At 54.3% G+C, this 57,671-nt stretch carries 54 protein-coding genes and 3 tRNA genes (1 of these 57 cut by a window edge); 35 read left to right on the top strand and 22 right to left on the bottom strand.

Features of this window, described 5'->3' with window-relative positions; translation table 11 throughout:
* From phrB to nei, 9 genes are all read left to right on the top strand, one after another.
* On the top strand, positions 1-355 hold the final stretch of the coding sequence (gene phrB / locus OGW13_RS19970; RefSeq protein ID WP_054176147.1) for a deoxyribodipyrimidine photo-lyase. It extends 1,064 nt beyond the left edge of the window; the window shows 355 of its 1,419 coding nt (coding positions 1,065-1,419); the start codon falls outside the window, past its left edge; it ends in the stop codon at positions 353-355.
* 175 nt (positions 356-530) lie between these two features.
* The gene (gene ybgI, locus OGW13_RS19965) at positions 531-1,274 is read left to right on the top strand and encodes a radiation resistance protein YbgI (RefSeq protein ID WP_043001380.1); all 744 of its coding nucleotides are present in this window, start codon (positions 531-533) and stop codon (positions 1,272-1,274) included.
* Between the two features lie 21 nt (positions 1,275-1,295).
* On the top strand, positions 1,296-1,952 hold the full coding sequence (gene pxpB / locus OGW13_RS19960; RefSeq protein WP_043001379.1) for a 5-oxoprolinase subunit PxpB: 657 nt from the start codon (positions 1,296-1,298) through the stop codon (positions 1,950-1,952).
* Positions 1,946-2,878, top strand: a complete 933-nt coding sequence (gene pxpC, locus OGW13_RS19955; RefSeq protein WP_287116408.1) for a 5-oxoprolinase subunit PxpC — start codon at positions 1,946-1,948, stop codon at positions 2,876-2,878. Before pxpB ends, pxpC begins: the two co-directional genes overlap by 7 nt.
* Entirely contained in the window at positions 2,868-3,602 is a 735-nt protein-coding gene (gene pxpA / locus OGW13_RS19950) for a 5-oxoprolinase subunit PxpA (RefSeq protein WP_287116429.1), read from the top strand. The genes pxpC and pxpA overlap by 11 nt, the downstream gene beginning before the upstream one ends.
* A gap of 77 nt (positions 3,603-3,679) precedes the next feature.
* Positions 3,680-4,408 carry a DUF969 domain-containing protein gene (locus OGW13_RS19945; RefSeq protein WP_043001377.1) on the top strand — a complete coding sequence of 243 codons (729 nt, stop codon included), beginning with the start codon at positions 3,680-3,682 and terminating at the stop codon, positions 4,406-4,408.
* Positions 4,405-5,400 (top strand): DUF979 domain-containing protein, encoded by a 996-nt coding sequence (locus OGW13_RS19940; protein ID WP_044256564.1) that lies wholly within the window; start codon positions 4,405-4,407, stop codon positions 5,398-5,400. Before OGW13_RS19945 ends, OGW13_RS19940 begins: the two co-directional genes overlap by 4 nt.
* 9 nt (positions 5,401-5,409) lie before the next feature.
* A complete protein-coding gene (gene pcp, locus OGW13_RS19935; protein ID WP_043001375.1) occupies positions 5,410-6,054 on the top strand; it encodes a pyroglutamyl-peptidase I in 645 nt (214 codons plus the stop codon).
* Positions 6,055-6,077: 23 nt separating this feature from the next.
* Positions 6,078-6,869 carry an endonuclease VIII gene (gene nei / locus OGW13_RS19930; protein WP_054176149.1) on the top strand — a complete coding sequence of 264 codons (792 nt, stop codon included), beginning with the start codon at positions 6,078-6,080 and terminating at the stop codon, positions 6,867-6,869.
* On the opposite strand, the gene OGW13_RS19925 is transcribed toward nei, so the two are convergent.
* A complete protein-coding gene (locus tag OGW13_RS19925) occupies positions 6,866-7,912 on the bottom strand; it encodes an AbrB family transcriptional regulator (RefSeq protein ID WP_044266336.1) in 1,047 nt (348 codons plus the stop codon). The two genes, nei and OGW13_RS19925, sit on opposite strands and share 4 nt — an antisense overlap.
* A gap of 186 nt (positions 7,913-8,098) precedes the next feature.
* Positions 8,099-9,382, bottom strand: a complete 1,284-nt coding sequence (locus tag OGW13_RS19920; RefSeq protein ID WP_043001372.1) for a citrate synthase — start codon at positions 9,380-9,382, stop codon at positions 8,099-8,101.
* 694 nt (positions 9,383-10,076) lie between these two features.
* On the opposite strand from OGW13_RS19920, the gene sdhC reads away from it, so the two are divergent.
* From sdhC to sucD, 8 genes are all read left to right on the top strand, one after another.
* Positions 10,077-10,481 (top strand): succinate dehydrogenase cytochrome b556 subunit, encoded by a 405-nt coding sequence (gene sdhC / locus OGW13_RS19915; protein WP_043001371.1) that lies wholly within the window; start codon positions 10,077-10,079, stop codon positions 10,479-10,481.
* Positions 10,475-10,822 carry a succinate dehydrogenase membrane anchor subunit gene (sdhD, locus tag OGW13_RS19910; protein WP_043001370.1) on the top strand — a complete coding sequence of 116 codons (348 nt, stop codon included), beginning with the start codon at positions 10,475-10,477 and terminating at the stop codon, positions 10,820-10,822. The genes sdhC and sdhD overlap by 7 nt, the downstream gene beginning before the upstream one ends.
* Positions 10,822-12,588 (top strand): succinate dehydrogenase flavoprotein subunit, encoded by a 1,767-nt coding sequence (gene sdhA, locus OGW13_RS19905; protein ID WP_043001369.1) that lies wholly within the window; start codon positions 10,822-10,824, stop codon positions 12,586-12,588. The genes sdhD and sdhA overlap by 1 nt, the downstream gene beginning before the upstream one ends.
* 15 nt (positions 12,589-12,603) lie before the next feature.
* Entirely contained in the window at positions 12,604-13,320 is a 717-nt protein-coding gene (sdhB, locus tag OGW13_RS19900; RefSeq protein WP_043001368.1) for a succinate dehydrogenase iron-sulfur subunit SdhB, read from the top strand.
* Between the two features lie 414 nt (positions 13,321-13,734).
* On the top strand, positions 13,735-16,536 hold the full coding sequence (sucA, locus tag OGW13_RS19895; protein WP_044256558.1) for a 2-oxoglutarate dehydrogenase E1 component: 2,802 nt from the start codon (positions 13,735-13,737) through the stop codon (positions 16,534-16,536).
* Between the two features lie 14 nt (positions 16,537-16,550).
* Positions 16,551-17,771, top strand: coding sequence for a 2-oxoglutarate dehydrogenase complex dihydrolipoyllysine-residue succinyltransferase (gene odhB / locus OGW13_RS19890; protein ID WP_044256556.1), 1,221 nt, complete (start codon positions 16,551-16,553; stop codon positions 17,769-17,771).
* A gap of 115 nt (positions 17,772-17,886) precedes the next feature.
* Entirely contained in the window at positions 17,887-19,053 is a 1,167-nt protein-coding gene (gene sucC, locus OGW13_RS19885; RefSeq protein ID WP_042320639.1) for an ADP-forming succinate--CoA ligase subunit beta, read from the top strand.
* Positions 19,053-19,922 carry a succinate--CoA ligase subunit alpha gene (sucD, locus tag OGW13_RS19880; protein ID WP_054176151.1) on the top strand — a complete coding sequence of 290 codons (870 nt, stop codon included), beginning with the start codon at positions 19,053-19,055 and terminating at the stop codon, positions 19,920-19,922. The genes sucC and sucD overlap by 1 nt, the downstream gene beginning before the upstream one ends.
* A gap of 166 nt (positions 19,923-20,088) precedes the next feature.
* Here sucD and OGW13_RS19875 read toward each other — a convergent pair whose 3' ends face one another.
* From OGW13_RS19875 to otnK, 8 genes are read right to left on the bottom strand one after another with little or no spacing between them, the layout of a single operon-like run.
* Positions 20,089-20,745 (bottom strand): aspartate/glutamate racemase family protein, encoded by a 657-nt coding sequence (locus tag OGW13_RS19875; protein ID WP_044266333.1) that lies wholly within the window; start codon positions 20,743-20,745, stop codon positions 20,089-20,091.
* A complete protein-coding gene (locus tag OGW13_RS19870; RefSeq protein WP_109740014.1) occupies positions 20,742-21,161 on the bottom strand; it encodes a GlcG/HbpS family heme-binding protein in 420 nt (139 codons plus the stop codon). The genes OGW13_RS19875 and OGW13_RS19870 overlap by 4 nt, the downstream gene beginning before the upstream one ends.
* 6 nt (positions 21,162-21,167) lie before the next feature.
* Complete coding sequence (locus tag OGW13_RS19865; protein ID WP_043001362.1) at positions 21,168-22,514, bottom strand: bile acid:sodium symporter family protein; 1,347 nt, start codon at positions 22,512-22,514, stop codon at positions 21,168-21,170.
* A gap of 24 nt (positions 22,515-22,538) precedes the next feature.
* Positions 22,539-23,348: a beta-keto acid cleavage family enzyme gene (locus tag OGW13_RS19860; protein WP_200118497.1), complete on the bottom strand. Its 810-nt coding sequence runs from the start codon at positions 23,346-23,348 to the stop codon at positions 22,539-22,541.
* Positions 23,349-23,384: 36 nt separating this feature from the next.
* The gene (locus OGW13_RS19855; protein WP_054176154.1) at positions 23,385-24,161 is read right to left on the bottom strand and encodes a hydroxypyruvate isomerase family protein; all 777 of its coding nucleotides are present in this window, start codon (positions 24,159-24,161) and stop codon (positions 23,385-23,387) included.
* On the bottom strand, positions 24,142-24,948 hold the full coding sequence (locus OGW13_RS19850; RefSeq protein ID WP_042285318.1) for a DeoR/GlpR family DNA-binding transcription regulator: 807 nt from the start codon (positions 24,946-24,948) through the stop codon (positions 24,142-24,144). The genes OGW13_RS19855 and OGW13_RS19850 overlap by 20 nt, the downstream gene beginning before the upstream one ends.
* A gap of 9 nt (positions 24,949-24,957) precedes the next feature.
* Positions 24,958-25,602 (bottom strand): 3-oxo-tetronate 4-phosphate decarboxylase, encoded by a 645-nt coding sequence (gene otnC / locus OGW13_RS19845; RefSeq protein WP_054176183.1) that lies wholly within the window; start codon positions 25,600-25,602, stop codon positions 24,958-24,960.
* Entirely contained in the window at positions 25,602-26,864 is a 1,263-nt protein-coding gene (gene otnK, locus OGW13_RS19840) for a 3-oxo-tetronate kinase (protein WP_287116407.1), read from the bottom strand. Before otnK ends, otnC begins: the two co-directional genes overlap by 1 nt.
* A 372-nt stretch (positions 26,865-27,236) precedes the next feature.
* Between otnK and OGW13_RS19835 the strand changes: the two genes are divergently transcribed.
* The gene (locus OGW13_RS19835) at positions 27,237-28,130 is read left to right on the top strand and encodes a PocR ligand-binding domain-containing protein (RefSeq protein ID WP_044266321.1); all 894 of its coding nucleotides are present in this window, start codon (positions 27,237-27,239) and stop codon (positions 28,128-28,130) included.
* Here OGW13_RS19835 and cobA read toward each other — a convergent pair.
* A complete protein-coding gene (gene cobA, locus OGW13_RS19830; RefSeq protein ID WP_109740017.1) occupies positions 28,109-28,888 on the bottom strand; it encodes a uroporphyrinogen-III C-methyltransferase in 780 nt (259 codons plus the stop codon). The two genes, OGW13_RS19835 and cobA, sit on opposite strands and share 22 nt — an antisense overlap.
* 405 nt (positions 28,889-29,293) lie before the next feature.
* Between cobA and OGW13_RS19825 the strand changes: the two genes are divergently transcribed.
* Positions 29,294-30,202, top strand: a complete 909-nt coding sequence (locus OGW13_RS19825; RefSeq protein ID WP_043001356.1) for a LysR family transcriptional regulator — start codon at positions 29,294-29,296, stop codon at positions 30,200-30,202.
* Between the two features lie 61 nt (positions 30,203-30,263).
* Here the strand turns inward: OGW13_RS19825 and cobO are convergent, their stop codons facing one another.
* The 11 genes from cobO to OGW13_RS19770 all read right to left on the bottom strand — a co-directional run bounded on the left by cobO (position 30,264) and on the right by OGW13_RS19770 (position 42,639).
* Positions 30,264-30,866 carry a cob(I)yrinic acid a,c-diamide adenosyltransferase gene (gene cobO / locus OGW13_RS19820; protein ID WP_043001355.1) on the bottom strand — a complete coding sequence of 201 codons (603 nt, stop codon included), beginning with the start codon at positions 30,864-30,866 and terminating at the stop codon, positions 30,264-30,266.
* A 9-nt stretch (positions 30,867-30,875) separates the two neighbouring features.
* Positions 30,876-32,528: a class I fumarate hydratase gene (locus tag OGW13_RS19815; protein ID WP_043001354.1), complete on the bottom strand. Its 1,653-nt coding sequence runs from the start codon at positions 32,526-32,528 to the stop codon at positions 30,876-30,878.
* Positions 32,529-32,641: 113 nt separating this feature from the next.
* Positions 32,642-33,643 carry a glutaminase A gene (glsA, locus tag OGW13_RS19810; protein ID WP_222167810.1) on the bottom strand — a complete coding sequence of 334 codons (1,002 nt, stop codon included), beginning with the start codon at positions 33,641-33,643 and terminating at the stop codon, positions 32,642-32,644.
* 70 nt (positions 33,644-33,713) lie between these two features.
* Positions 33,714-35,021 (bottom strand): dicarboxylate/amino acid:cation symporter, encoded by a 1,308-nt coding sequence (locus tag OGW13_RS19805; RefSeq protein ID WP_043001352.1) that lies wholly within the window; start codon positions 35,019-35,021, stop codon positions 33,714-33,716.
* A 170-nt stretch (positions 35,022-35,191) separates the two neighbouring features.
* Entirely contained in the window at positions 35,192-35,509 is a 318-nt protein-coding gene (locus OGW13_RS19800) for a DUF4387 domain-containing protein (RefSeq protein ID WP_042320615.1), read from the bottom strand.
* Positions 35,506-36,876 (bottom strand): acyclic terpene utilization AtuA family protein, encoded by a 1,371-nt coding sequence (locus OGW13_RS19795; RefSeq protein WP_287116406.1) that lies wholly within the window; start codon positions 36,874-36,876, stop codon positions 35,506-35,508. Before OGW13_RS19795 ends, OGW13_RS19800 begins: the two co-directional genes overlap by 4 nt.
* Before the next feature lie 3 nt (positions 36,877-36,879).
* Positions 36,880-38,121: a methylaspartate ammonia-lyase gene (locus OGW13_RS19790; protein ID WP_043001350.1), complete on the bottom strand. Its 1,242-nt coding sequence runs from the start codon at positions 38,119-38,121 to the stop codon at positions 36,880-36,882.
* Positions 38,121-39,566: a methylaspartate mutase subunit E gene (locus OGW13_RS19785; RefSeq protein WP_043001349.1), complete on the bottom strand. Its 1,446-nt coding sequence runs from the start codon at positions 39,564-39,566 to the stop codon at positions 38,121-38,123. The genes OGW13_RS19790 and OGW13_RS19785 overlap by 1 nt, the downstream gene beginning before the upstream one ends.
* Positions 39,567-39,584: 18 nt before the next feature.
* Complete coding sequence (glmL, locus tag OGW13_RS19780; RefSeq protein ID WP_043001348.1) at positions 39,585-40,973, bottom strand: methylaspartate mutase accessory protein GlmL; 1,389 nt, start codon at positions 40,971-40,973, stop codon at positions 39,585-39,587.
* Positions 40,973-41,422: a methylaspartate mutase subunit S gene (gene glmS / locus OGW13_RS19775; protein WP_043001347.1), complete on the bottom strand. Its 450-nt coding sequence runs from the start codon at positions 41,420-41,422 to the stop codon at positions 40,973-40,975. The genes glmL and glmS overlap by 1 nt, the downstream gene beginning before the upstream one ends.
* Positions 41,423-41,919: 497 nt before the next feature.
* Entirely contained in the window at positions 41,920-42,639 is a 720-nt protein-coding gene (locus OGW13_RS19770; RefSeq protein WP_043001346.1) for a GntR family transcriptional regulator, read from the bottom strand.
* A gap of 176 nt (positions 42,640-42,815) precedes the next feature.
* On the opposite strand from OGW13_RS19770, the gene mngA reads away from it, so the two are divergent.
* From mngA to OGW13_RS19690, 16 genes are all read left to right on the top strand, one after another.
* Positions 42,816-44,732 carry a PTS 2-O-a-mannosyl-D-glycerate transporter subunit IIABC gene (gene mngA, locus OGW13_RS19765; RefSeq protein ID WP_054176158.1) on the top strand — a complete coding sequence of 639 codons (1,917 nt, stop codon included), beginning with the start codon at positions 42,816-42,818 and terminating at the stop codon, positions 44,730-44,732.
* A 19-nt stretch (positions 44,733-44,751) separates the two neighbouring features.
* Positions 44,752-47,385 carry a mannosylglycerate hydrolase gene (mngB, locus tag OGW13_RS19760; protein WP_287116405.1) on the top strand — a complete coding sequence of 878 codons (2,634 nt, stop codon included), beginning with the start codon at positions 44,752-44,754 and terminating at the stop codon, positions 47,383-47,385.
* A gap of 681 nt (positions 47,386-48,066) precedes the next feature.
* Positions 48,067-49,635: a cytochrome ubiquinol oxidase subunit I gene (cydA, locus tag OGW13_RS19755; RefSeq protein WP_043001343.1), complete on the top strand. Its 1,569-nt coding sequence runs from the start codon at positions 48,067-48,069 to the stop codon at positions 49,633-49,635.
* A 15-nt stretch (positions 49,636-49,650) separates the two neighbouring features.
* Complete coding sequence (gene cydB, locus OGW13_RS19750; RefSeq protein WP_043001342.1) at positions 49,651-50,790, top strand: cytochrome d ubiquinol oxidase subunit II; 1,140 nt, start codon at positions 49,651-49,653, stop codon at positions 50,788-50,790.
* Positions 50,791-50,804: 14 nt separating this feature from the next.
* On the top strand, positions 50,805-50,918 hold the full coding sequence (gene cydX, locus OGW13_RS19745; RefSeq protein WP_042320599.1) for a cytochrome bd-I oxidase subunit CydX: 114 nt from the start codon (positions 50,805-50,807) through the stop codon (positions 50,916-50,918).
* A complete protein-coding gene (gene ybgE / locus OGW13_RS19740) occupies positions 50,918-51,211 on the top strand; it encodes a cyd operon protein YbgE (RefSeq protein ID WP_042320596.1) in 294 nt (97 codons plus the stop codon). Before cydX ends, ybgE begins: the two co-directional genes overlap by 1 nt.
* Before the next feature lie 316 nt (positions 51,212-51,527).
* A complete protein-coding gene (gene ybgC / locus OGW13_RS19735; RefSeq protein ID WP_043001341.1) occupies positions 51,528-51,932 on the top strand; it encodes a tol-pal system-associated acyl-CoA thioesterase in 405 nt (134 codons plus the stop codon).
* Positions 51,929-52,621: a Tol-Pal system protein TolQ gene (gene tolQ, locus OGW13_RS19730; protein WP_080343208.1), complete on the top strand. Its 693-nt coding sequence runs from the start codon at positions 51,929-51,931 to the stop codon at positions 52,619-52,621. The genes ybgC and tolQ overlap by 4 nt, the downstream gene beginning before the upstream one ends.
* A gap of 3 nt (positions 52,622-52,624) precedes the next feature.
* Complete coding sequence (gene tolR / locus OGW13_RS19725) at positions 52,625-53,053, top strand: colicin uptake protein TolR (RefSeq protein WP_042320591.1); 429 nt, start codon at positions 52,625-52,627, stop codon at positions 53,051-53,053.
* A 62-nt stretch (positions 53,054-53,115) separates the two neighbouring features.
* The gene (tolA, locus tag OGW13_RS19720; protein WP_287116404.1) at positions 53,116-54,357 is read left to right on the top strand and encodes a cell envelope integrity protein TolA; all 1,242 of its coding nucleotides are present in this window, start codon (positions 53,116-53,118) and stop codon (positions 54,355-54,357) included.
* 131 nt (positions 54,358-54,488) lie between these two features.
* Positions 54,489-55,781: a Tol-Pal system beta propeller repeat protein TolB gene (gene tolB / locus OGW13_RS19715; protein ID WP_043001339.1), complete on the top strand. Its 1,293-nt coding sequence runs from the start codon at positions 54,489-54,491 to the stop codon at positions 55,779-55,781.
* A 34-nt stretch (positions 55,782-55,815) separates the two neighbouring features.
* The gene (gene pal, locus OGW13_RS19710) at positions 55,816-56,334 is read left to right on the top strand and encodes a peptidoglycan-associated lipoprotein Pal (protein WP_006685431.1); all 519 of its coding nucleotides are present in this window, start codon (positions 55,816-55,818) and stop codon (positions 56,332-56,334) included.
* 9 nt (positions 56,335-56,343) lie between these two features.
* Entirely contained in the window at positions 56,344-57,138 is a 795-nt protein-coding gene (cpoB, locus tag OGW13_RS19705) for a cell division protein CpoB (protein WP_043001338.1), read from the top strand.
* A 164-nt stretch (positions 57,139-57,302) separates the two neighbouring features.
* Positions 57,303-57,378 (top strand) — tRNA-Lys (locus tag OGW13_RS19700).
* Between the two features lie 136 nt (positions 57,379-57,514).
* Positions 57,515-57,590 (top strand) — tRNA-Val (locus OGW13_RS19695).
* Between the two features lie 3 nt (positions 57,591-57,593).
* Positions 57,594-57,669: transfer RNA gene (locus OGW13_RS19690), tRNA-Lys, on the top strand.
* Positions 57,670-57,671 lie beyond the last annotated feature (2 nt).

Here is a 57,671-nt window from a genome sequence, read left to right as displayed (position 1 = left end):
AGATCTGCTGATTGACTGGCGTAAAGGTGAACGCTATTTCATGTCGCAACTGATTGATGGCGATCTCGCTGCGAATAACGGCGGCTGGCAGTGGGCGGCCTCTACCGGAACCGACGCCGCGCCGTATTTCCGCATTTTTAACCCCACGACGCAGGGCGAAAAGTTCGACAGAGAGGGGGAGTTTATCCGCCGGTGGATCCCGGAACTTAGCCATGTACCGGGCAAGGCGATTCACGAGCCGTGGAAATGGGCGATGAAAGAAAGCATCACGCTCGACTACCCGCAGCCGATTGTCGATCACAAACTGGCGCGCCAGCAGACGCTTGCCGCGTATGAGGCCGCGCGAAAGAACTAACGGTGGCTATGCGGCCTGACGCCATAACTATTCATAATGAGGTGCGTTAATACGCCCCTTTTTTTATGGCTAAGAACGGGGTGATGGTTTCTTAATATGGCTAATAATTGTCTATCGACGAACCGCCACAGGGACGCTATGTTAACGGAGTGCATAAATTAACAAGGGATCGATGATGAAAAACACCGAACTGGAACAACTGATCAACGAGAAACTGAACAGCGCCGCCATCAGCGACTACGCGCCAAACGGTTTGCAGGTTGAAGGCAAAGAAACGGTGCAAAAAATCGTCACCGGTGTGACCGCCAGTCAGGCGTTACTGGATGAAGCGGTGCGTCTGCAGGCTGATGCGGTCATCGTTCATCATGGCTATTTCTGGAAAGGCGAATCTCCGGTGATTCGCGGGATGAAGCGCAATCGCCTGAAAACGCTGCTGGCGAATGACATTAACCTCTACGGCTGGCATCTCCCTCTGGATGCACATCCCGAACTGGGCAACAACGCACAGTTGGCGGCCCTGTTGGGGATCACCGTGATGGGTGAAATCGAGCCGTTGGTTCCCTGGGGCGAACTGACGATGCCGGTCCCTGGGCTGGAACTGGCGTCGTGGATTGAAGCACGTCTTGGACGCAGGCCGTTATGGTGCGGTGATACCGGGCCGGATACTATCAAACGTGTCGCCTGGTGCACTGGCGGCGGGCAAAGCTTCATCGACAGCGCCGCGCAGGCTGGCGTTGACGCTTTTATCACCGGTGAAGTTTCCGAACAAACCATCCACTCAGCCCGTGAACAGGGACTGCATTTTTACGCCGCCGGGCATCACGCCACCGAACGCGGCGGGATCCGTGCGCTCAGCGAATGGTTGACGGAGAACACCGATTTGGATGTGACGTTTATTGATATTCCAAACCCGGCATAAATAAAAACAAGAGGAACGCAAGTGCAACGAGCGCGTTGTTATCTGTTAGGTGAAACGGCGGTAGTGCTGGAGCTTGAGCCGCCGGTGACGCTGGCGAGCCAGAAACGTATCTGGCGGCTGGCGCAGCGTTTGGTTGAGACGCCAAACGTGGTCGAGGCGATTCCGGGAATGAACAATATCACCGTGATCCTGCGTGACCCGCAAACGCTGGCGCTGGATGCGATCGAACGCCTGCAACGCTGGTGGGAGGAGAGTGAGGCGCTGGAGCCTGACTCACGCTATATCGAAATTCCGGTAACCTACGGCGGCGCAGGAGGTCCCGATCTGGCGGACGTTGCCCGCCACAGCGGCCTGAGCGAAAAGCAGGTAGTGGAGCTGCACGCGTCGGTCGAGTATGTGGTCTGGTTTTTAGGTTTTCAGCCGGGATTCCCGTATCTCGGTAGCTTACCGGAACAACTGCACACGCCCAGGCGCGCTGAGCCGCGGCTGATCGTTCCGGCTGGATCGGTGGGTATCGGCGGACCGCAAACCGGTATTTATCCGCTGCCAACGCCTGGTGGCTGGCAGTTGATTGGTCATACCTCGCAGGCCTTGTTCGACCCGAAAAAAGAGGAACCGGTTCTCCTGCGCCCTGGCGATAGCGTGCGCTTTATCCCGCAGAAGGAGGGGGTATGCTGAATATTATTCGCGCGGGATTGTACACCTCCGTTCAGGATGGCGGTCGTCACGGTTTTCGTCAGTCAGGCGTTAGCCATTGTGGTGCGCTGGATAAACCGGCGATGCAAATCGCTAACCTGTTAGTGGGTAATGAGGCCAGTGCTCCGGTGTTGGAAATTACCCTCGGACAACTGGTTGTGGAATTTGAAACCGACAGCTGGTTTGCCCTGACCGGTGCGGGATGCGAAGCGCGGCTGGATAATCACCCCGTCTGGACGGGCTGGCGTCTGCCGGTGAAAGCGGGCCAGCGTCTGGTGCTAAAACGTCCGCAGCACGGTATGCGCAGCTATCTTGCCGTCGCGGGCGGTATCGACGTGCCGGAAGTGATGGGGTCATGCAGTACCGATCTCAAAGTGGGCATCGGCGGGTTGGAAGGACGCCTGCTGAAAGACGGCGACCGGCTGGCAACCGGCACACCCCGACGGACGTTCCTGGAAGCGCGAGGGGTAAAACAACTGCTATGGGGGAATCGCATTCGGGCGCTGCCGGGGCCGGAATACCACGAATTTGACGCCGTTTCGCAGGAGTCGTTCTGGCGATCGCCGTGGCATCTCAGTCCGCAGAGTAACCGGATGGGCTACCGCCTGCAGGGACAACCGCTGATGCGAATGACGGATCGGGAACTGGTGTCGCACGGTCTGCTGCCTGGCGTGATACAGGTTCCGCACAACGGTCAGCCGATTGTATTGATGAACGATGCCCAGACGACCGGCGGCTATCCGCGCATTGCCTGCATAATCGAGGCAGACATGTACCATCTGGCGCAGATCCCGCTCGGCCAACCCATTCACTTTGTTCAGTGTTCGCTGGAGGAGGCGCTGAAAGCGCGGCAGGACCAACAGCGCTATCTGGAACAACTCACATGGCGACTCAATGATGAACATTGATTTAAATGCGGATCTCGGCGAAGGCTGCGCCAGCGATGGAGAACTGTTGACGCTGGTCTCATCGGCCAACATTGCCTGCGGCTTTCATGCCGGCGATGCACAAACCATGCTGACAAGCGTGCGCGAGGCGCTGAAAAATGGCGTAACCATTGGGGCACACCCGAGTTTTCCGGATCGGGAAAACTTTGGCCGCACGGCGATGACGCTGCCTGTGGAAACGGTCTATGCGCAAACGCTGTATCAAATCGGCGCGCTGGCGGCCATGGCCCGGGCGGAGGGGGGCGTCATGCGGCACGTGAAACCGCATGGCATGCTCTACAACCAGGCGGCGAAAGATCCGCAACTGGCGGATGCCATTGCCAAAGCGGTGTACGCCTGCGATCCGGCACTGATTCTGGTCGGCCTGGCGGGAAGTGAGCTTGTCCGCGCGGGTGAGCGTTACGGTCTCGTCACGCGCCAGGAAGTGTTCGCCGATCGCGGTTATCAGGCGGACGGCAGTCTGGTGCCACGCACGCAGCCGGGCGCGCTGATTGAAGACGAGGACCAGTCGCTGGCGCAAACGCTGGGAATGGTGGAAACCGGACGCGTGAAAAGCATTACCGGTGAATGGACAAGCGTGGTGGCGCAAACGGTTTGTATTCATGGCGATGGCGAACACGCGCTGGCCTTCGCCCGACGTTTACGCTCGGCGTTTGAAGCCCGCGGTATCACCATTGTTGCCTGAGCACACTGACGCAGCCTCCATAGAGGGGTTGCGCATATAAAAACACCACAACAAAACACAACATACAGGAATGGATTATGGGAGATGCAATAACGCTCTGGCCACTGATGGGCATCGCCGTCATTGTGGTTGGATTTCTTTTACGTTTTAACCCGGTGCTGGTGGTTATTGTCGCCGGGATCGTCACAGGACTGGCGGCGCAAATGCCGATCGCCACGATCCTCGAAAAGCTGGGTGAAGGTTTTCTCAACACCCGCAACCTGCCGTTTATCCTGCTGATCCCGCTGGCGGTTATCGGCCTGCTCGAGCGTCACGGGCTGAAAGAGCGCGCCCAGGCGTGGATTGCCAGGATTAAAAGCGCTACATCAGGTCGCTTGCTGATCGTCTATCTGTTTATTCGTGAAGCCACCGCTGCGCTAGGGCTGACCAGCCTGGGCGGTCACCCGCAAATGGTGCGTCCGTTGTTAGCGCCTATGGCGGAAGGGGCGGCGGAGAAAACGTACGGGGCATTGCCCGGCGCGGTGCGCTACCGGTTGCGAGCGATGTCGGCGGCGACGGATAACGTGGGACTTTTTTTTGGTGAGGATATCTTCGTCGCGTTCGGCGCGATTATCTTCATGCACAACTTTATGCTGGAGTCCGGCGGTATTCAGACCGAACCGCTGCACATTGCCTTATGGGGGATCCCAACGGCCCTGTGCGCCTTCGTGATCCACGGTACGCGCCTGTGGCGGCTAGATAACTATCTGCAACGCGAAATGGCGAAAGCCGGTTCTGTTGACACCCGCAAAGGAGAGGCGCAATGAATTTTCAACAAAGCTACCTCTACTGGCTGGCGGGGATCGTGCTGCTGATTGTCGCCATTATGTCCTGGCAGGATAAAGCTAATCCGCGTCGGTTAACGACCGGGTTATTCTGGGGCGTCTATGGGCTGTTGTTCCTGCTGGGCGACTGGACGTATCAACTGGTGGGCGACAAACGTACAGTCAACATTGCCGTCGGCGTCGCGGTGGTGATCATGGCGTTGATCGCCGGTTTTGGCGGCGTCAAGCTGGGCAGTTATCATCAGCGCACCCGCGAGCAGCGGGAAGAGAGCGCGACGCGTCTGGGTAACCGCCTGTTTTACCCGGCGCTGGCCATTCCGGTCGTCACCGTGATTGGTGTACTGATGTTCAATCACATTCCGGGGTTGCAGGACGCTCTGTTTGGACCGGGTAATCATGCCACGCTGGTGACGCTGTTCTCGATGACCGCAGGCTCACTGATTGGTCTCGGTATGGCTATCAAAATGACCCATGAGAAGGTGCATCAGCCCATTCAGGAGGCGCGCCGCCTGCTGGATTCCATCGGTTGGGCATTTATTTTACCGCAGATCCTCGCAACGTTAGGACTGCTGTTTACGGCGGCAGGCGTTGGCAGTGGCATTTCGTATCTTACTCAAGAGTATCTGGCCGTCGACAGCCGCTTTATCGCGGTGGCGGTGTATACCATTGGGATGGCGCTGTTGACGATGGTGATGGGCAATGCGTTTGCCGCCTTCCCGATTGTCACGGCGGGAATTGGCATTCCGATTCTGGTGCTTCAGCACGGTGGCAACCCGGCGGTGATGGCGGCTATCGGGATGTTCTCCGGCTATTGCGGTACGCTGATGACGCCGATGGCGGCAAACTTCAACATCGTGCCCGCCGCGCTGCTGGAACTGCCAGATAAAAACGCGGTCATTAAAGCGCAGGTGCCAACCGGCATACTGCTGCTGCTAGTCAACGTGTTCCTGATGTATTTCCTGATGTTCCTGTAAGGAGGACGGATGAAAACGGTATTAATCACCGGATTTGAGCCCTTCGGCGGCGAGCAGATTAACCCTTCCTGGGAAGTGGTCTCGCAGCTCGACAATGCTATCATCGCCGGGTGCCGCGTGGTGGCGCGTCAGTTGCCGTGTGTGTTTGGCGAGTCGCTCAGTGTGCTGAATTCCGCCATTGATACGCTCTCTCCATCGCTGGTGCTGGCCATCGGACAGGCGGGCGGACGGACCGATATTACCGTTGAGCGCGTGGCGATCAACGTCGACGACGCCCGTATTCCGGATAATAAAGGCCAACAGCCGGTGGATGAGCCGATTGTTGCTGGTGGACCAGCGGCCTGGTTTAGCACGCTGCCAGTCAAAGCCATGGTGGCGGCGATGCGTGAAGCCGGTGTGCCAGCGTCGGTCTCACAGACGGCGGGGACATTTGTTTGCAACCATGTGATGTACGGATTGCTCCACAAACTGAGTGGCATCGCGGAGGTGAAGGGGGGATTCATCCATATCCCTTATCTGCCGCAGCAGGCGGCGGCGCATCCGGGGGCGCCCAGTATGGCGGCGGAAACGGTGCGTCTGGCGCTGGAGGTGGCGATCGCTACCGCATTGCAGGTTGACGATGACATCGCCGTGACAGGTGGCGCCACGCACTAATCTTCTCAGATAAGGACAGAACCATGCCTGAAGGCCCGGAGATCCGCCGCGCGGCGGATAGCCTGGAGGCGGCGATCAAAGGCAAACCCCTGACGGATGTCTGGTTTGCCTTTGCGCAGTTAAAACCGTATCAATCCACACTGGTGGGGCAGACCGTCACGGCGATGGAGACGCGCGGCAAAGCGTTGCTGACCCATTTTTCCGCGGGTCTGACGCTCTACAGCCATAATCAGCTGTATGGCGTCTGGCACGTGGTGGACAGTGGCGACATGCCGCACACCACCCGTATTCTGCGCGTTAAACTGCAAACCGCGGATAAAACCATTCTGCTTTATAGCGCGTCTGACATTGAGATGTTGACGCCGGAACAGCTCACTACCCATCCCTTCCTGCAACGGGTTGGGCCGGACGTGCTGGACCCGCGTCTGACCCCTGATGCGGTGAAAGCCCGGTTACTCTCGCCGCGTTTTCGCAACCGCCAGTTTTCCGGACTGTTGCTGGATCAGGCTTTTCTCGCTGGGCTGGGAAACTATCTGCGGGTGGAGATCCTCTGGCAGGTGGGGATAACCGGTCAGCATAAAGCGCGCGATCTCAGCGATGCGCAGTTGACGGCGTTAGCGCATGCGCTGCTGGATATTCCGCGCTTGTCCTACACCACGCGTGGGCAGGTCGATGAAAATAAGCATCATGGCGCGCTGTTTCGCTTTAAGGTGTTTCACCGCGACGGTGAACCTTGCGAACGTTGTGGCGGGATCATCGAGAAAACCACGCTCTCCTCACGGCCGTTCTACTGGTGTCCACATTGCCAGCATTAATGCGCTTGTCGCGGCGCTTTGGCTGAAATAAAACGGGCGATGGCAGGGCCAGTGAGAAGAATACTGAACAGCCGCAGGGTTTGCATCGCCATGATCAGCGACATGTCGGCGTGACTGCCGGCGGCAATGACTGCAACCGTATCAAGCCCGCCGGGGCTGGTGGCGAGATAGGCGGTTAAAAAATCAATCTGCATATAGTGGGTCATTCCCCAGGCCATTGCTGCGCAAATGGCAAGCAGGGCGAAGATAGAGAGCAGGATTTGCGGCAACGGTCGCAGCGCCATAAAGAAGACCTGCTTGTCGAATCCGAGACCAATCTGCCAGCCAATAAGCATATACGCTATCGCCAGCAGCCATTCCGGCAGTTCAATCACCATCACGCCGCTTGCGTGCAGCAAGGCGCCTACCAGCATCGGCACCAGCATGGTACCGGAGGGAATGCGCAGCACCCGACCGACAACGCTGGCAACCGCCGCTAACAGCAGCGTCGTGAACAGATTGCCGCTTAGCGGCGGGAACCACTCAATCTGCTGGCTGACGGCTTCTGCGCTTTCGCCCATGATAAACCGCGTCACCAGCACCGCTGCGCCAGCAACAAACAGTACCCGCAGATATTGCATAAAGGCAACCAGGCGGATATCGGCGCCGTAGTCTTGCGCCATCGCGACCATTGCCGCCGCACCGCCGGGAGATGAGCCCCACGCGCCGGTATTGCCAGGGAGTGAACTGTAGCGAACCAGTAACCAGCCAACGACCGTACTGGAGAGCAGCGTCACCAGCAGAACTGCCAGCACTACTACCCAGTTTGCCGCCAGCGTCGTTAATAATGAGCCTGACAAATTCTGCGCGATCATACAGCCAAGAATGGCTTGCGCGCCGAGGAACGTACAGCGAGGAAGCTTTAGTGAGATACCGCGAAGACTAAACAGAATACCGGTGATCATCGGGCCGAGCAGTAACGCCGCCGGAAGATGAATGCTGAGAAAGAGCAGGGACAGAAGGAGTGACAGCAAAAACAACAAGCCCCACTGCAGAACTGGCATCCTGTGCTCCCGGAAGAAATGAACAAACTATCCGTAAATCATAGAGAAGGGCGGAGAAGATTAATATAGCGAGGGTCAAGAAAAGGTAGGGAAGTTGCCGGATGGCGCTAATACTTATCCGGCCTACGAATTGACAACCGTAGGCCGGATAAGACGCAGTCGCGTCACCATCCGGCAGTCTGACGATTAATGCTTAAGGTCAGATTTAAAATCGCGTTTTTCGTAGCCGGTGTACAGCTGACGTGGGCGCGCGATTTTCATGCCATCGGTATGCATTTCGCTCCAGTGCGCAATCCAGCCGACGGTACGCGCCATGGCGAAGATCACGGTGAACATGGAAGACGGGATACCCATCGCTTTCAGGATGATACCGGAGTAGAAGTCGACGTTCGGGTAAAGTTTCTTCTCAATGAAATACGGGTCGTTCAGCGCGATGTGTTCCAGCTCCATCGCCACTTCCAGCAGGTCATCTTTGGTACCCAGCTCTTTCAGCACTTCGTGGCAGGTCTCACGCATCACGGTGGCACGCGGATCGTAGTTTTTGTAAACACGGTGACCGAAGCCCATCAGGCGGAAAGAGTCATTCTTGTCTTTCGCACGACGAACGAATTCCGGAATATGTTTAACCGAGCTGATTTCTTCCAGCATCTTCAGCGCCGCTTCGTTCGCGCCACCGTGCGCCGGTCCCCACAGGGATGCAATACCCGCAGCAATACAGGCAAACGGGTTCGCGCCAGACGAGCCAGCAGTACGTACCGTTGAGGTGGAGGCGTTCTGTTCATGGTCGGCATGCAGGATCAGGATACGGTCCATTGCGCGTTCCAGTACCGGGTTCACTTCATAGGTTTCACACGGCGTGGAGAACATCATGTTCAGGAAGTTACCGGCGTAGGAGAGGTCGTTACGCGGATAAACAAACGGCTGGCCGATAGAATATTTGTAACACATCGCCGCCATTGTCGGCATTTTGGACAGCAGGCGGAATGCGGCGATTTCGCGGTGGCGCGGATTGTTAACATCCAGAGAGTCGTGATAGAACGCGGCGAGCGCACCGGTGATCCCGCACATGACCGCCATCGGATGTGAATCGCGACGGAAAGCGTGGAACAGACGGGTGATTTGCTCATGGATCATGGTATGGCGAGTCACGGTGGTTCTGAATGCGTCGTACTCTGCCTGCGTCGGTTTTTCGCCGTTCAGCAGGATGTAACACACTTCCAGATAGTTAGACTCGGTGGCTAACTGATCGATCGGGAAGCCGCGATGCAACAAAATGCCTTCATCGCCGTCGATGAACGTAATTTTGGATTCGCAGGATGCAGTAGAGGTGAAACCAGGGTCAAAAGTAAACATCCCCTTCGAACCCAGGCTACGAATATCAATAACATCTTGACCTAGCGTGCCCTTCAGCACATCCAGTTCAATAGCCGTATCACCATTTAGGGTGATTTTTGCTTTTGTGTCAGCCATTTACGGTCTCCTTAGCGCCTTATTGCTTAAGACTACTCAGGTGAGATTTGCCATCGATACATCAATCAACCGTTACCAGTTTGTTATTCGGCTCGCCGCTCTGGATAGAGGAGAAACCAGGGTACAGAGCAATGGGCGCTTGCAGGTAAATCAGTTAACTCATGGTGAATTAGCAACAAATCAACAACTTAGCAATCCGAATTATTCAACCTGTCTATCACTATTAACTGTACTGAAGGGATCGGTCAATATCTTCCTACTGTTACATAACTTATTTGCAGGTTAAAGAGTGACCCCATAACTTTTACGCATTATATGCCTTTTCTGGTGTTGTTTGTAACAACTTTGTTTAATGATTGTCAAATCAGATGATTAAAAATTAAATAAATGTTGTTATCGTGACCTATGTCACTGTTCGGGATAAAACCCGACAAACTATATGTAGGTTAATTGTAATGATTTTGTGAACGTCCTATACTGCCGCCAGGTCTCCGGAAACCCCTGCAATCCCGAGCCACCCAGCGTTGTAACGTGTCGTTTTAGCAACTGGAAGCAGTGTTTTACATGACGCGCAGTTATAGAAAGGACGCTGTCTGACCCGCACGCAGACCGGAGGAAGGAAATCCCGTCGTCTTTCAGGCTACAGGTGATTCACTCTCTGTACCCGAAGTCCAAAGGGAATAATAAGAACAGCATGTGGGCGTTATTCATGATAAGAAATGTGAAAAAACAAAGACCTGTCAATCTGGATCTGCAAACGATCCGGTTCCCAATCACGGCGATAGCGTCCATTCTCCATCGCGTTTCCGGAGTGATCACCTTTGTGGCGGTCGGGATCCTGTTGTGGTTACTGGGCACCAGCCTCTCTTCCCCTGAAGGATTCCAGCAGGCATCCGCCATCATGGGTAGCTTTTTTGTTAAATTTATTATGTGGGGCATCCTTACCGCGCTGGCGTATCACGTCGTGGTCGGTGTTCGTCACATGATGATGGATTTTGGCTATCTGGAAGAAACATTCGAAGCGGGTAAACGCTCAGCCAAAATCTCTTTTGTTATCACTGTCGTGCTTTCACTTCTCGCAGGAGTCCTCGTATGGTAAGCAACGCCTCCGCACTAGGACGCAATGGCGTACATGACTTCATCCTGGTCCGTGCTACCGCTATCGTTCTGACGTTATACATCATCTATATGGTGGGTTTCTTCGCCACAAGCGGCGAACTGACCTGGGAAGTCTGGACCGGTTTCTTCTCATCGGCTTTCACCAAAGTCTTCACCCTGCTGGCACTCTTCTCCATCTTGATTCATGCCTGGATCGGCATGTGGCAGGTGTTGACCGACTACGTTAAACCACTGGCAATTCGGTTGTCGCTGCAACTGGCTATCGTCGTTGCACTGGTGGTTTACGTGATTTATGGATTTGTTGTGGTGTGGGGTGTGTAATGAAACTGCCAGTCAGAGAATTTGATGCTGTAGTTATTGGCGCAGGCGGCGCAGGTATGCGTGCGGCGCTGCAAATTTCCCAAAGCGGACAGACCTGTGCGTTGCTGTCCAAAGTGTTCCCAACCCGTTCCCATACCGTTTCCGCGCAGGGTGGCATCACCGTCGCGCTCGGTAATACCCATGAAGATAACTGGGAATGGCACATGTACGACACCGTGAAAGGGTCGGACTACATCGGTGACCAGGACGCTATCGAATATATGTGTAAAACCGGTCCGGAAGCGATTCTGGAACTGGAACATATGGGGCTGCCGTTCTCCCGTCTCGACGACGGTCGTATCTATCAGCGTCCGTTTGGCGGCCAGTCGAAAAACTTCGGCGGTGAGCAGGCGGCACGCACCGCAGCGGCAGCTGACCGTACCGGTCACGCACTGCTGCATACGCTGTATCAACAGAACCTGAAAAACCACACCACCATTTTCTCCGAGTGGTATGCGCTGGATCTGGTCAAAAACGCCGATGGCGCAGTGGTCGGTTGTACCGCACTGTGCATCGAAACCGGTGAAGTGGTTTACTTCAAAGCCCGTGCAACCGTGCTGGCCACCGGCGGCGCAGGCCGCATTTATCAGTCCACCACTAACGCGCACATCAACACCGGCGACGGCGTGGGGATGGCAATCCGTGCCGGTGTTCCGGTTCAGGATATGGAAATGTGGCAGTTCCACCCAACCGGGATTGCCGGTGCGGGCGTGCTGGTAACAGAAGGCTGCCGCGGTGAGGGCGGTTACCTGCTGAATAAACACGGTGAGCGCTTTATGGAGCGTTATGCGCCGAATGCGAAAGACCTGGCGGGCCGTGACGTGGTGGCGCGTTCCATCATGATCGAAATCCGTGAAGGTCGTGGCTGCGATGGTCCTTGGGGTCCGCACGCTAAACTGAAACTTGACCATCTGGGTAAAGACGTCCTCGAATCCCGTCTGCCGGGCATTCTGGAATTGTCCCGTACGTTTGCACACGTTGACCCGGTGAAAGAGCCGATTCCGGTTATCCCAACCTGTCACTACATGATGGGCGGTATTCCGACCAAAGTGACCGGTCAGGCATTGACGGTGAACGAGCAGGGTGAAGACGTGGTGGTTCCGGGGCTGTTTGCGGTGGGTGAAATCGCCTGCGTATCGGTACACGGCGCTAACCGTCTGGGCGGTAACTCGCTGCTGGATCTGGTGGTCTTTGGTCGTGCGGCCGGTCTGCATCTGCAGGAATCTATCGCTGAGCAGGGTGAACTGCGCGATGCCACAGAAGACGAAATCGACGCGTCCCTGGCGCGTCTGAACCGCTGGAACAATAACCGTGATGGTGAAGATCCGGTGGTGATTCGCAAAGCGCTGCAGGAATGTATGCAGCATAACTTCTCGGTCTTCCGGGAAGGCGATGCGATGGCAAAAGGGCTTGAAGAGCTGAAAGCCATCCGCGAGCGGTTGAAAAATGCCCGTCTGGACGACACCTCCAGCGAATTCAACACCCAGCGCGTAGAGTGTCTGGAGCTGGATAACCTGATGGAAACTGCCTATGCCACCGCAGTATCCGCCAACTTCCGTACCGAGAGCCGTGGCGCGCATAGCCGCTTCGACTTCCCGGAGCGTGATGATGAAAACTGGCTGTGCCATTCCCTGTATCTGCCAGAGACGGAATCCATGACCCGACGTGAAGTCAACATGGAACCGAAACTGCGCCCGGCATTCCCGCCGAAGATTCGTACATACTAATGCGGAGACAGGACAATGAAACTCGAGTTTTCAATTTATCGCTATAACCCGGATGTTGATGACGCTCCGCGCATGCAGGATTACACCCTGGAAGGCGAAGAAGGGCGTGACATGATGCTGCTGGATGCGTTGATGCAGCTCAAAGAGAAAGACCCCAGTCTCTCTTTCCGCCGCTCCTGCCGTGAAGGCGTGTGTGGTTCAGATGGTCTGAACATGAACGGGAAGAACGGTCTGGCCTGCATCACGCCGGTATCAGCGCTGGTTCAGCCCGGTAAGAAAATTGTTATCCGTCCGCTGCCTGGTTTGCCGGTGATCCGCGATTTGGTAGTAGACATGGGGCAATTCTATGCACAATATGAGAAGATTAAGCCTTACTTATTGAATAATGGGCAAAATCCTCCGGCTCGTGAGCATTTACAGATGCCAGAGCAGCGGGAAAAACTCGATGGGCTGTATGAATGCATTCTGTGCGCCTGCTGCTCAACGTCTTGCCCATCCTTCTGGTGGAATCCGGATAAGTTTATCGGTCCGGCGGGTCTGTTAGCGGCCTATCGCTTCCTGATCGACAGCCGTGATACCGAGACGGACAGCCGCCTGGAAGGGATAAGCGATGCATTCAGCGTATTCCGCTGTCACAGCATCATGAACTGCGTCAGTGTATGTCCTAAGGGGCTGAACCCGACGCGCGCCATCGGCCATATTAAGTCGATGCTGTTGCAACGCAGTGCGTAAGTAGACATTGCCTGCGGTGGCAATCCTGTAGGCCGGATAAGACGTTTACGTCGCCATCCGGCACATGTTGCCTGATGGCGCTTCGCTTATCAGGCCTACGGGGTCGCCATCAGGCAAATTAGTGCAGGAAACCTCTAAAAACTGCCACATTGATAGCAATAATCGAGATGTTCAGCGCGAGACAAGGCGCGAACGGAACGAATCGCCGGGAGCATAGTTCACTATGTGACCGGGTGAGGGACGGTTGCAACACAGTCGCAGCCTGAACAACGACGATTATTAGACAGTTTTTAAAGGTTCCTTAGCGGACGCAGATCACACGACAGTCCGTAACAAGTGAACCCCGGCACGCATACGACGTATGCGTGGTAGTATCCACGGCGAAGTAAGCATACAAATGCTTAAGGGATCACGATGCAGAACAGCGCTTTGAAAGCCTGGTTGGACTCTTCTTACCTCTCTGGCGCAAACCAGAGCTGGATAGAACAGCTCTATGAAGACTTCTTAACCGATCCTGACTCGGTAGACGCTAACTGGCGTTCGACGTTCCAGCAGTTACCTGGCACCGGAGTCAAACCGGATCAATTCCATTCAAAAACGCGTGATTATTTCCGTCGTCTGGCGAAGGATGCCTCACGTTACTCTTCTTCGATTTCCGACCCTGACACCAATGTGAAGCAGGTTAAAGTCCTGCAGCTCATCAACGCTTATCGCTTCCGTGGTCACCAGCATGCGAATCTCGATCCGCTGGGACTGTGGCAGCAAGACACTGTTGCCGATCTGGATCCGTCCTTCCACGATCTGACAGAGGCCGACTTCCAGGAAAGCTTTAACGTAGGTTCTTTTGCCGGCGGCAAAGAGACGATGAAGCTGGGCGAGCTGCTTTCCGCACTCAAACAAACGTACTGCGGCCCGATTGGTGCTGAGTACATGCACATCACCAGCACCGAAGAGAAACGCTGGCTGCAACAGCGCATCGAATCCGGTCGCGCGGCATTCAGCAGCGAAGAGAAAAAACGCTTCCTGAGTGAACTCACCGCAGCCGAAGGTCTGGAACGTTATCTGGGCGCCAAATTCCCTGGCGCGAAACGCTTCTCGCTGGAAGGCGGTGATGCGTTAATCCCGATGCTCAAAGAGATGATCCGCCATGCCGGTAACAGCGGTACCCGTGAAGTGGTGCTGGGTATGGCGCACCGTGGTCGTCTGAACGTCCTGGTCAACGTACTGGGTAAGAAACCGCAGGATCTGTTCGACGAATTTGCGGGTAAACATAAAGAACATCTCGGCACCGGTGACGTGAAGTACCACATGGGCTTCTCATCGGATATCGAAACCGAAGGTGGCCTGGTTCACCTCGCGCTGGCGTTTAACCCGTCGCACCTGGAAATCGTCAGCCCGGTGGTGATCGGTTCCGTTCGCGCTCGTCTGGATCGTCTGGATGAACCAAGCAGCAACAAAGTGCTGCCGATCACCATCCACGGCGACGCTGCGGTAACCGGGCAGGGCGTGGTTCAGGAAACCCTGAACATGTCGAAAGCGCGGGGTTACGAAGTGGGCGGTACCGTTCGCATCGTGATCAACAACCAGGTGGGCTTCACCACTTCTAACCCGCTGGATGCACGTTCCACCCCGTACTGCACCGATATCGGTAAAATGGTACAGGCACCGATTTTCCACGTGAATGCGGACGATCCGGAAGCGGTCGCTTTCGTCACTCGTCTGGCGCTGGATTTCCGCAACACCTTCAAACGCGATGTCTTCATCGACCTGGTGTGCTACCGCCGTCACGGCCACAACGAAGCCGACGAGCCGAGCGCAACCCAGCCGCTGATGTATCAGAAAATCAAAAAGCATCCGACCCCGCGCAAAATCTATGCGGATAAGCTGGAAGCGGATAACGTCGCGACGCTGGAAGATGCTACCGAAATGGTCAACCTGTATCGCGACGCGCTGGACGCGGGCGAATGCGTGGTGAAAGAGTGGCGTCCGATGAATATGCACTCCTTTACCTGGTCGCCGTACCTCAACCACGAGTGGGATGAAGCGTACCCGAACAAGGTTGAAATGAAGCGCCTTCAGGAACTGGCGAAACGCATCAGTACGGTGCCTGAAACCGTTGAGATGCAGTCTCGTGTGGCCAAAATCTACGGCGACCGCCAGCTGATGGCGAACGGGGAAAAACCGTTCGACTGGGGCGGCGCAGAAACGCTGGCTTACGCTACGCTGGTTGACGAAGGGATCCCGATTCGCCTGTCCGGTGAAGACTCCGGTCGCGGCACCTTCTTCCATCGCCACGCGGTGATCCACAACCAGACCAACGGGTCGACCTGGACTCCTCTGCAGCATGTCCACAACGGGCAGGGCAGCTTCCGCGTCTGGGACTCCGTGTTGTCTGAAGAAGCGGTACTGGCCTTCGAATATGGCTATGCCACAGCGGAACCGCGCACCCTGACCATCTGGGAAGCGCAGTTCGGTGACTTCGCCAACGGCGCGCAGGTGGTTATCGACCAGTTCATCTCCTCTGGCGAACAGAAATGGGGCCGGATGTGTGGCCTGGTGATGCTGCTGCCGCACGGTTATGAAGGGCAGGGTCCGGAGCACTCCTCCGCGCGTCTGGAGCGTTATCTGCAACTTTGCGCTGAGCAGAACATGCAGGTGTGCGTACCGTCTACTCCGGCTCAGGTGTATCACATGCTGCGTCGTCAGGCGCTGCGCGGGATGCGTCGTCCGCTGGTGGTCATGTCGCCGAAATCGCTGCTGCGCCATCCGCTGGCGGTCTCCAGCCTGGATGAGCTGGCGAACGGCACCTTCCTGCCTGCCATCGGTGAAGTCGATGACCTCGATCCGAAAGGCGTGAAGCGTGTGGTGATGTGTTCTGGTAAGGTTTATTACGACCTGCTGGAACAGCGTCGCAAGAACAATCAGCAAGATGTCGCCATTGTGCGCATCGAACAGCTTTATCCGTTCCCGCATCAGGCGATGCAGGACGTATTGAAACAGTACGCTCACGTACATGACTTTGTCTGGTGCCAGGAAGAGCCGCTCAACCAGGGCGCATGGTACTGCAGCCAGCATCATTTCCGTGAAGTGATTCCATTTGGGGCCGCTCTGCGTTATGCAGGTCGCCCGGCCTCCGCCTCTCCGGCGGTAGGGTATATGTCCGTTCACCAGAAACAGCAACAAGATCTGGTCAATGACGCGCTGAACGTCGATTAATTAAAGGATACAAAATGAGTAGCGTAGATATTCTTGTTCCCGACCTGCCTGAGTCCGTAGCGGACGCGACTGTTGCCACCTGGCACAAAAAACCGGGTGATGCGGTGGTTCGTGACGAAGTGCTGGTAGAAATCGAAACTGACAAAGTGGTACTGGAAGTACCGGCATCAGCGGACGGCATTCTGGATGCGGTTCTGGAAGACGAAGGCACCACCGTGACCTCCCGCCAGATCCTCGGTCGCCTGCGTGAAGGCAATAGCGCGGGTAAAGAAACCAGCGCGAAGTCTGAAGAAAAAGCGTCTACCCCGGCGCAGCGTCAACAGGCTTCTCTGGAAGAGCAAAATAACGATGCGCTGAGCCCGGCGATCCGTCGCCTGTTGGCTGAGCACAACCTCGACGCCAGTGCGATCAAAGGCACCGGTGTGGGCGGACGTATCACTCGTGAAGATGTGGATAAGCATCTGGCGAAAGCCCCGGCGAAAGCCGAGGCCAAAGCACCGGCAGAAGCCCCTGCTGCACAGCCAGCGCTGGGGGCACGTAGCGAAAAACGCGTACCGATGACCCGTCTGCGCAAACGCGTGGCCGAGCGTCTGCTGGAAGCGAAAAACTCCACTGCCATGCTGACGACCTTCAACGAAGTGAACATGAAGCCCATCATGGATCTGCGTAAGCAGTACGGTGAAGCGTTTGAAAAACGTCACGGTATCCGTCTGGGCTTCATGTCCTTCTACGTGAAGGCGGTAGTAGAAGCGCTGAAACGCTATCCGGAAGTGAACGCCTCTATCGATGGCGACGACGTGGTGTATCACAACTACTTCGACGTGAGCATGGCGGTATCCACGCCGCGCGGTCTGGTGACCCCGGTCCTGCGCGACGTCGATACGCTGGGTATGGCTGACATCGAGAAAAACATCAAGACGCTGGCTATCAAAGGTCGTGACGGCAAGCTGACGGTGGAAGATCTGACGGGCGGTAACTTCACCATCACCAACGGTGGTGTGTTCGGTTCGCTGATGTCCACGCCGATCATCAACCCGCCGCAGAGTGCGATCCTCGGCATGCACGCGATTAAAGATCGTCCGATGGCGGTAGATGGCAAGGTCGAAATCCTGCCGATGATGTACCTGGCGCTGTCCTACGATCACCGTCTGATCGATGGTCGCGAATCCGTGGGCTTCCTGGTGGCGATCAAAGAACTGCTGGAAGATCCGACTCGTCTGCTGCTGGACGTGTAGTAAACAAGAGTATCACCTGCCTCGTAGGCCGGATGAGCGTAGCGCCATCCGGCACAAGCACCACGCCGGTCTACGGGTTTAAAGATAACGATTACCTGAAGGATGGACAGAACACATGAACTTACATGAATATCAGGCAAAACAACTTTTTGCCCGCTATGGCTTACCGGCGCCGGTGGGTTATGCCTGTACTACTCCGCGTGAAGCTGAAGAAGCGGCATCGAAAATCGGTGCGGGTCCGTGGGTAGTAAAATGTCAGGTTCACGCAGGTGGCCGCGGTAAAGCGGGCGGTGTGAAAGTTGTAAAAAGCAAAGAAGAGATTCGCGCGTTTGCTGAGCACTGGCTGGGCAAACGTCTGGTGACCTATCAAACAGACGCCAACGGTCAACCGGTCAACCAGATTCTGGTTGAAGCGGCGACCGATATTGATAAAGAGCTGTATCTGGGTGCGGTCGTTGACCGTAGCTCCCGTCGTGTGGTCTTCATGGCCTCCACCGAAGGCGGCGTTGAAATTGAAAAAGTGGCGGAAGAAACCCCGCACCTGATCCACAAAGTGGCGCTTGATCCGCTGACCGGCCCAATGCCGTATCAGGGACGCGAGCTGGCGTTCAAACTGGGTCTGGAAGGCAAACTGGTTCAGCAGTTTACTAAGATCTTCATGGGCCTGGCGACCATTTTCCTTGAGCGCGACCTGGCGCTGATCGAAATCAACCCGCTGGTTATCACCAAACAGGGTGACCTGATCTGCCTCGACGGCAAACTGGGCGCTGACGGCAACGCGCTGTTCCGCCAGCCGGATCTGCGCGAAATGCGCGATCAGTCTCAGGAAGACCCGCGTGAAGCGCAGGCAGCACAGTGGGAACTGAACTACGTCGCGCTGGATGGCAACATCGGCTGCATGGTTAACGGCGCAGGTCTGGCGATGGGCACCATGGACATCGTGAAACTGCACGGCGGCGAACCGGCTAACTTCCTTGACGTGGGCGGCGGCGCCACCAAAGAGCGCGTCACCGAAGCGTTCAAAATTATCCTCTCTGACGACAACGTTAAAGCGGTTCTGGTTAACATCTTCGGCGGTATCGTGCGTTGCGATCTGATTGCTGACGGCATTATCGGCGCGGTAGCGGAAGTGGGCGTTAACGTTCCGGTGGTGGTTCGTCTGGAAGGTAACAACGCCGAACTCGGCGCGAAGAAACTGGCTGACAGCGGCCTGAATATTATTGCAGCGAAAAGTCTGACGGATGCAGCTCAGCAGGTTGTTGCCGCAGTGGAGGGGAAATAATGTCAGTTTTAATTAATAAAGATACCAAGGTTATCTGCCAGGGCTTCACCGGTAGCCAGGGGACATTCCACTCCGAACAGGCAATTGCCTACGGTACGCAGATGGTTGGCGGCGTAACGCCAGGCAAAGGCGGCACCACGCACCTGGGCCTGCCGGTGTTTAACACCGTGCGTGAAGCCGTAGAAGCGACGGGCGCCACCGCGTCCGTTATCTACGTGCCGGCACCGTTCTGCAAAGACTCCATTCTGGAAGCCATCGACGCAGGCATTAAGCTCATCATCACTATCACCGAAGGCATCCCGACGCTGGATATGCTGACCGTGAAGGTGAAACTGGATGAAGCCGGTGTACGCATGATCGGCCCGAACTGTCCGGGTGTTATCACCCCGGGCGAATGCAAAATCGGCATCATGCCCGGTCACATTCATAAGCCGGGTAAAGTGGGTATCGTCTCGCGTTCCGGTACGCTGACCTATGAAGCGGTTAAGCAGACCACCGACTACGGTTTCGGCCAGTCCAGCTGTGTGGGCATCGGCGGCGACCCGATCCCGGGCTCTAACTTCATCGACATCCTGAAACTGTTCCAGGAAGATCCGCAGACCGAAGCGATCGTGATGATCGGTGAGATCGGCGGTAGCGCGGAAGAAGAAGCGGCGGCCTACATCAAAGATCACGTGACCAAACCGGTTGTTGGCTACATTGCCGGTGTGACCGCGCCGAAAGGCAAACGTATGGGTCACGCGGGCGCCATTATCGCCGGTGGTAAAGGGACTGCGGATGAGAAATTCGCAGCGCTGGAAGCCGCTGGTGTGAAAACTGTTCGCAGCCTGGCCGATATCGGCGAAGCGCTGAAAGCCGTCATTAAGTAAAAGCAATAAAACAGCCCAACCCCTGCATTTACCCGTGATGCAGGGGAAAGGGCTGGTCCATTTTCGACATGGTTGGCCATCTGATGATGGCCTTTTTTTTTGCCTGTCTGTTTGCCGGATGGCGCTGGCGCTTATCCGGCCTAGGGGGGAGTGTTGACTTGCCAGGTTATGCGCTTTCCGCCAGCGTTTTCAGCCAGCGGATGCCGCTTTCCGGAGAGGTCATCACCGGGACGGGCGGCGACGGAAGCTGCTGCAGAACGCGCGCCATCGACGCTTGCGCCAGCATAACCACATCAGCCTGTTTATACGCGCTGTGCAATCCTTCGCTGACGATGCGATCGTGGGTTTCCATATCGCCCGCCAGCAGAGCATGGAAGGCCTCTTCCATCAATATCGGCGTCACGGTGCATTGCTTACCACTGGCCTGTACTTTGCGTTGCACATACTCCAGCGTCGGTTTCATCGTGGTGGCGACGGTGGCCAGCACGGCAATGTTCTCACCCAGGCTAATGGCTTGTTCCACCATCGCGCAGTCGATACGGGCAAGCTGCAGCGGTGTCATAAACTGACACTGTTCAACCGCCGTGCCAATGGACGAACAGGCGGTGATGAAAATCTCGCAATCCGCTTTTTCGGCTATGTGGACGTAGTCGGCAATGCGTGCCGCAATGTTCGGCGTCACGCCTCCGGCCTTCATCACCTGCTTAATCATCGACTCTTCGACCAGGTGCATCACGTCCGCTTCTGGCATGATGTCGCCGATCAGTTGCTGCATCATGGCGAGCGTGGCGGAACTGGTGTGAAGCATAGCGATCTTTTTCATTCTGCGAACTCCTTGAGCAAACATTCGGCAACGGCCATAGCCGCATCGTGATCTTCCTGGGCGGACAGTCCACCAACCGCAACGGCCCCCAGGCATTTACCGTTGTGTAGAATCGGCACGCCACCGGGCAGCGCGGTAAAACGTGGGTCAGCAAAGTAGCTGATATCCAGTGACTCATTTTGCAGACGTTGCAAAAACGCCTGAGTGGTGCAACCTAAACGGCTGCTGGTGCGTGCTTTGCGCTGCGTCAGCTCAATGGTCAACAGTTTGGCGTTATCCATACGGGCAAAGCTCAGTAACTCGCCGTGAGCGTCGCACACCGCCACGCTGAGCGGACGTTGCGCATAACGGGTGTCGGCGAGATCGAGCGCGCAGTCTACCGCGCGTCGTGCCTGTTGCAGGGTTAAAGTCATCATGGTGAGTTATCCTTTTGACAGAGGTTCTGATACCGGCTGAGCAGGCGAACTCTCGCTCTGGGCCTGCGCCTGTCGGGCATCCTTTTTGCGCCAGTAGTTAGCCAGCAGCGAGCCGCTGACGTTGCCAAGCGGCGTCATGACCGCAGAGGCGAGACCAACGGTGGCCAGTTTTCCCATCGCGGCGGCAAGACCTGATGCCATCCCGCCGTTTTGCAGTCCGACTTCGAAGGCTACCGTCCGGGCGGACTGAACATCCATGCGGAAGATCCAGCGGCTCATCAGATAGCCAATCAGGAAGCCGCCGAGGTTGTGCATCAGCATGGCGAAGCAGAGCAGGAAGCCGACCTGAACCAGGTTGTCGCGCCCGGCTGCCGCTGCCGTAGTGGTGAAGAAAATGATGCCCATCATCGAAATGGTCGGCATGATCTTCTTAACGCCGGCCACGCGTCCATACAGCCAGTTATAGAACAGCGCCCAGATGATCCCGCCAGCCACAAAGTTCAGCACCACCGCATACATTTGCGCGTCGGCGCTGGCGCTACCAAACAGCGTGTCCCAGCCGCCGGTAAGCATATACAGCAGCCAGATGGCGCTGATCCCGGCCAGCGTTTGCACGGTACGACGCCCCTGCACGCCGGCATAGGTTTTCAGGTAGTCATGTAAAATCGCCGCGCCAATCGGGATCAACACGATTTTCACGACGTCCATCACCATCGCCGTGAGCTGGATGTCGATCATTGAACCCGCCAGCAGATTCACCCACAGCGGGGTCATGACCGTCGCCGCCAGCGTCGAGACGGCGGCGATCGAGACCGCCAGCGCCAGGTTGGCGTTGGCGATATACACCATGACGGTGGAGGAGAGCCCACTGGGACAGGAACCAATCAGCAGAATGCCTACCGCCACTTCCGGCGGAAAGTCAAAGATCAGCGTGATGCTCAGGCCGAGCAGAGGCATGATGACGAAATGACAGAAGGTGCCGATAAACACCGCCCAGGGCATTTTAGCGACGTCGATAAAGTCCTGAATCGTGAGTTTGGTGCCCATACTGAACATGGTCGCCTGGATCACTAAAAAGACGATCCATTTATGGGTGATGTTGAATCCGCCCCAGACGATTAGATCGGTTGACCAGGTCATCGCCGCGACAAAGCCGGCAATGATCCACAGGGTAAACTGGTAGCTGCGAAGATTTGTCCAGTAGCCCGCACCTGCCGCGAAGCCTGTCGTCAGCATCACCAGCCCCGGCTGCCAGAGGGCGGGAGACTGCATCAGCGCGCCAATTGCCGCCAGGGCGCCACCGGCGATGCAGACGCCCAGTCCGGTTTTGTGAATAACGGTTGTGATAGTCATGGTGAAATGTCCTTTCTCTCGCTATTACTGCCGTGGTGGAATAGCTAACATTTGCCGCGCAATATCCGGCGTGGCGACCTTTTTATCCATACTGCGAATAAGCGTGGCGAGTTTGGCAACCTGCTGATAATTATGCTGAGCTTTCTCTTTGGCGCTTAAATAATAGCTATCTTCAAAACCAATTCTCACTTCACTGGCACCCATGCCGACCGCTGCCGCAATAATATCGAAATTCTTGCGGCCAAAATGGGTAATTCCCCATAAGGCGTCGCGAGGGATCATACTGCGCAAGGCAATTAACGCATCAACCGTCGCGGGTGAACTTCCACGGTGTCCGAGGACAATATTGAATAACATCGGTTTCTTGAACGATATTTTTTCTTCCAGCGCCAGAATGTTATTAATCATGCCAATTTCGAAAACTTCAAATTCAGGAATAATGGAACGTTGGGTTATTTGTTGCGAACAATATTCAACGTCCGGTCCGGGATTAACGTACACGGCATCGCCGAGGTTAACAGAGCCGACGTTCAGCGACGCCATTTCGACGCCGGGACAGTCCAGAGGCGCGCAGCGCTCGGCAATCGACATGGTGGAGACGCCACCGGTTGAGGCCTGAATAATCAGGTCGGAATGGCGCATGACGTGGTCAATTGTCGCCTGAAAATCGGTGGTGTCCGGCGTCAGACGACCTTGTTTATCGCGAACGTGTAAATGCACGATGGCTGCACCCTGTTCGACGCTGGCCAGTATTTCCTGCGCCAGTTCTTCAGGTATAACTCTGGGGCAATCCGCGGCAACGGGTGCCAGCGAAATAATAACAGTATCCGACATGTGTTCCTCCGGTTTTCCGGTACAGAGATATTAAAATTATAAGTACGGTGTCATCCAGCGTAACGATTCGGGCCCTGGTGTTGACGGTTTATATTCACAACCTATCCAGCCCTGATAACCTGTCTGCTTAATAAATTCAAAAAGCCATGTTTCATTTAATTCTCCCGTTCCCGGTTCATGGCGGCCGGGTACAGAAGCAATCTGAAAGTGTTTAATGATCGGTAAATAATGTTCAATAAGATGTGTAACATTACCGTGTATTTTTTGGCAGTGGTAAATATCAAACTGTAAGCCGATATTTTTTCTGTTCACTTCGCGAATAAGACGTTCAGCCAGTGGAAAGCTATCAACAAAATAACCAGGCATATCGTCCGGGTTTAACGGTTCAATCAACACGTCGATATCGGCCCCAACCATGACGTCACAGGCGATACGCAGTCGGTCGGTTAATTGCTCATACTGGGCGTTAGCGGAAAGTCCGGCCACGCGCAATCCGGCCATGACGTGCACCTTGCGACAGCCCAGTGCCGTGGCGTAATCGCGGGCAATCAGCAGACTGCGATGATACTCCTCGTCACAGCCTGGCAGGGAGGCCAGTCCGCGTTCACCGGCCTGCCAGTGACCCGCTGGCGCATTCATCAGCGCCACCGGCAGACCGGTTTCCCGTTGCGCCGCCAGCAGCACATCCAGCGGATGCTGCCAGAGAAACAGCCCTTCAACGCCGTGAAAACCCGCCGCCTTTGCGGCCTGAAAGCGCTCCGCAATGGGACGTTCGCAAAACAGCCAGTCAAGGTTAGCCGCTAACTTCAGCATGATGCGTTCCCTCCCGGCAATCCACCAGGTGCAGTTTCACGCCCTGGCTGGCAATGGTGTCCTGCGCTACGTCGGGTAACCGGTTATCCGAAATAATGTCGGTCAGTTGATCCAGCGAGCAGATGTGGAACATCCCGTATTTGCCAAATTTACTGCTGTCGCAGACCAGCACCCGACGGCGGGAGACGGTGAGCACGGCCTCTTTCACCGAGGCTTTGCCTTCGCTGGGGGTCGACATTCCACGTTCGGTATCCCACGAGGACGAACTGAGAAACGCCACGTCTATATTGATCGTGCGCAGAAAACTGGCGGCGCTTTTCCCAAGGCATGAGCGGTTGCGCTGATCCACCAGTCCGCCGGTGTGATACAGCGTGATGTGCGGCATATCCATCAGGTAGTGGCTGATGGAAAAATCGTTCGTCACCACCGTCAGGTTGAAGCAGTGGCTGGCGGCGACGGCTTTCGCCACTTCAAACAACGACGTTCCCGCATCGAGATACAGCGTTTGCCCTGGTTCTATCAACATCGCGGCTAGTTGCCCCATCCGTCGCTTCACGTCATGATGCAGCTCGGCCTTTTCCCGCCACGGCAGCTCCGATTTCAGCAGATTGTTGAGTTTCACCCCGCCATTGATCGAGATGACTTTGCCTTCTTCTTCCAGCAACTGAATATCGCGGCGCACGGTCATGTGCGACACGCTCATCAGATCCGCCAGCTCATTAAACGAGGCGACGTTTTTTTCATGCACGTAGCGGTAGATAAAATCACGTCGTTGTTCGGGGATCATCCTCTCACCTCATGCTCGCCGGGATTGTTCGAGTTCAGCTACTGCTTCCGCCGTTAGCGGCACGTAGCCGAGTGGTTTTAAGGTCAGCCAGATGCGGGCGCTGTCTTCCAGCTCTTCGGCATTAAACACCGCCTCACGAAGTGAGCGACCACTGACTACCGGGCCGTGATTTGCCAGGAGCGCGGCAGTATGGTCCGCCGCAATCTCGCTGAGTGCGCTGGCAATCCCCTCATGACCGGGTTTGAAATAGGGCAACAGAGGCAACTGCCCGACGCGCATTACGTAGTACGGCGTTAACGGCGGCAGACAGTTTTCCGGTGTGCTGCATGGCAGACAGGAAAGGGCGGTCAGCCATGGCGAATGCAGATGAACCACCGCGCCGCAGGCCGGACGATGACGATACCAGGCCAGGTGCATGGGCACTTCTTTCGACGGTTTATCGCCACTGAGGTGAACCCCGCTGGCATCCAGTTTACTGAGCGTTGCGGCGTCCAGCTCGCCCAGACAGGAGTTGGTCGGCGTGACCAGATAGCCGCCGTCCGGCAGTTTTACGCTCAGGTTGCCCGAACCACCGCTGCTGAAGCCGCGCATAAACAGAGAACGACCGTAGTGCACCAGCTGTTCGCGGAGTTGTTGTTCGTTAAGCTGACTCATCATGCAGACTCCTGCGCGGTGAAAAAGAAGTCTTCGTCACCGAAGTTGCCTGACTTCAGCGCCAGCGCGAGCGGCGGCTCGGCGGAGAACACCCACGGCACGCCGGGCGCGATGGCTTTGCCGACCGTCAGTCGCGTCACCTGTAACGCCTCCACTACGGTGCCGGACGTTTCGCCACCGGCGACGATAAAACTGTTTACGCCTGCGGCCTGCAATTTGGCCGTCAGTCTGGCAAAGGTATGCTCAATCGCCCGGCTGGCGCGCTGCTCGCCGTACTCCTGTTGAATGCGTTTCAGCGCTTCCGGCGGCTGGGTGGCGTAAATCAATGGAGCGAGCGCGTCATCGACATGAGTCATTGTCCACCGCGACAGCTCGTCGCTGTAACGCTCTGCGTCTGTCAGGCAGCGCGCCACGTCGAGTAGAAGGGAAGCGGCCTGTGCTTTATAGCGATTCACCTGGCGGTTACTCATGGCGGAACAACTTCCGGAAAACACCACCGTTTTTGCCGGCTGCGGGAAGGGATGTACCGCTTCCCGCCTACGCTGTGGTGCGGCGCAAGCGGCCAGTGCACCACCCAGGCCGGAACCGCCCGCCAGCAACGGTGTATGACGTAAGGCCTGAGCGAGGGTCTGCAGATCGGCTTCGCTGAAGGTATCCACGATCACGTGACGTACACCTTGAGACTGGCAGCGTTCCAGCGCGTGAGTGACCGCTTCCACACCTTTCTGAATTGTGCTGAGGTCAATGCGCCCGACAGCGCTGGCAGTTTGCGCCGTGAGCAGGCGAATCAGGTTCGCATCGGTCATCGGGTTGAGCGGATGTTTCTCCATGCCGGATTCATTCAGTAATACGCCATTCACAAACAAATGACCGTGAATCACCGTCCGTCCGTTTTGTGGCAGGGCTGGGCAGTGAACGATGTACTGCGCGTGCATCGCTTCCATCAGCGCATCGCTGACCGGACCGATATTCCCGGCGGGGGTGGAATCAAAGGTGGAGCAATATTTAAAGTAAATTTGCCGTGCACCTGCCGTGTGGTGCAGCCATTGCCAGCAGCGTAATGATTGATCGATGGCCTGGTCAGCCGGTAGAGAACGGCTTTTCAACGAGATGACAATCGCGTCGACCTCTTCATTCCACGGCTGCGCGGCGTCTGGCATCCCGGGCAGCAGCGCGACCCTCCAGCCTTGCTCAGCCATAAAACTTGCGATATCCGTTGCGCCAGTAAAGTCGTCGGCGATAACACCTGTCGTGACGGGCATACATCCACTCCGTTCAGATTATCTTGTCATTGAGCCTATTATTCAGGAGGGCGTTTCACATTCACATGATGATTCTCACAAATAAGCACATCATAAAATTGTATGTTATTTATATAACTAATTGAAAATCATAAATAAAATGGTGAGTGATGTTGAAATGAAGCTCACAGGAAGATGTGAAGATTCGTTAATCTTTGGGAAAAGTTGTCACAGCAGTCGGTGGACTGGTGTTGAGGAGCGCGGGGGGCACTCTTGCAATTTGATCATAATCACCTGATTAAATGAGATTATTTTTTGCGGTCAGGGTCATTTTTTCACCTGGACAAATTAAGCATAGTAGCGACGTTATCCAGACCACTGACGGAGCGTAACGTGCCTCAGCATATTCAGGACGATGTCTTACACACTTTTTACTCACTGGCAGAGGTATTTTCTAAGGCGACCGGGCTCGCCGCCGTGGTGGTAGACATTAATGGTCGGGAAATCTCTGCCTGTCATAATTTTAATTCGTTCTGTTCATTACTGCGCGCCAATCCGCAATACCAAAAAACGTGTCAGAAATGTGATAAATATTGCGCTTTTGAAGGGTTAAAAGAAGAAAAAATCAGAATACTCTGCTGTCATGCGGGGTTGAGTTTTTTCTCTATGCCGTTAATTCGTCAGGGGCATCTGCTGGGATTTATTATTTGCGGTCAGGTGCGCGCAAAGTATCCGGAATATAAAACTATTGTCATTGATGACGATCGGCAGTGGGCTTTCGATCCTAAAATTAAATCAGCCTGGAATCAGGTCGCGATTGTTGAAAATAATCATCTGGTGGCAGCGGCAAACCTGCTCAGCTTTATTATTAACAATCTCAGCCCGGTTCAGCGTAAAACGGTGGACACCGCTGATGTGCAGTTGAGCGACCTGCGTCTGTCGGCAATGGAACTTTCTCGCCACGAAAAGAAACTGGTCGCCGCACTGCGCTATATTGATGAACACTTATACGAGGAACTGACGCTGGAGTCGGTGGCCGCGCATGTCTGTTTAAGCGCCAACTACTTTAGCCGTTTCTTTAAGAAACGGCAGGGAGTGAATTTTAAAACCTGGGTGAGCCAGAAAAAAATGCAGCGGGCGAGTGAGTTGCTGCGCGATCCGAAGAACTCTATCGACAGCATCGCCCGGAAACTTCAGTATGCGCAGACCAGCTATTTTTGTCGGGTGTTCCGGGCGGCTCACCAGACGTCTCCGCAGTCATTCCGTCATGAACACCTCTCGCTGTAGGCGCGATCCATCACCTCTGGAATAAAAGAGAGTCGGTCGCTCAAACGGACAACATCGCCAACCACAATCAGTGCCGGTGGCACAATATTCGCTTCCTGTGCTTTCGTGAGTAATGTACCGAGCGTACAAGTTAAGCGCCGCTGATTGTCCCGGGTAGCCGACATCACAATCGCCGCGGGTGTGGCCGGTGATTTGCCTCCCATCAGCAGTTCTTCACAAATAAACGGCAGGTTAGCGATCCCCATAACAATCACCAGCGTGCCGTTGAGCTTCGCCAACTGCCGCCAGTCCTGCTGCTGATTACCTTCGCGGGTATGTCCTGTCACGACATGAAAACCGGATGCCAGGTCGCGGTGGGTCACCGGGATCCCGGCGCAGGCCAGCCCGCCAATGGCGGAACTGATCCCCGGCACCACTTCGAAAGCAATGCCTTCTTCGACCAGACATTCCACCTCTTCGGCACCGCGGCCAAACACGTAAGGATCGCCGCCTTTCAGGCGCACAACGTTCCGCTGTGTTCGCGCATGCTGGATAAGCAGGGCATTGATCTCCTCCTGAGGAACACTATGATAGCCCGGACTTTTGCCAACGTTGATGCAGGTACAGCTCGCTGAGCACCACTCAAGCATTTTAGGATTGACCAGCCGATCGTAAATGATGACATCAGCCTGTTGAATACACTGCAGGGCTTTAAGGGTCAGTAAGCTGATATCACCAGGACCTGCACCAACCAGCCAGACTTTTCCGGAATTTTTCATATGTCGTCCTTAATTATTGTCGGGAAAAACGGTAAAAATAGTAAAAGCAGATAAAAAAACGTCATCGTTTGCTTATCGTTGAGTGAACTGAATTCTCCTGAAATAATAAGTAAATAATATTGATTAAACCCGCAAAGTTTTTTCTCCGATAAACAAGTTATCTTGAAAAATTATTAAGAACTTATTGGCGCTATTTGTCGCAAAATAACCTTAATTAAATTGTGTTTATGGCCAGTCTTGCGTATTATTGGTTATTATTTGTTCGCCCCCTGTGTGAATAAACCATGGAGTGGATCAATGACATCCAGGTAGGAAATAAAATATAACTCTCAGGCCAATCGGGAGTCGGTTGCATTTATTTTTTATAAATTAAACTATTTTTGTACGCGGCATATGGAAGACGTTATGAGAGGAAAGATACCAAAGACTGAATTACTGGTGACGTTTGAAGTGGTGGCACGTCATGAAAGTTATACGCGTGCGGCGGAGGAGTTAGCATTAACGCAAAGTGCTGTATTTCGCCAGGTGAATGCACTTGAGGATTTTCTGCATACTGCATTATTTAATCATGCCAAAAAGCGGATTTTTTTAAACGAGGCCGGGAAGCATTATTTGAGCATTGTTAAAGAAACGCTAAATAAACTTGAGCGTGATACGAATACCATTATGACCTGGCAGCCCACGGTCGAAGTCATTGAACTGGCGGTCAACCCGACCTTCAGCACCCACTGGCTGATCCCCAATCTGCGTGAATTCAACAAACTTAACCCCGATATTATCGTTAATATTCACTCGCTGGCGAACATGGGCGATTTCCTCAACCGTGAATATGATGCGGCCATTATGCGTGAAGACTTCTGTTCGCCGTGGTCAGAAGTGGAGTATCTGTTCGAAGAGGAAATCCTCCCGGTTTGTAGCGGCAGTTTGCTGTCGCAGCCCAACCAGAAACTGGCGGTTGAAGAGTTGCTCAATGAGTTTCCCTTGTTGCATCAAAGTACGCGAATTAACGGCTGGCAGGAGTGGTTCGCCCTGTCGGATGTCAGTAGCCCACTGGTCAACAAAGGCCCGCGTTTTGATCTGCTGTCGATGCTGATCGCCGCGGTGCGATCGAATTTGGGGGTTGCGCTGCTCCCACGTTTTGCGATCCAGCACGATCTGGACAACGGTGACATGGTGATCCCTTGCGATGTGCCCATGCGCACGGGTAATCGTTTCATCATGACCTGGCGGGAAGAAAAAGCGGAATCCCGTCATTTACAGGTTTTCCGCGACTGGCTGTTACAAAAATCGGTGGTATCTCACCTGGAACGCTGACGGCGGATGACGGGTAAACGGGAAGCCGGATAAGCGTATGCGCCATCCGGCAACGACGTAACTACCAGTCAATTCCTGCCTGAGCCTGAATACCGCTGTCAAACGCATGCTTGACCGGGCGCAGTTCGCTCACCGTATCGGCAAGCTCCAGTAACTGCGCGTGACACCCTCGCCCGGTCACAATCACACTCTGCTGCGCCGGACGCTCCCGAATGGCGGCAATCACCTCGTCAGTATCCAGGTAGTGATACGCCAGCATGTATGTAAGTTCATCCAGGACCACCAGATCGTAATGCGCATCGGCCAGCATGCGCTTGCTCTCTGTCCAGACAGCCTGCGCCGCCGCGATATCCGCCTCGCGGTTTTGCGTTTCCCAGGTAAACCCGGTACCCATAATGTGAAACTCAACCCCCAGCGGATGCAGGGTGTTGTATTCGCCATTATCCCACTGGCCTTTGATAAACTGCGCGACGCCAACGGTTTTACCGTGACCCACCGCACGGGTGGCAGTGCCAAAGGCGGCCGTGGATTTCCCTTTTCCATTTCCGGTAAATACGATCAAAATCCCTTTTTGTTCCGTGGCGGCGGCCACACGGATTTCCACCTGTTCTTTCAGCTTTTGCTGACGCTGGCGATGACGGTCGCCATTGGCTCGCGCTTGCATAAACGCTCCTTAATGTCCTGCCGGGCAGGATGCACAACGATGCTGTTGTTCAAACTGGCTGAAGAAGTTATTTCCCTTGTCGTCTACCAGCACGAAGGCAGGTAGGTTTTCAACTTCCATCATCCAGACCGCTTCCATTCCCAGTTCGGGATATTCGAGGCAGCGCAGGCTTTTCACGTATTGCTGCGCCAGCAAGGCGGCGGCGCCACCGATGCTGCCGAGGTTGAATCCGCCGTGTTTATGGCAAGCCTCGGTGACTTGCGCACTGCGGTTGCCTTTGGACAGCATGATCAGGCTACCGCCAGCGGCCTGGAAAGCGTCGACATAGCCGTCCATGCGCCCGCCGGTGGTTGGCCCGAGCGAACCACAGGCCATCTGATCCGGCGTTTTAGCCGGGCCGGCATAGTAGACAATGTGATCTTTCATGTACGCTGGCATCGCTTCGCCGTTGTCCAGGCGCTCTTTGAGTTTGGCGTGCACGATGTCGCGGGCGACGACGATCGGGCCGTTTAGCGAAAGCCGCGTACCGACTGGCAGGGCGGATAAATCATGCAGGATCTCGCGCAGCGGACGGTTCAGATCCAGGTTTACGCTCTGTGCGCTGTTCTCGATGCGGCTGGATTCAGGGATAAATTTACCTGGGTTATGCTCGAGTTTTTCCAGCCAGATCCCGTGTTTGTTGATCTTCGCTTTGATATTGCGATCGGCGGAGCAGGAGAGCGCCATCGCGATCGGGCAGGAGCCGCCGTGGCGCGGCAGACGAATTACGCGAATATCATGGGCGAAATATTTACCGCCAAACTGCGCGCCAATGCCAAATTCGCGGCTGGCATTGAGCAGCGCGGATTCCAGCGCCGTGTCACGAAACGCCTGACCCAGCTCATTACCGCTGGTGGGCAGGTTGTCGTAATACTTGGTTGAGGCCAGTTTGGCGACCTTGAGCGCCTGATCTGCGGAGAGACCGCCGACGACAAAAGCGATGTGATACGGCGGGCAGGCTGCGGTGCCCAGTGATTTCATCTTCTCGATCAGGAATGCGGTGAGCTTTTCCGGTTGCAGGATCGATTTGGTCTCCTGGAACAGCGCCGCCTTGTTGGCTGAGCCGCCGCCCTTATTGACAAACAAGAAGCGGTATTCGTTACCCGGTGTGGCGCTGATATCGATCTGCGCCGGCAGGTTGGTGCCGGTATTCACCTCGGTATACATATCCAGTGGGGCGTTTTGCGAATAGCGCAGGTTATTTTCTTTAAAGGTGGTGTAAATCCCTTTGCTGAGCGCTTCGGCGTCATCGCCGCCGGTCCATATCTGTTGGCCTTTGCTGGCGACCACTGTCGCCGTACCTGTATCCTGGCAGTTCGGCAGCACGCCTTTCGCCGACACTTCCGCATTACGTAACAGCTGCAGGGCGACATATTTGTCGTTACTGCTGGCCTGCGGATCGTGCAGGATGCTGGCGATCTGCTTTAAATGTCCGGAGCGCAGGAAGAACGATGCTTCATAGAATGCCTGTTGCGCCAGCAGCGTTAATGCTTCCGGCGCCACTTTGATGACCTCTTCGCCATCTAACTCTGTCACCGTAACATGCTGATTGCTCAGTAATTCGTATTCCGTACTCTCTTTGCTTTGTACAAAGAGTTCTTGCCAGACAAAGGGTTTAGACATGTTACTTCTCACGTTAAGGTTGATATCGCCGGAGGGCGGCGTCGCGCCGTATCCGACCTACAAAAATGCCTGATTCGTAGGCCGGATGCGCATGAGCGCCATCCGGCATCCACTTAATGCGCCATAAAGAGATTGGCCTGTGTTGCATGGGCAACATATTCAATAGTCTGCTGGGCGCGCACGCTGTTCCCGGCGCTGTCCAGCGGCGGTGAGTAAACGGCAATGGCGTACTGTCCCGGTACCACCGCGACCATGCCCCCGCCGACGCCGCTTTTCGCCGGAATACCGACGGTGTACAGCCATTTTCCGCTGCCGTCATAGAGACCGGCGATAGCCATTTCAGCCAGCACCTGCGGTACATAGCGCTCATTGAGCAACTGTTTGCCGTTGAACGGCGATTTACCCTTGTTGGCCAGCACGGCACCCATTTTGGCAAGCTGCTCAACGGTGACGTCTACTGAACACTGGCGGGTGTAAATCTCCACGGCTTCCTGCGTGTTGCCGTAGAAGCTGTTGTACGATGCCATCAGTTGCGCCAGCGCCTGATTGTGTTGGTTGGTCTCCATTTCCGATCTGAATACCGGTTCATTGACCGTGAGCGTGGCGTCGGCCCAGGCGTTCAGGTTGGTGAGGATTTTGTTCCAGCGGTCGGTTTTGTCTTTGGCGTCAATCAGGCTGACGGTACTCATGGCACCTGCATTGACCAGCGGATTCTCCGGTGCGCCCTTCGTGAGTTCGACCGCGAGACCGGAATTAAAGGGCAGGCCGGTGGCATTAGCGCCGAGTTTATCCAGCACCTCCTGTGGCCCGTGCTGTTCCATCGCCAGCGCGAGGGTGAAGACTTTGCTCAGCGATTCCATCGGGAATGCTTTGTTGATGTCTCCTGCCTGGTAAATTTTGCCGTCAACGGTAGCGAGGGTAATGGCGAAGTTGTTGGGGCTGTAAGTGGTAAGGGCAGGGATGTAGTCGGCGACTTTGCCGTCGTTGTTACTTTTGTATTTCTGGTGTGCCTGTTCGATCAATGCGGCGTAGTCCGGCGCCGTTTGCGCCAGCGCGGCGGCGCTAAAAAACAGGCTGGCGGTTAACATGCTCGCGCCGAAGAATTTTACGTTCATGGTGCAACCTTGTTGGTGTGATTGGCATGTTGCCGGAAGGGGCGAGTGCTTATCCGGCAACCTTATATCATCAGGACATCACCACTTCTGACGGCTCAGTGGCAGGACGCTCCTGTTCTGGCGTTTTGACCGGCGCAGTGCCCCGGCAGCCGGAACCGAAATGTTCGCCTTCCCAGCGACTGACAATCGCGGCGCCCATGGCGTTACTCATCACGTTGGTTGCAGAACGGCCCATGTCGAGGAACGGATCGACACCCATCAGCAGGATCAGACCGGCTTCCGGAATGTTGAACTGGTTGAGGGTAGCGGCAATGACCACCATCGAGGCACGCGGTACGCCTGCCATACCTTTAGAAGTCAACATCAGGATCAGCAGCATGGTGATTTGCTCGCCCATGCTCAGCTCAATGTTGCACGCCTGCGCGATAAAGACGGTGGCAAACGAGCAGTAGGCCATTGAACCCACGAGGTTGAAGGAGTAACCGATAGGCAGTACGAAACTGGCAATCTTGGACGAGACGCCGAATTTCTCCAGCTTATCCAGAGTACCCGGGAACGCGGCTTCCGAGCTGGACGTGGTAAATGCCAGCAGTGCCGGTTCGAGGATCGCTTTCGTCAGGCGACCGATGCACGGACCGACAATCATCGTTGACAGGCCGATGAGGATCGCCCACAGCATACCCAGCGTCAGGTAGAACTCACCCATGAAGATCCCGGCGCTCACCATCACGCCCAGCCCGCGTTCAGCGATAAGCCCGGAGATAGCGGCGAATACCGTTAACGGGGCGAACAGCATGACGTAACCCGTCAGTTTCAGCATGACGTGAACCAGAGAGTCGAGCACCTTCACGATCGGTTCGGCTTTCTCACCAATCGCCGCCAGGCTACAGCCGAGAAAGATCGAGAACACAACGATTTGCAGGATTTCGTTACGCGCCATGGCGTCAACGATACTGGTCGGTACGGCGTGAGAAATAAACACTTTCAGCGTGAACGGTTCAGACTGAACGGCCGCCACGGCCCCGGCGTCATGGGCAACAAAGTTAATGCCCGCGCCTGGCTGGAACAGGTTGACGATCACCAGACCCAGCGCAATCGACAGCAGTGAGGCGCAAATAAACAGGAAAAAAGTTTTTGAAAATATACGCCCCAGCGTTTTCGCATCGCCCATTTTCGCGATGCCGACAACCAGGGTTGAAATAACCAACGGCGCGATAATCATTTTCACCATACGTAAGAATATGGTGGTGAAAATAGAGATATCCTGCGCATACGATTTTGCTGTATCAGCCGATGCCATATTATTAATAGCCACCCCGGCAATCATGCCGAGTATCAGGCCTAATATGATCATTTTTGTTAGACTTATTTTCTTCATGTTTACTCCATCGGATCTAGGCTGGTCTGTGAAGTGTTGTAGGGTCGCGTGCGCCAGAGCCAGGACAGCAGCTCAGGCGCACGCAGGTTATGACCAACCGCATGAATTATCTGGAATACAGTGATACAGCGAAATCCTGTACGCCAATGGACGTTGTTGTATTTTATTGGTTACAGATCGAACTCAATACTTAATAACGGCGCATGCTGCTGCGCGCCATAAACATCATTGTCACCAACGTTGCCGGAAATAATATCGCGAGGCATCACGATTTTTACGGCATTCGCCGGGTCAAACCAGACGATGCGATGAATAAAATCAGGTTCAACGTTATATAAGCGGGCAATTAACTGCGGGGTTAATTGCTCAGAACGTTTTACCCGCTGATAGTCTTCGCGCGTTTTAAATAAAATATCTAACACCAGTTCATACGGTCCGGCGTTTTTAGAACGAATCACCTGCGCCAGGGTGCAAATAGCGTGTTTCATGCCTGAACTCCTTCTGGCGTCACCTGTTCGATATGGAAGTCAAAACGCAGGGCGTCGCTGGCTTCGATCAGGTGATAGATTGAGAACTCATACACCGGCCCGCTTTGAATGTCGGATGGCGAGAACGGGAAGGCGAGGTTGCCTGCCGTGGCGATCCGGTTTTCGTAGCCGTAGTGCAACAGAGTAGATCGCACCAGCGAACAGACGCTGTTGGCGATATCCTGCGTCGGCGCGACCACGTCCAGCAAAATGCCCAGCTCATGCCCGGCGGTTTGCACCGGTTCATGGTTACCCATCACGCCGTTCTTGCCGTACAGGTGGAACGTCATGCGGATGCTGTCATCATTCAGCGAGAGGTTGCGGGCGACGCTGGCCTGAACTTCTTCGAGAATGGTGTCGATGCTGGCAATCATGATCGGATCGCGGGTACCGGCGATGGTCAGGCAACGGAAGCCCACCTGACGCGCGCCTTCCAGTTTCAGCGCATACGGCGTTGATTCATGACGTGAACCGCTGACGTACACTTCGCCATCGTTTACCGCTTTGAAACTGCACCCTTTCAGGTTCAGCACGCCGCCCGGGCCAGGCAGGAAGTACGGATCGGATTTCTCATACAGGGTATGTGCCGCCGCCGACGTTTCGGTGAACTTGCGTTTCGGGTTGAACGTCTTCAGCGTAAAGCCGTTGTCGTCGATAATCCCCATTGCGCAGTCAGAACCGGAACCTGGGGTGGCGGCAATGGCCGCACATTCCAGGATCTTGCCACAGTGCAGCGCCAGACCTTCATCAAAGCCCTGCATAATCGGCAGCGCCGCGAAGCAGGCCGGATCATAAGCCCGCCCGCCCAGCACCACCTGCGCACCGGCTTCCAGCGCCCGCTGGAACGGTTCGATCCCCATCTGCGCCACGATGTAGGTGCTCTCTTCGATCGCCTCGTGGGTGAGTGCCGGAACAAAGTCCAGCGCGGTGATTTTGCCGTTATCCAGCGCCTGGTGAACCACCTCTTTATTGACATCCGATGGGATCAGCGCCATGGAGAAGGACAGTTTTTCTTCCTGTGCGATCTCCAGGATAATCTGCCGACACCACTCAAGGTGCGGTGCAGCACCGGATCCCCCGGCGGTGCCGATCACCACCGGAATGTTGTTCTTAACGCCCGCCGTGATCATATAGCGCAGATCGCGTTTCACTCCGGCCCGATCGGTAAACGGTTTACCCGCCCCCAGGTAGTGGGGGCCGGGATCGGAGGAGCCTGCGTCAACCGCGATCAGATCCGGTGACTCTTCCATGGCTTTACGAAAGCTCTCTTCCGGGAAGCCATAGCCCAGGATAGCCGTCGGCGATAAGATCTTAAATGTGCGTGCCATCTCTTAATCCTTAGTCTGCAACAGCGCGATGGTGCGGTTCATTTCGTTAAATACGATATTGAGACCTTCATCGAAGCCCATACCCGGCTTGATCAGCATACGCATTGGACGGGCGGCGAGAGCCACGTGGACGCAGGTGCGGGCGCTGATTTCGGTTTCGTTGCAGGTGCCGCCCTGGTAGGCTTCCATCCCGTGCTTGTTGCAGTACAGCACCGCGTCAACGATGTTGTGAATACCGCCGAGATCCGGGGTTTTGATCTGCACCATGTGGCAACTACCGGCATCGGTGAAGTCCACGATGTCCTGATAGGTGTTGCACCATTCGTCGGCGACAATTTTCACGCCGGAACCCAGACGGGTCAGCTCTTTGGTGATCGCGGTCAGCATGCGGATCTGATCCGGTTTGTTGCCTGCATCGACCGGGCCTTCAATGTACAGCGGCAGACCCTGCGCTTCTTTTTCGAGGCTGGCGATATACTCGGCGCAGCGCACCGGGTCCATGTCGAAGATCAGACCGATGGTGCCATACACGTCGATATGCAGCGTCGGGTGATAGCGTGGGCTGGTGCGCAGGCTGAGAATACGGTCGGACAACCAGCGCACGTACTCACGCAGTTTTTCGCCTTTAAAACCGAGCTTCTCTTCAACGTTGTTGATCAGCGCGTGCGGCAGGACGTCAACGCCTTTGAGGATCATCTTGTCGACGGCGATGTAGCGGTCGTCGCCGCTCTGACCAAATAAAGGAATGGCTTCTGGTACGCACGGCAGTTGCCATTCGTCACACACCACTTCGGTTTTCAGACGACCTGAGGCCAGCGCGGTGGCGTCAAGCAGCGCCTGCGACAGACCGTAACGAACGGCGGTATGCAGCAAATTACCGTCGATGCGCAGTTTGTCGAAGAAACGGGCGTTCGGCAGGAACGCATCCACATCGCGGCCTTCCAGCAGCGGCTTAATATGATCGTTGAGGAACGGAATAAAATGTTCAGCCAGGAACAGCGGATCGCGGCCGCCGGCACCGGAGTACTGCACTGCGGCGCAATCACCCACCGCGACGGCGCCGTTTTCCAGAATCAGTTGTACGGAAACGCACTCGCCAGCCTGGCGGACAGAGGTAAAGCCCGGGGTAACCGGCGCACCGGTATAAATGAACCCGTCATGACCTGCGCCATTTTTGATCGCCTGCTGGTCATCAAAATAGAATGAGGAGTAGCCAGCGGTGAAAAGCGCCTGTTTAATTTTCATTATGGTCTTCCTATTAATTGACTGTGGGATACAGCGTTGATGTCATCAACAACCATCTGGAATGAGGGTTTACGTCCTTCGAAATGGGCACGTTCGGCGACGTAATCGTGGTGTAGAGCGAGAATGTCCTGCGGCAGCGGAACGGAGCCGGCTTCCAGAATACGGATCGCCCCGGCGTTATCGCGAACTGGCAGGATTTTACCGGCGTTACAGGAGGCAGGAGCGAAAGGTACGTCCAGCACGCCTGCTTCGAAGGCCAGCACGGTGCCGCGCGCAACGTCGCCGTTGCCCAGCTCAAACACTTTCTTCAGAACCGCACGAACTTCGCTCTTAATCAGTTCCACTTCCTGCTCGACGGCGGCACACGGCGGGAATTTCTGGTCACTGACCATGTTGAGCATCTGACGTGACGCACGCAGCCCCTGGGCATTTGCCGCCGCTGTCGGAATACCGAAGGCTTCATGCGGGCTCTTGGTGATCACTTTGGTCGCGCCGGACATACCGGCGACCGCTGCGCCCCAGGAGATAATGGCGAATGCTTTGGATTCGTCTTCCGGGAAACCGCCCATCCACTGGTGGAAGACGGTGCTCAGCTCGTAATCATCAAAACCGTAGTTCTGGAAATATTCATGAGACAGTTCACGCAGGGACTGAATCGCTGCGATATCCTGCGTGAGGCTACCGACCTGGCCGTAGCCGACGGTAATCGACTTCACGCCCTGTTCCAGCGCCAGCAGACCTTCGATAATCGCCACTGCGTGAGACATGAACGGCGGGATCAGCGTGCCGGTCAACGGGCCGAATGGTTCGCGGTTAATGCGAATGCCATGTTCTTCATACAGCCCCATCAGACGGTCGCAGTACTGCCAGTCGCGAATCGATTTTTCCAGCGTCACGCGCTTGGCGTAAGGAATGTTGTAGGAGATCCCGCCGCCTTCATAGCTGGTGAAGCCGCTGGCCATGGCGATCTCCGCCAGCAGTCGCGCATCCGGCGTACCGTGACGGACCTGAATCGGTTTCTCCAGCGCTTCGGTCATCCGACGACAGGCCGCCACACCGTGGTTAACCACCGGCAGTCCGTTGAGTTTTGAGGTCCCGGCTTCGATAGATTTCTGGATCCCAATGGCGGCTTCTTCATAACGATTCAGACGGGTGTAGGCATCGATGGTGCTCGGCAGCAGGTCACACTCAACCTGCAGGGTTTTCAGCAGTTCGATATGCTCATCCATCAACGCCACACCGGCACGCGGTTGGCTCAGGGTTTTCCCTTCCTGATCCGCCTTCAGCAAGGCATGAGAGAAACGTTTTTTCTCAGGAATGGTCTGCTGATACTTCACGCCATCTTCAAAATGTTCGACGTCTTTGCCGGTATGCCACGTCTGCAACACCTGATGCCGTTCGGTCATAAATTCGTCATGGGTTAATTTTTTATTTCGAAGTTCCATTCGTCGCTGCCTTAGGTTTTATAGGGTTAAACAGTGAATGCTGGTGCGCGCAGCGGCCTGGGGATCCAGTCTGGCAACGTTTGCCAGCAGGGGGAGCAGACCTTTTGCGTCGCGGTAGTACTCAAACTGAGTGGGTAAAAGAATGCGTCTACCGTCGTCGTCCAGTTCGCGATATTTGAGCCAGTGATGGATATCAAACTGACTGGCGCGGGAGAGCCAGCCGCCCGAGCCAACCACTTTGCGCACGGTGGTCAGGTCGCGCCCCATCTGTAAATCGACATTGCCAACGCAGGTACAGACCTGCTTTTTGGTGCCAGCGTGACGCTCGGCGGCATAGCCGACGCACAGTCCGGCTAACAGAGAATCAAAGTATTTCTCTTCCTCGCTCTGCGGCAGATAATCGGGATGCGCCACCAGATGACGCAGGTAGCCATAGAAGGCCTCCTGGCGTGCCGGTTGCTGAGCGAATACCACCTTCACCAGTTCCTGGGTGCTTTCGCCTACCACCACGGCGGAGACGCGCATGCCGAGATCGCCTTCCACGGTGCGCTTAACAAAGGGCTCCGGGACACCGTGCAGCACGGTATCGGGCGAGAGGGTGTTGGCACTGGCGGAATAGACGTCGGTGGTCGCGCCGCCCATGTCGATGAGCATGAATTCTCTCCACGCGCTATCGACTTCGCTGATGGCTTTGACCAGTTCGTACACCGTCCAGGGTGTTGGCATGGGCTCTTCGCCGGTTTCACCGACAATCACATCCAGGCCTTTGCCTTTCACAATGCGGGACAGGAAGACATCACAAATCGCCTTGCGGGCGGCGAAGGGATTCGGGTGATCGAGATCGGGCAGAATGTTGTCTACCGTGGTCAGATCTTTGTGTCCCAGAATCGCCTGGACATCATCCTGAATGTCGCGGTTTCCGGCGTAGATAATGGCGCAGTCGAGGCTGGACTCTGCCAGGGCGCGCGCATTGGCCAGGCCGTAGCTCTCTTCACCACCGTCGGTGCCGCCGGTAAACAGCAGAATGTCCGGTGGTGAAGCTTCCAGCGCCTGAATATCATGGCGATTCAGTTTGTACGAATAGTACTGGGCGATTTTTGCCCCGGCGGAATGCGCCGTGACTTTTGCCGATTCCAGAGTGATCGACGGCACCAGTCCCATTGCGGCGACGGCAAGACCGCCTTTCGCCGACGAGGAGTATTTCAGGGTCACTTCACCCCGGTTGAGCAGTGGGCGCGCATCGGCAACGTTCAGCACCTGGTTCAGGCTGGCGAAAAAACCTTCCGCCAGATGATGGGTCGTCGTCGGAGTCAGAACGTGGTTAACCAGTGTTAACGCATCCCCCTCCTTTGCGAAGAGGGCAGCTTTGGTCCACGTCGAGCCGATATCGACAGAGACGGTTTGCATCAGATGGCCTCTTCCAGACAACGCTTTTCAATGCCGTGGCGCTTGTTGATATCCGCTGCCATCAGCTGACACACATCTTCGAGATCGTGGCTTGGGGCAAAGACGCGCTGGAAGCCCATCTCTTTGAATTTGGCTTCGACGTCTGCGAAATCATGCTTCCCGACCACCAGGTTGCCGCCGACATAAAGCAGGATGTCGCCGATACCGCGTTCGATGCAGCGCTCGCGCAGACCCAGGCAGTCGATGTCGCCGTGGCCATAAATGGAAGAGACGACAATCGCATCGGCGCCGGTTTCGATCGCGGCATCGATATATTCATCCTGGCTTACCATTACGCCCAGATTGATTACGCGAAAATCATGGGCAGTAAAAACGCGGTCCAGAACTTTATTGCCTACGGCATGGCAGTCAGCACCAATGACGCCAATAACGAGTGTTGATTTTTTCATGGGTAATCCTCTCCAGGACTCAGGGTAAGAAATAAAAAGTTTTGCAATGTTTTAATAGGGACGGAGTGTCGTGGGGAGGCGCGATGGATGCAATTGATCTATTTTCAAAATATCTTTCGAAAAACGACTGTTCTATGAATGAAAATTTAAAAACTGTTTATTATCAATGAATTATATATTTTATTCTGGATGGTGTATATATTTAATAAATAGATTCCTATTAAACGGCTTTCTATGTTTGTGATCTAAATCCTGTTTATTTGTCTTTGCGCGGAATAGGTGTTTAAATAATTTTAGAGGAAGAAGTGTGAGGCGCGTAACGGAATAAAGCATAATGTTTCTATACGCCATTTTATTATTGTTAATAAAATGATAAATATGATGGTGAGTTGTTTGCAATTCCCGCGTTGGGACATGAAAAATTCAGCATATTACATTGACTTTATATTTGTGAAGCAGTTAACACTTCGTCGAAATAGTTTTAAAGCGCACTCCGATTAACGCTGTTTCCTGTGGGCGATCAACGTAAATTTATAATCGTCAGTATTAAACGCATTGCGACTGTATTCGAATACCTGTCCTCCCTTTAAAAAACCACGCGATACTTTTTCCAGGATTGGCTTTGTGAGCGGGATAGCAAGCAGGCGGCTCATCTCTTCGGTGGGCATCAGTGGAATCAACTCCTGCTCACTGCGTTCAATGACCTGTTTCTTCACCTCTTCAATGAAGTGGTACTTTGAGTTTTCCATCACCTGCCAGGTTAAATCAGGGAATAATGCCAACGGCATCCACGTCTCCTCCAGCGCGACTGGTTTTTGCTTGATGTAACGCACCCGCTTGACGTGCCAGACCCGTTTGTCATCAGCCAGTTGTAATTGATTTTTCAAAAAATCATCGGCCTGAATCACTTCGAAAACCAGCACGTCGCTGTGCGTATCGCTGCTACGGTCGGTCAGCTTTTCATCAAAACTGGTTAATTGATAGATGTCGTAATTAACCCGATCCTCTTTAACGTATGTGCCGCTGCCCTGAATGCTTTCGATGATCTGCTGCTCGGTTAACTGCCTTAGCGCCTGACGCACGGTGACCCTACTGACCCCAAATGCCGCCTGTAGCGCGGATTCTGTCGGCAGAGCATCACCGGGCTTCAACTCACCTCGCTGGATTTGTTCACGGATCCCGTCGGCTATCTGTCGATAAAGTGGTTTTCGGCTCATGGTTTTTTCTGTCAGGTTGTTAAGACGACTTTTCACATTATGCCTAATGAATTGAATGTGTAAATAATACAAATTAAATACAAATTATCGTCTTTAAGTGAAAATGATCACATAAATGTATTGTTTTGTCTGGCACACTCCTTCGCACATAAAACAACCATTTTGTGAGGATCATGATGAACCTGACGACGTTAACCCAGCGGGACGCGCTGTGCCTGAACGCCCGGTTTACCAGCCGTGAAGAGGCGATTCGTACGTTAGCGCAGCGGCTGACGGCGTTGGGCAAAATTGCTGATTCTGATACCTTTCTGGAAGCCGTGTTTGCACGTGAAAACCTCGGACCGACTGCGTTAGGAGAAGGGCTGGCGGTACCACACGGGAAAACGTCGGCTGTGAAAGAAGCCGCTTTTGCGGTGGCGACGCTCAGCAAGCCCCTGAGCTGGGAAGGGGTCGACGGTCCGGAAGCTGTTGACCTGATTTTCCTGCTCGCCATCCCACAGGAAGAGGCGGGCAGTACCCATATGCAATTGTTGACCGCGCTCACCACGAGGCTGACTGATGAAGAAACGCGAGCCCGTGTTATGGCGGCAACGAGTGCTGACGAGCTGTTGGCGGCGCTGGATGACAACGGGCATGGACCAATGGTCGCAACGCCATTCAACGCCCCCACAATTGTGTGTGTGACCGCCTGTCCGGCGGGGATCGCGCATACCTATATGGCGGCGGAATATCTGGAGAAAGCCGGACGGAAGCTGGGCGTCAATGTGTTTGTTGAAAAGCAGGGCGCTAACGGTATTGAAGGGCGCTTAACGGCAGATCAACTGAATTCGGCCAGTGCCTGTATTTTGGCCGCTGAGGTGGCAATCAAAGAGAGCGAACGGTTTGCGGGGATCCCGGTGCTGACGGTACCCGTCGCCGAACCGATTCGCCATGCTGAGCAACTGATCCGGCAAGCGTTGGCGCTTGAACCACAAAATGTCAAGCGCGTGCGGCAGGAAGAGAGCCATCAGTCTAAAGGGCTTAAGACGGAGTTAAAACAGGCCTTACTGAGTGGGATCTCCTTTGCTGTGCCGCTGATTGTTGCGGGTGGGACGGTACTTGCTGTCGCGGTATTACTGGCGCAGATATTCGGTCTGCAACCGCTGTTCGAACAGGAGAACTCCTGGCTGTGGATGTATCGCAAACTTGGCGGTGGAATGCTCGGTGTGTTGATGGTGCCTGTACTGGCGGCTTACACCGCGTATTCTCTGGCGGATAAACCCGCACTGGCACCCGGTTTTGCTGCCGGGCTTGCCGCGAACATGATTGGTTCCGGTTTTCTTGGCGCAATCGCAGGGGGATTAATTGCTGGATACCTGATGCGCTGGGTGAAAAAACACCTGCGATTGAGCAGTAAATTCAACGGTTTTTTGTCGTTTTACCTCTATCCGGTGGTTGGTACGCTGGGGGCAGGCAGCCTGATGTTGTTTGTTGTCGGCGAACCGGTGGCATGGATTAACAACAGCCTGACCGCCTGGCTTAACGGTTTATCTGGGGCGAATGCGCTGCTGCTTGGCGCGATTCTCGGCTTTATGTGTTCATTTGATTTGGGGGGCCCGGTCAATAAGGCCGCCTATGCCTTTTGTCTGGGGGCGATGGCGAACGGCGTCTACGGTCCTTATGCCATCTTTGCCTCGGTCAAAATGGTCTCAGCATTTACGGTGACCGCGTCAACGTTAATTTCTCCCCGTCTGTTTAAAGAGTTTGAAATTGAAACCGGGAAATCCACATGGCTGCTAGGGCTGGCGGGTATTACAGAAGGGGCAATCCCGATGGCGATTGAAGATCCTGTGCGGGTGATTGGCTCCTTTGTCCTCGGGTCAATGGCGACAGGGGCAATGGTTGGGGCGATGAATATTGGTCTCTCAACGCCTGGCGCGGGTATTTTTTCACTCTTTTTGCTGCACGATGCCGGGTACGGCGGCGTACTGGCCGCGGCAGGCTGGTTCGGTGCGGCGCTGGTGGGAACCGTTATCTCAACGCTGGTTTTGCTGCTCTGGCGACGCTATGCGGTGAAGCAGGGTAAATATACGACTGATGGCGTAATGTCTTAATTCTGAACAGGAAACGAAGATGAAAGCTGTATCTCGCGTTCACATTACCCCGCATATGCACTGGGATCGGGAGTGGTATTTTACCACCGAAGCGTCACGCATTTTGCTGGTCAACAATATGGAAGAGATCCTCACCCGACTGGAACAGGATACCGACTATAAATATTACGTTCTTGATGGACAGACGGCAGTGCTGGAGGATTACTTTGCGATAAAGCCGGAAAATACCCATCGGGTACAACGTCTGGTGCAAACCGGAAAGTTAATTATCGGCCCATGGTACACCCAGACGGATACCACCATTGTCTCCGGTGAGTCTATTGTGCGTAACCTGCTGTATGGCATGCGTGATTGCCTGGCTTTTGGCGAGCCGATGAAAATTGGCTATCTACCCGATTCCTTTGGCATGTCGGGACAGCTTCCGCATATCTACAACGGATTTGGCATCACCCGCACGATGTTCTGGCGCGGTTGTTCAGAGCGACACGGTACCGATAAGACCGAGTTTTTATGGCAAAGCAGCGATGGCAGTGAAGTCGTCGCGCAGGTATTGCCACTGGGTTACGCGATTGGTAAGTACTTACCCGAGGATGAGAGCGGGCTGCGCAAACGGCTTGACAGCTATTTTGAGGTGCTGGAAAAAGCGTCTGTGACAAAAGAGATATTGCTGCCGAATGGTCACGATCAGATGCCGCTGCAACAGAACATTTTTGCGGTGATGGACAAACTGCGCGAGATCTACCCGCAGCGAAAGTTTGTGATGAGCCGTTTTGAAGCGGTGTTTGAACATATCGAGAATCGACGTGAACAACTGGCCACGCTGAAAGGCGAATTTATTGACGGTAAGTATATGCGGGTACACCGCACGATTGGCTCGACGCGGATGGACATTAAACTCCTTCATGCGCGTATTGAAAATAAGGTAGTCAATATCCTTGAACCTCTGGCGACGCTGGCCTGGACGCTTGGCTTTGAGTATCACCACGGTTTGCTGGAAAAAATGTGGAAAGAGATTTTAAAGAATCATGCTCACGACAGCATTGGATGTTGCTGCAGCGATAAGGTTCACCGGGAAATCATCGCGCGCTTCGAACTGGCGGAGGATATGGCGGATAACCTGATCCGTTTTTATCTGCGCAAAATCACGGACAACATGCCGCTTAGCGACAGCGATAAACTGGTGCTGTTTAACCTGATGCCGTGGCCGCGTGAAGAGGTGATTAACACAACCATCCGCCTGAGAGGTCATCAGTTTTGCCTGCGTGACGATCGGGGAAATCCCGTTCCCTTTTTTGTTCGCGGGGTTCGCGAAATCGATCCTGGTCTGATAGACAGGCAGATCGTGCATTACGGTAACTACGAACCGTTTATGGAGTTTGATATCCAAATCCAGCAGATAGTACCGTCGATGGGTTATCGCACGCTGTACGTAACGCAAGGGGAGGCGGGAAATCACGTTGCACCAGAAACGCCAGGGGCAGAAGTGCTGGAAAATGCGTTCTGGCAGATAGCCGTTAACGACGACGGAACGCTGCGTCTGTATGACAAAGATAGCGGCATCTGCTATGACCGCGTTCTGGTGCTGGAAGAGGGATCTGATGATGGGGATGAGTATGACTACTCGCCCGCCAGAGAAGAGTGGCGGTTGACTTCCGCATCGGTAAAAGCAGAGTGTGTTATGACCCATGAAGCCTGGCAAAGCCGGGCGCGGATTCGTTATCAAATGGACGTGCCGCTCAATCTTACGGAACGTCGCGCTCGCCAGCGTAGCGGTAGGGTTGGGGTTGAAATAACGGTCATCCTGAGTCACAACAGCAGGCGAATTGATATTGAAGTCCTTCTGGACAATCAGGCAGACGATCATCGTCTGCGGGTACTGATCCCCACTCCGTTTGTGACCGACACTGTGCTGGCAGATACGCAGTTTGGTACGGTGAGTCGCCCCGTGCGGGATCCCGCACTGGCAAACTGGCGGGAAGAGGGCTGGAAAGAGGCACCGATTCCCGTCTGGAATATGCTTAACTATGCGACGCTTCAGGAGGGCAAAAATGGTCTGGCAGTTTTCACTGAAGGATTGCGGGAATTTGAAGTGCTGGGTGACCGGGAAAAAACTTTCGCCATCACGCTACTACGCGGTGTAGGACTACTGGGGAAAGAGGATCTGCTTTTGCGTCCAGGTCGTCCTTCAGGCATTAAAATGGCGGTACCGGATGCACAACTGCGCGGACGGTTGCACTGTCGGTTGAGCCTTTTCAGTTATACCGGTACGCCTGTGAACGCCGGTATTGCTCAGCAGGCCAGGGCCTGGCTCACACCCGTACAGTGTTATAACAAGATTCCGTGGGATGCGATGAAACTGAACAAGGCCGGTTTCATGACGCCTGACCACTACAGTTTATTCACTATGCCACCGGTTGGGTGTCAGTTGAGCACCCTGAAGAAAGCTGAAGGGAGGAATGAACTGATCCTGCGCCTGTTTAATCCCTCCGATTCGGAGCCATGCGACGCAACGGTTGCCTTCGGCAGCGCGGTTCAATCGTGTACAGAAACGTGCCTGGATGAGCAGCCGCTTAAGAGCGTTGATGAAAAGCGCAGCGACTTCGGCCCGGTTTTGCCGGGACAAACACGAACGTTCAGCTACAAAATTGTGTGAATAGCCAGCAAACAGACACAAGCCACGCATCGCGTGGCTTTTTTCTTAACAGAATAATAACTGTGCGGTGTTAATTTATACCGCTATAAAAGTGAAATAATTGTGAATGTTGACGCGTGAAATTTATATCCTGGCAAATAACAATAAATTGTCTACGCTGAACTCATCGGGAAAGGGAAGATAAATTCCTGTGTTGGCGTTAATTAAAACACTGTTTTTTTATATATACATTTTCACTTAGTAACCATCCCTCCCGTAGATGCACATGTTTGCAACATGTTTTTCACCATAATTACTCCATTTAAACATAGTTAACAAAAAGTCCTGTTTTTGATTTAAATCAAGGTTTAAACATTGGAAAACCGACGTGAAACGAGTTAAATTGTCGCCGATCAAATTGGTGGAAAAGTGATGAATTCGCTATAAATTGATCACTGTCGAAAAATGCAAATATTCCTCAATAAAAACCTGTTTATTGTAAGGATTTTGCGGCGTAATATAATTGCGGGATCAATTTGAGTTTTTTATTAACATGTTTGTAACCTTTCGCCCTTTCTGTTTCCTTCTCCAGGAAAACGGCAACGGCGAGAGTGCACAAATAAATTTGTATTGGGGCATGCGTGTGACCCTTTCTAACGGGGTTCACTCTCGGAGTCTTCATGCGATGAGCAAGGAGTCATGATGTTAGATATAGTCGAACTGTCGCGCTTACAGTTTGCCTTGACCGCGATGTACCACTTCCTCTTTGTGCCACTGACGCTCGGTATGGCGTTCCTGCTGGCCATTATGGAAACGGTTTACGTCCTTTCCGGCAAACAGATTTATAAAGATATGACTAAGTTCTGGGGCAAGTTGTTTGGTATCAACTTCGCCCTGGGTGTCGCAACCGGGCTGACCATGGAGTTCCAGTTCGGGACAAACTGGTCTTACTATTCCCACTACGTTGGGGATATCTTCGGTGCGCCGCTGGCGATCGAAGGTCTGATGGCCTTCTTCCTCGAATCCACCTTTGTAGGTCTGTTCTTCTTCGGCTGGGATCGTCTGGGTAAAGTTCAGCACATGGCGGTAACCTGGCTGGTCGCATTAGGTTCTAACCTGTCCGCTCTGTGGATCCTGGTCGCAAACGGCTGGATGCAGAACCCTATCGCATCGGATTTCAACTTCGAAACCATGCGTATGGAGATGGTGAGCTTCTCTGAACTGGTCCTTAACCCGGTAGCCCAGGTGAAATTTGTGCACACCGTGGCGTCTGGCTACGTGACCGGTGCGATGTTCATCCTCGGTATCAGTGCTTATTACCTGCTGAAAGGTCGCGACATCGCTTTCGCAAAACGCTCTTTTGCTATCGCTGCCAGTTTCGGTATGGCTGCTGTGTTGTCTGTTATCGTTCTGGGTGATGAATCCGGTTACGAAATGGGTGACGTGCAGAAAACCAAACTCGCGGCCATTGAAGCAGAGTGGGAGACTCAGCCCGCTCCAGCTGCCTTTACCCTGTTTGGTATTCCGGATCAGGATTCGCAGGAAAACAAACTGGCGATTCAGATCCCGTATGCGCTGGGCATCATTGCGACACGTTCTGTCGACACGCCAGTTATCGGTCTGAAAGACCTGATGGTGCAGCATGAAGAGCGTATCCGTAACGGGATGAAAGCGTATGAACTGCTGGAGCAACTGCGTGCCGGTTCGACCGACCAGGCGGTTCGCGATCAGTTCAACGTGATGAAAAAAGACCTCGGTTACGGCCTGCTGCTGAAACGCTATACCCCGAACGTCTCTGATGCGACTGAAGCGCAGATTCAGCAGGCGACGAAAGATTCTATTCCTCGCGTTGCGCCGCTGTATTTTGCCTTCCGTATCATGGTGGCCTGTGGCTTCCTGCTGCTGGCGATCATTGCGCTCTCCTTCTGGAGCGTGATTCGTAACCGCATCGGTGAGAAGAAATGGCTGCTGCGCGCCGCGCTGTACGGTATTCCACTGCCGTGGATTGCAGTAGAAGCCGGCTGGTTTGTTGCCGAATATGGCCGTCAGCCGTGGGCGATCGGTGAGGTGTTGCCAACCGCAGTGGCGAACTCGTCGCTGACCGTCGGTGACCTGCTGTTCTCCATGATCCTGATTTGTGGCCTGTATACCCTGTTCCTGGTGGCTGAACTGTTCCTGATGTTCAAGTTCGCACGCCTTGGCCCAAGCAGCCTGAAAACGGGTCGCTACCACTATGAGCAGTCCACCGTGGCTTCTCAGCCGGCACGCTAAGACAGGAGTCGTCAAATGATCGATTATGAAGTACTACGTTTTATCTGGTGGCTGCTGGTTGGCATTCTGCTGATTGGTTTTGCGGTCACCGATGGCTTCGACATGGGGGTGGGCATGCTCACCCGTTTCCTCGGTCGTAACGACACCGAGCGTCGAATTATGATTAACTCCATCGCCCCGCACTGGGACGGTAACCAGGTGTGGCTGATCACCGCGGGTGGCGCGTTGTTTGCAGCCTGGCCGATGGTCTACGCCGCGGCGTTTTCCGGTTTCTATGTGGCGATGATCCTCGTGCTGGCATCCTTGTTCTTCCGTCCGGTCGGTTTTGATTACCGCTCTAAGATTGAAGACACCCGCTGGCGCAACATGTGGGACTGGGGCATCTTCGTGGGGAGCTTCGTGCCGCCGCTGGTGATCGGCGTGGCATTCGGCAACCTGTTGCAGGGCGTACCGTTCCATATCGATGAGTATCTGCGTCTGTTCTACACCGGTAATTTCTTCCAGTTGCTGAATCCGTTTGGTCTGCTGGCGGGCGTGGTGAGCGTAGGGATGATCATTACTCAGGGCGCAACTTATCTGCAAATGCGTACCGTGGGTGAACTGCACCTGCGTGCACGTGCGACATCGCAGATTGCGGCGCTGGTCACTCTGGTCTGCTTCGCACTGGCGGGTGTCTGGGTGATGTACGGTATTGATGGCTACGTGGTGACCTCTGCGATTGATCATCATGCGGCGTCTAACCCGCTGACCAAAGAAGTGGCACGTGAAGCGGGTGCCTGGATGGTCAACTTCAACAATGCACCGATCCTGTGGCTGGTTCCGGCACTGGGTGTGGCGCTGCCGTTGCTGACGATTCTGACGTCCCGCATGGAGAAAGGGGCATGGGCATTCCTGTTCTCTTCTCTGACGCTGGCCTGCATCATCCTGACTGCCGGTATCGCCATGTTCCCGTTCGTGATGCCTTCAAGCACCATGATGAACGCGAGCCTGACCATGTGGGATGCGACGTCCAGTCAGTTGACGCTGAATCTGATGACCTGGGTTGCTGTGGTGTTTGTTCCGATCATTCTCATCTACACCAGCTGGTGTTACTGGAAAATGTTCGGTCGCATCACCAAAGAGCATATTGAAAATAATACCCACTCTCTGTACTAAGTAAGGAGCAAACTATGTGGTATTTCGCCTGGATTCTGGGAACGCTTCTTGCCTGTGCATTTGGGATCATCACTGCGCTGGCCCTTGAGCACGTCGAGGCAAGCAAAGACGGTCAAGAAGAACACTGATGACCACCCTGATCGCGATGCAATATAACGCGATGGACAAGCGCCCGTTACGGGCGCTTTCTTTGGTGATGGCGCTAGTGTTAGCAGGATGTATGTTTTGGGATCCCTCCCGCTTCGCGGCTAAAACCAGCGGGCTGGAAATCTGGCACGGTCTGCTGCTGATGTGGGCGGTCTGTGCGGGCATCATTCATGGCGTGGGCTTTCGTCCTCGCGCCGCGCACTGGCAGGGGATTTTCTCTCCGCTACTCGCCGATATCGTGCTTATTGTCGGTCTGATATTCTTCTTCTTTTGAATAAGAAACATCCTGAATGATCTATGGGCTTGCATAAGCCCATATATTTTTACTCTCCCTTAACTTCCCCCCATTCCCAAGCCTCAATCGCGCGCGTATAGTAGCAACGTTTAAAAGCACTAACGTGAGGCTGTGTCCTGCCATCCGTAAACAATGGCAGTCAACAACCTAATTGCATTACCGGGATGTAAAGTGAATACAACGCTATATACAACAGCATTCTTGAAGCATCGCGGCGGTAAGTACGCGAATCACCAGGAGCTTACAGGCGTAAGTGACGGTGTGAGTGGACGAAGCCAACAAAAAGGCAGCAGGAATGAATAAGTATATATTTCGATGGCCGGTACGTGTTTACTATGAAGACACCGACGCCGGTGGTGTGGTTTATCACGCCAGTTACGTCGCTTTTTATGAACGAGCACGCACAGAGATGCTGCGTCATCATCACTTCAGTCAGCAGGTGCTGTTGGCTGAGCGAGTTGCCTTCGTGGTGCGTAAAATGACGCTGGAATACTACGCGCCTGCGCGACTCGACGATATGCTCGAAATCCAAACAGAAATTACGTCAATGCGTGGCACCTCTTTGGTTTTCACGCAACGCATTGTCAACGCAGAGAACACCGTGCTCAATGAGGCTGAGGTTCTGATTGTTTGCGTTGATCCACTCAAAATGAAGCCTCGTGCGCTTCCCAAGTCTATTGTCGCGGAGTTTAAGCAGTGACTGACATGAATATCCTTGATTTGTTCCTGAAGGCAAGCCTTCTGGTTAAACTTATCATGTTGATTTTGATTGGTTTTTCAATCGCATCCTGGGCCATCATTATCCAGCGGACCCGTATTCTTAACGCCGCCGCGCGTGAAGCCGAAGCGTTCGAAGACAAATTCTGGTCCGGAATTGAACTGTCTCGCCTGTATCAGGAGAGTCAGGGACGCCGTGATAATCTGGCGGGTTCGGAACAAATCTTTTATAGCGGGTTCAAAGAGTTTGCACGATTGCATCGGGCAAACAGCCATGCGCCGGAAGCAGTGGTGGAAGGGGCATCTCGTGCGATGCGGATCTCGATGAACCGTGAACTTGAAACGCTGGAAACGCATATTCCGTTCCTCGGCACCGTGGGTTCCATCAGCCCGTATATCGGTCTGTTCGGTACCGTGTGGGGGATCATGCATGCGTTTATTGCGCTCGGGGCGGTAAAACAGGCGACGTTGCAGATGGTTGCTCCGGGTATCGCGGAAGCATTGATTGCTACGGCAATTGGTCTGTTTGCGGCAATCCCGGCGGTCATGGCCTACAACCGTCTGAATCAGCGTGTTAACAAGCTGGAACTGAATTACGACAACTTTATGGAAGAGTTCACCGCGATTCTGCACCGTCAGGCGTTTACCGTTAGCGAAAGCAACAAGGGGTAAGCCATGGCCAGATCGCGTGGACGAGGTCGTCGCGACCTGAAGTCCGAAATCAACATCGTACCGTTGCTCGACGTGCTGTTGGTGCTGCTGCTGATCTTTATGGCGACAGCGCCGATCATTACGCAGAGCGTGGAAGTCGATCTGCCGGATGCGACCGAGTCGCAGGCCGTTAGCAGTAACGATAATCCGCCGGTCATTATTGAGGTTTCCGGAGTAGGGCAGTACAGCGTGGTGGTTGAGAAAGATCGTATGGATCAACTGCCGCCGGAACAGGTGATCGCCGAGGCGAAAAGTCGCCTGGAGTCCAATCCGAAAACGGTCTTCTTGATCGGGGGCGCGAAAGATGTGCCTTACGATGAAATAATTAAAGCGCTGAACTTGTTGCACAGTGCAGGTGTGAAGTCGGTTGGCTTAATGACGCAGCCTATCTGATCATTTGCGTCTCTGGTTTTAAAGAGAACGTGTAACAGGCTAACAGTTTTTGGGAACCGAGAGTGTCAAAGGCAACCGAACAAAACGACAAGCTCAAACGGGCGATAATTATTTCAGCGGTGCTGCATGTCATCCTATTTGCAGTCCTGATCTGGAGTTCGTTCGATGAGCATATTGAGGCTTCAACCGGCGGCGGCGGTGGTTCTTCCATCGATGCCGTGATGGTTGATCCTGGCGCCGTGGTTCAGCAGTACGAACGTCAGCAGCAGCAACAGTCAAGTGCGCAGCGTGCCAAAGAGCAACGTGAAAAACTGGAGCAGCAGCAGGCGGAAGAGCTTCGTGAGAAGCAGGCTGCCGAACAGGAACGGCTTAAGCAGATCGAGAAAGAACGTTTAGCGGCTCAGGAACAGCAGAAGCAGGCTGAAGCCGACGCGAAGAAAGCGCAGGAACAGCAGAAACAGGCTGAAGAAGCGGCGAAGAAAGCCGCGGCGGATGCCAAAGCGAAAGCTGATGCGCAGGTGAAAGAAGCCGCAGAAGCCGCGAAAAAAGCCGCGGCGGATGCACAGAAGAAAGCCGAAGCAGAGGCGGCAAAAGCCGCTGCTGACGCGAAGAAGAAAGCAGAAGCAGAAGCGGCTAAAGCGGCTGCCGATGCGAAGAAGAAAGCCGAGGCCGAAGCCGCTAAGCAAGCCGCCGCGGAAAAAGCGGCTGCAGCCAAAGCCGCCGCCGCCGCCGAGAAAGCCGCTGCTGAGAAAAAAGCCGCCGAGAAAGCCGCTGCTGAGAAAAAAGCCGCCGCAGAAAAGGCCGCCGCTGATAAAAAAGCTGCAGCTGAGAAAGCCGCTGCCGATAAGAAAGCAGCAGCCGAGAAAGCCGCTGCGGCCAAAAAGGCCGCTGCTGAAAAAGCGGCTGCAGCATCTGGCGTTGACGATCTGCTTGGCGATCTTAGCTCCGGTAAGAATGCGCCGAAAACCGGCGGTGGGGCAAAAGGGAACAACGCTTCTCCTGCGGGGAGTGGTAATACTAAAAATAATGGCGCATCAGGCGCGGATATCAGCAACTATGCCGGGCAGATTAAATCTGCCATTGAAAGCAAGTTCTACGACGCATCGTCTTATGCAGGTAAAACCTGTACGCTTCGGATAAAACTGGCTTCTGACGGTATGCTGCTCGACATTCAGTCTGAAGGTGGCGATCCCGCGCTTTGTCAGGCAGCGCTTGCTGCAGCCCGACAAGCGAAGATTCCAAAACCACCGAGCCAGGCGGTATATGAAGTGTTTAAAAACGCACCTCTGGACTTTAAACCGTAAGCTAAACTTTCCCCGTTATGACGGGGAAAACAATCTGCGGTAGTCGCTGGGTTCTGGTAGTTTTGTGTATTTGAGTTTGTTAACATTCTGCTAAATTATCGTGGGCTGATCGCCTGGATAAGGGAGATATGATGAAGCAGGCATTACGAGTAGCATTTGGTTTTCTGATGCTGTGGGCAGCGGTGCTGCACGCAGAAGTACGTATTGAGATAACCCAGGGGGTGGACTCGGCGCGCCCGATTGGGGTTGTGCCATTCCAGTGGGCTGGGCCGGGTGCTGCACCTGAAGATATCGGTGGCATTGTTGGCGCTGACCTGCGCAACAGCGGTAAATTTAATCCGTTAGATCGGTCTCGTTTGCCACAACAGCCGGGGACTGCGCAGGACGTTCAACCTGCTGCATGGTCTGCGCTGGGGATTGACGCGGTCGTGGTCGGTCAGGTGACTCCGAATCCGGACGGTTCCTACAATGTTGCTTACCAGCTGGTTGACACCGGCGGTGCGCCGGGTACTGTACTGGCTCAGAACTCTTACAAAGTGAACAAGCAGTGGCTGCGTTATGCCGGCCATACTGCCAGTGACGAAGTGTTTGAGAAACTGACCGGTATTAAAGGCGCATTCCGCACCCGTATCGCGTATGTTGTTCAGACTAACGGCGGTCAGTTCCCGTATGAACTGCGCGTGTCTGACTACGATGGCTACAACCAGTTTGTGGTTCACCGTTCACCGCAGCCGTTGATGTCTCCGGCCTGGTCTCCGGACGGTTCTAAATTGGCGTATGTCACCTTCGAAAGCGGTCGTTCTGCGCTGGTTATTCAGACGTTGTCTAACGGCGCGGTCCGTCAGGTTGCGTCATTCCCGCGTCACAACGGTGCGCCTGCGTTCTCTCCGGATGGCAGCAAACTGGCGTTTGCCCTGTCAAAAACCGGGAGCCTGAACCTGTATGTGATGGATATTGGTTCTGGTCAGATCCGTCAGGTGACCGATGGCCGCAGCAACAATACGGAGCCGACCTGGTTCCCGGACAGCCAGAACCTGGCCTTTACATCGGATCAGGCGGGTCGTCCGCAAGTGTATAAAGTTAACGTTAACGGCGGTGCTCCGCAGCGTATTACCTGGGAAGGTTCACAAAACCAGGATGCTGATGTCAGCAGCGACGGCAAATTTATGGTAATGGTAAGCTCGGCCAATGGTCAGCAGCACATTGCCAAACAAGATCTGGTAGCGGGTGGCGTACAAGTTCTGTCGTCAACGTTCCTGGACGAAACGCCAAGTCTGGCACCTAACGGCACTATGGTAATCTACAGCTCTTCTCAGGGGATGGGATCCGTGCTGAATTTGGTTTCTACAGATGGGCGTTTCAAAGCGCGTCTTCCGGCAACTGATGGACAGGTTAAATTCCCTGCCTGGTCGCCGTATCTGTGATAATAAATAATTGATTAATAAAGGAATCATTGAAATGCAACTGAACAAAGTGCTGAAAGGGCTGATGATCGCTCTGCCTGTTATGGCTATTGCGGCATGTTCTTCTAACAAGAACGCCAGCAATGACGGCAGCGAAGGCATGCTGGGTGCCGGCACTGGTATGGATGCAAACGGCAGCGGCAACATGTCCTCTGAAGAGCAGGCTCGTCTGCAGATGCAACAGCTGCAGCAGAACAACATCGTTTACTTCGATCTGGACAAGTACGATATCCGTTCTGACTTCGCTGCAATGCTGGATGCGCACGCTAACTTCCTGCGTAGCAACCCGTCTTACAAAGTCACCGTAGAAGGTCACGCGGACGAACGTGGTACTCCTGAGTACAACATCTCCCTGGGTGAACGTCGTGCGAACGCTGTTAAGATGTACCTGCAGGGTAAAGGCGTTTCTGCTGACCAGATCTCCATCGTTTCTTACGGTAAAGAAAAACCTGCAGTACTGGGTCACGACGAAGCGGCTTACTCCAAAAACCGTCGTGCCGTACTGGTTTACTAAGAGAATTGCATGAGCAGTAACTTCAGACATCATCTGTTGAGTCTGTCGTTACTGGTTGGCATAGCGGCCCCCTGGGCCGCTTTTGCTCAGGCGCCAATCAGTAGTGTCGGCTCAGGCTCGGTCGAAGACCGTGTCACTCAACTCGAGCGTATTTCTAACGCTCACAGCCAGCTTTTAACCCAACTCCAGCAGCAACTCTCTGATAATCAGGCCGATATAGACTCCCTGCGTGGTCAAATTCAGGAAAGTCAGTATCAACTGAATCAGGTAGTTGAGCGTCAGAAGCAGATCCTGTTACAGATGGACAGTCTGAGCAGCGGTGGCGCTTCCGCGCAGTCGACAAGCGGCGATCAGAGCGGATCAACTGCGGGGGCAGCGACGTCTGCGCCTGACGCAGGTGCTGCGACGTCGGGTGCGCCAGTACAAAGCGGTGATGCGAATACCGATTACAATGCGGCAATTGCCCTGGTGCAGGATAAATCCCGCCAGGATGATGCAATTGTGGCATTCCAGAACTTCATCAAAAAGTACCCTGATTCGACTTATCAGCCGAACGCCAACTACTGGCTCGGTCAGTTGAATTACAACAAGGGTAAAAAAGATGATGCCGCGTTTTATTTTGCTTCGGTGGTGAAAAACTACCCGAAGTCACCAAAGGCTGCTGACGCGATGTATAAAGTCGGTGTGATCATGCAGGACAAAGGTGACACTGCGAAAGCAAAAGCGGTTTATCAACAGGTTATCAGCAAATACCCAGGCACCGAAGGCGCAAAACAAGCGCAGAAACGTCTTGGCGCGATGTAATGCACAGCATACGACCAGAAATCGAATTATTTCTGGTCGTGTCGTGCGATTCCTAAGCAGTTGAGTGATCTACATCGAAATTTTTGTTGCGCTCAAATCTTAAATCAGTAATATATGCCGCCGTTGCCAAGGGATATCAAACAAACCAAAAGCAGCGCAAAAGTGGGTCGTTAGCTCAGTTGGTAGAGCAGTTGACTTTTAATCAATTGGTCGCAGGTTCGAATCCTGCACGACCCACCAATCGTTCTGGTGGACGCGATAGTAGAACGTGAAGGATAACGTTGCGAAAGCAACGGCCCGTAGGACGAGGCGAAGCCGAGTCATCCTGCACGACCCGTCACGAACAAAGGTAGTCAGTAATATCCAGCGTAGTATCGGGTGATTAGCTCAGCTGGGAGAGCACCTCCCTTACAAGGAGGGGGTCGGCGGTTCGATCCCGTCATCACCCACCACTCGGGTCGTTAGCTCAGTTGGTAGAGCAGTTGACTTTTAATCAATTGGTCGCAGGTTCGAATCCTGCACGACCCACCAAT

The organism is Citrobacter sp. Ca225 (assembly GCF_030337175.1).
Taxonomy (GTDB): Bacteria; Pseudomonadota; Gammaproteobacteria; order Enterobacterales; family Enterobacteriaceae; genus Citrobacter_A; species Citrobacter_A amalonaticus.
This window is presented reverse-complemented; position numbering and strand designations above follow the sequence as displayed.

Coding starts and splice junctions, on each gene's coding strand:
- ybgE (WP_042320596.1), top strand. CDS start 50,918: ATGACCACCCTGATCGCGATGCAATATAACGCGATGGACAAGCGCCCG.
- OGW13_RS19795 (WP_287116406.1), bottom strand. CDS start 36,876: ATGGCACGCACATTTAAGATCTTATCGCCGACGGCTATCCTGGGCTAT.
- OGW13_RS19790 (WP_043001350.1), bottom strand. CDS start 38,121: ATGAAAATTAAACAGGCGCTTTTCACCGCTGGCTACTCCTCATTCTAT.
- OGW13_RS19925 (WP_044266336.1), bottom strand. CDS start 7,912: ATGCCAGTTCTGCAGTGGGGCTTGTTGTTTTTGCTGTCACTCCTTCTG.
- OGW13_RS19855 (WP_054176154.1), bottom strand. CDS start 24,161: ATGCTGAAGTTAGCGGCTAACCTTGACTGGCTGTTTTGCGAACGTCCC.
- OGW13_RS19860 (WP_200118497.1), bottom strand. CDS start 23,348: ATGTCGGATACTGTTATTATTTCGCTGGCACCCGTTGCCGCGGATTGC.
- OGW13_RS19870 (WP_109740014.1), bottom strand. CDS start 21,161: ATGATGACTTTAACCCTGCAACAGGCACGACGCGCGGTAGACTGCGCG.
- tolR (WP_042320591.1), top strand. CDS start 52,625: ATGGCCAGATCGCGTGGACGAGGTCGTCGCGACCTGAAGTCCGAAATC.
- sucC (WP_042320639.1), top strand. CDS start 17,887: ATGAACTTACATGAATATCAGGCAAAACAACTTTTTGCCCGCTATGGC.
- glmS (WP_043001347.1), bottom strand. CDS start 41,422: ATGAAAAAATCAACACTCGTTATTGGCGTCATTGGTGCTGACTGCCAT.
- sucD (WP_054176151.1), top strand. CDS start 19,053: ATGTCAGTTTTAATTAATAAAGATACCAAGGTTATCTGCCAGGGCTTC.
- OGW13_RS19805 (WP_043001352.1), bottom strand. CDS start 35,021: ATGAAGAAAATAAGTCTAACAAAAATGATCATATTAGGCCTGATACTC.
- glsA (WP_222167810.1), bottom strand. CDS start 33,643: ATGAACGTAAAATTCTTCGGCGCGAGCATGTTAACCGCCAGCCTGTTT.
- tolB (WP_043001339.1), top strand. CDS start 54,489: ATGAAGCAGGCATTACGAGTAGCATTTGGTTTTCTGATGCTGTGGGCA.
- cobO (WP_043001355.1), bottom strand. CDS start 30,866: ATGCAAGCGCGAGCCAATGGCGACCGTCATCGCCAGCGTCAGCAAAAG.
- nei (WP_054176149.1), top strand. CDS start 6,078: ATGCCTGAAGGCCCGGAGATCCGCCGCGCGGCGGATAGCCTGGAGGCG.
- sucA (WP_044256558.1), top strand. CDS start 13,735: ATGCAGAACAGCGCTTTGAAAGCCTGGTTGGACTCTTCTTACCTCTCT.
- OGW13_RS19940 (WP_044256564.1), top strand. CDS start 4,405: ATGAATTTTCAACAAAGCTACCTCTACTGGCTGGCGGGGATCGTGCTG.
- OGW13_RS19785 (WP_043001349.1), bottom strand. CDS start 39,566: ATGGAACTTCGAAATAAAAAATTAACCCATGACGAATTTATGACCGAA.
- cobA (WP_109740017.1), bottom strand. CDS start 28,888: ATGAAAAATTCCGGAAAAGTCTGGCTGGTTGGTGCAGGTCCTGGTGAT.
- ybgC (WP_043001341.1), top strand. CDS start 51,528: ATGAATAAGTATATATTTCGATGGCCGGTACGTGTTTACTATGAAGAC.
- OGW13_RS19865 (WP_043001362.1), bottom strand. CDS start 22,514: ATGACTATCACAACCGTTATTCACAAAACCGGACTGGGCGTCTGCATC.
- OGW13_RS19875 (WP_044266333.1), bottom strand. CDS start 20,745: ATGAAAAAGATCGCTATGCTTCACACCAGTTCCGCCACGCTCGCCATG.
- pcp (WP_043001375.1), top strand. CDS start 5,410: ATGAAAACGGTATTAATCACCGGATTTGAGCCCTTCGGCGGCGAGCAG.
- cpoB (WP_043001338.1), top strand. CDS start 56,344: ATGAGCAGTAACTTCAGACATCATCTGTTGAGTCTGTCGTTACTGGTT.
- ybgI (WP_043001380.1), top strand. CDS start 531: ATGAAAAACACCGAACTGGAACAACTGATCAACGAGAAACTGAACAGC.
- OGW13_RS19920 (WP_043001372.1), bottom strand. CDS start 9,382: ATGGCTGACACAAAAGCAAAAATCACCCTAAATGGTGATACGGCTATT.
- otnC (WP_054176183.1), bottom strand. CDS start 25,602: ATGAGTCAGCTTAACGAACAACAACTCCGCGAACAGCTGGTGCACTAC.
- cydA (WP_043001343.1), top strand. CDS start 48,067: ATGTTAGATATAGTCGAACTGTCGCGCTTACAGTTTGCCTTGACCGCG.
- mngA (WP_054176158.1), top strand. CDS start 42,816: ATGAACCTGACGACGTTAACCCAGCGGGACGCGCTGTGCCTGAACGCC.
- OGW13_RS19770 (WP_043001346.1), bottom strand. CDS start 42,639: ATGAGCCGAAAACCACTTTATCGACAGATAGCCGACGGGATCCGTGAA.
- mngB (WP_287116405.1), top strand. CDS start 44,752: ATGAAAGCTGTATCTCGCGTTCACATTACCCCGCATATGCACTGGGAT.
- OGW13_RS19800 (WP_042320615.1), bottom strand. CDS start 35,509: ATGAAACACGCTATTTGCACCCTGGCGCAGGTGATTCGTTCTAAAAAC.
- otnK (WP_287116407.1), bottom strand. CDS start 26,864: ATGCCCGTCACGACAGGTGTTATCGCCGACGACTTTACTGGCGCAACG.
- sdhC (WP_043001371.1), top strand. CDS start 10,077: ATGTGGGCGTTATTCATGATAAGAAATGTGAAAAAACAAAGACCTGTC.
- cydB (WP_043001342.1), top strand. CDS start 49,651: ATGATCGATTATGAAGTACTACGTTTTATCTGGTGGCTGCTGGTTGGC.
- pxpC (WP_287116408.1), top strand. CDS start 1,946: ATGCTGAATATTATTCGCGCGGGATTGTACACCTCCGTTCAGGATGGC.
- odhB (WP_044256556.1), top strand. CDS start 16,551: ATGAGTAGCGTAGATATTCTTGTTCCCGACCTGCCTGAGTCCGTAGCG.
- sdhB (WP_043001368.1), top strand. CDS start 12,604: ATGAAACTCGAGTTTTCAATTTATCGCTATAACCCGGATGTTGATGAC.
- pal (WP_006685431.1), top strand. CDS start 55,816: ATGCAACTGAACAAAGTGCTGAAAGGGCTGATGATCGCTCTGCCTGTT.
- glmL (WP_043001348.1), bottom strand. CDS start 40,973: ATGCAAACCGTCTCTGTCGATATCGGCTCGACGTGGACCAAAGCTGCC.
- OGW13_RS19815 (WP_043001354.1), bottom strand. CDS start 32,528: ATGTCTAAACCCTTTGTCTGGCAAGAACTCTTTGTACAAAGCAAAGAG.
- sdhA (WP_043001369.1), top strand. CDS start 10,822: ATGAAACTGCCAGTCAGAGAATTTGATGCTGTAGTTATTGGCGCAGGC.
- OGW13_RS19850 (WP_042285318.1), bottom strand. CDS start 24,948: ATGATCCCCGAACAACGACGTGATTTTATCTACCGCTACGTGCATGAA.
- OGW13_RS19825 (WP_043001356.1), top strand. CDS start 29,294: ATGAGAGGAAAGATACCAAAGACTGAATTACTGGTGACGTTTGAAGTG.
- OGW13_RS19945 (WP_043001377.1), top strand. CDS start 3,680: ATGGGAGATGCAATAACGCTCTGGCCACTGATGGGCATCGCCGTCATT.
- cydX (WP_042320599.1), top strand. CDS start 50,805: ATGTGGTATTTCGCCTGGATTCTGGGAACGCTTCTTGCCTGTGCATTT.
- pxpA (WP_287116429.1), top strand. CDS start 2,868: ATGAACATTGATTTAAATGCGGATCTCGGCGAAGGCTGCGCCAGCGAT.
- sdhD (WP_043001370.1), top strand. CDS start 10,475: ATGGTAAGCAACGCCTCCGCACTAGGACGCAATGGCGTACATGACTTC.